The sequence below is a fragment of the Myxococcus sp. AB036A genome, assembly GCF_006547355.1.
GTDB lineage: Bacteria > Myxococcota > Myxococcia > Myxococcales > Myxococcaceae > Myxococcus > Myxococcus virescens.
Map to the genome: position 1 here is coordinate 1 of NZ_VHLC01000043.1, position 56,730 is coordinate 56,730.

The following is a 56,730-nucleotide window of genomic DNA, read 5'->3' on the forward strand; positions in this document are numbered from 1 at the left end:
ATAAGAGACAGGGCCTGTCACTGGGGCGCGCTGGATGAGGGGGGAGAGACGTGGGCCTTCCTGGGGTCCGCCCTGGATGCACTCGACACGGCGCAAGCTCGCCTGCTTCCTCATTTCCTGGACCGAGGGGGCGTGTTCTTCAGCGAGCTGCCTCCCGGCGTCCGGGCGAGCACCACGACGTTTCCCCGGCGCAACCGGCTCATCTCCGGGGCATCCGACGCAGTCTTGGTGCTGAGGGCGGGGAAGGATTCGGGGAGCCTGTACACGGCGGAGGCGGGGCGGGCGCAGGGGCGGCCGGTGTTCGCGATGCCCGGTGACGTACGCCAGGAGGAGGCGGCCGGCTGCAACGCATTGCTGCGGGACGGGGAGGCGGCGGTTTGCCTGGGCCCGGATGATGTGTGGAGGGTGCTGAAAGTCGACCCTCTGGCGGCGGTTCCTCCTGGGACGATGGGCTCATGGGAGGACCTCTCCGCGGAAGCGAAGGGGGCCTTCGCGATGTTGGACCGGGTTCCCCGGAGCTTCGACGAGGTGCTGGTCGGCAGCACCTTCTCACCGGCGGCGCTCGCCAGCGCGCTGGTGGAGTTGGAATTGACGGGACTGGTCATCCAGCACCCCGGAAGGCTGTACGAGAGAATCTAGGTAGGAGAGTCATGGCCACGCGGACGAAGAAGAAGGTGGAAGAGACTGAGGCGGCCGAGGAGAAGGCGCCCGCCAAGAAGGCCGCCGCCAAGAAGGCCGCCAAGAAGAAGCCTGCGGCCAAGAAGAAGACCGCCGCCAAGAAGACGGCGGCTCGCCGCCGCACCAAGAAGGGCGACGAGGACGAACTCCCCACCGTGGAAGCAGACGCGGAGGAGGAGGCCACGCCCCGTGGCAAGGGCCCGCACTACCTGGTCGTCGTGGAGTCTCCCGCCAAGGCGAAGACCATCAAGAAGTACCTGGGCTCCGGCTACACGGTGAAGGCCTCCGTGGGCCACGTGAAGGACTTGCCCAAGAGCAAGATGGGCGTCGACGTGGAGCACGACTTCCAGCCCGAGTACACGGTCATCAAGGGCAAGGAGAAGGTCCTCAACGAGCTCAAGAAGATGGCGAAGTCGGCCGACCGCGTCTTCCTGGCCACGGACCCCGACCGCGAGGGCGAGGCCATTGCGTGGCACATCAAGGAGGAGCTGGCGCATCCCGACGCGCTCCGGGTGACCTTCAACGAAATCACCAAGAAGGCCATCCAGGAAGCCATCGCGCAGCCGCGCCAGCTCAACCAGGACAACTACGACTCGCAGCAGACGCGCCGCATCCTCGACCGGCTGGTGGGGTATCAAATCTCCCCGCTGCTCTGGAAGAAGGTGCGCCGGGGCCTGTCCGCCGGCCGCGTGCAGTCCGTGGCGGTGCGCCTCATCGTGGAGCGCGAGGACGAAATCAAGGCCTTCGTCCCCGTGGAGTACTGGACGCTGGACGCGCTGTTGGAGGGCCCCTCCGGCCCGCCGCCGTTCAAGGCCAAGCTGTCCAAGGTGGACGGCAAGAAGGTGGAGCTGAAGGACCGCGCCATCACCGAGGGCTTGGTCGCCGAGCTCCAGTCGGCCAGCTTCTCGGTGGCCAAGGTGGACCGCCGCGAGCGCCGCCGCAACGCGCCCGCGCCCTTCATCACCTCCAAGCTCCAGCAGGAGGCGGCCAACCGGCTGTCCTTCACCGCGAAGAAGACGATGACGCTGGCGCAGCGCCTCTACGAAGGTGTGCCGCTGGGTGACGAGGGCCAGACGGCGCTCATCACGTACATGCGTACGGACTCCACCCGTCTGTCCGACGACGCGGTGAAGCAGGTGCGCGAGTTCATCGACGGCAAGTACGGCAAGGACTTCCTGCCCGACGAGCCCATGGTGTACCGCACCAAGAAGAGCGCCCAGGACGCGCACGAGGCCATCCGGCCCACGTCGCTGGAGTACCCGCCGGAGCGGGTGAAGCCCTTCTTCGAAGCCATGGGCGAAGAGGACATGTACCGCCTCTACGAGCTCATCTGGAACCGCTTCGTCGCGTGTCAGATGAAGCCCGCCGTCTATGACCAGACCAGCGCGGACATCGCCGCGGGCCGGGCCACCTTCCGCGCCTCGGGCAGCACGCTGAAGTTCGCCGGTTACCTGGCGGTGTACGGCGCCGGCCTGACGCCGGAGGAAGAGGCGGAGAAGGAGAAGGCCAAGGCCGCCGGTGACGAGAACGCCGAGGGCGCCGACGCCGTGGGCGAGCTGCCGGTGCTCAACGACGGTGACGCGCTGAACCTCCAGAAGCTGCTCCACGAGCAGCACTTCACCCAGCCGCCCCCGCGCTTCAGCGAGGCCACGCTGGTGAAGGAGCTGGAAGAGCGCGGCATCGGCCGCCCGTCCACCTACGCCGCCATTCTCTCCACCATCCAGGACAAGAAGTACGTGGAGAAGCTGGAGGGCCGCTTCCGGCCCACGGACCTGGGGAACATGACCAACGAGATGCTGGTCAAGCACTTCCCCCACGAGCTGGACGTCACCTTCACGGCGACGATGGAGGAGAAGCTCGACCAGATCTCCGAGGGCGGCGCCAACTGGAAGTCCGTGCTGCACGACTTCTACGGGCCCTTCAAGGAGACGCTCGAGAAGGCCGAAGCGGAGATGCGCGACGTCAAGCGGGAGGAGATCAAGACGGACATCCCCTGCGAGAAGTGCGGCAACCTCTTCGTCATCAAGTTCGGGAAGATGGGGCACTTCCTCGCGTGCTCGAACTACCCGGACTGCAAGAACACGAAGGACTTCAAGCGGGACGCCGAGGGCAAGATCGTCATGGTGGAGGAGGAGACCACCGACGAGGTGTGCGAGAAGTGCACCAAGCCCATGGTCATCAAGCGGGGCCGCTTCGGGCGCTTCCTGGCCTGTTCCGGCTACCCGGACTGCAAGACGTCCAAGCCCATCTCCATTGGCGTGTCGTGCCCGGAGTGCAAGGAGGGCTACCTGACGGAGCGCCGCAGCGGCCGTGGAAAGATCTTCTTCGGTTGCAACCGCTACCCGGATTGCAAGTTCGCCGCCTGGGACCGGCCGCTGGCCGAGCCGTGCCCCACCTGCGCGTCCCCCTACCTGCTCCAGAAGTTCTCCAAGCGGGACGGCCCGTACGTGGCGTGCCCCAACAAGGAGTGCGACTACCGGCGCGAAATCACCGAGCAGCCCGGGGGCCCGGGTGGGTCACCCGAAGCCTCCTCGGCTGCTTGAAAGCCCAGTAGTTACATGGGCATGGCCCGCCCTCGGCTTGACAGCCTTGGCGGGCCCGCCCTAGAAGTCCAGGCTGCTCCCTCCCCGGGAACGTCGAACGGGTGCCCGCCTCCGGATGGGCGCGCCCCGGGGGGCGGGCGTCGAAAGGACTCTGGGCGCAATGATTCCCTCGGTAAGCGAGCTGCTGCTGGACGTGACCCTCGCGGCCACGGAAGGGGGCAAGCTGGGCGTCACGGACTCCGTCATCAAGTTCTTCAAGGATGGCGGACCGTTCATGTTCGTGAACCTGTTCTGGCTGGCGTGCTCGCTGGCGGTCGCGCTGGAGCGCATCGTCACCCTGGTGTTCCGCTACAACCTCAACGCGCCGCCCTTCATGGAGCAGATTGCCAAGCTGGTGCGCAGCGGCAACCTGGACCGCGCCGTGAAGGTGTGCGCCATGGCGCCCAACGCGCCGCTGGCCAAGGTGGTCCGCGCGGGCCTGGTGAACGCCAACCGCGGTGAGATTGAGGTCTCCAAGGCGGTGGAAGAAGCCATCGTCGAGCACAGCCCGAACGTGTCCAAGCGCATCCCCTGGCTGTGGTCCCTGGCGAACATCGCCACGCTGGTGGGGCTGGTGGGCACCATCTTCGGCCTCATCGGCACCTTCCAGGCGCTGGGCAACGTGCCGGCGGAGCAGAAGCAGGTGCTGCTGTCGGACGGCATCTCCAAGGCGATGAACAACACCGCCTTCGCGCTCTCCATCGCCGTCATCTGCATCATCTTCCACCTGTTCCTCACGTCGTACGCGAAGAGCATGGTGGAGGGGCTGGAGCTCAACGCGCTCAAGCTGGAGAACCTCCTGTCGCGCCGCGGTTCCGTGGACCCGGCCACCACGGAGCTCGAGGCGCGCGCTTCGTAAGAGCGCAGGGGCACGCGGCCATGGCGTTCCACTACTCCCGGCGCAAGCTGAAGGTCCGTGAGGAAGAAGAGGCGGGCGAGCTGAACATCGTCCCGTACCTCGACATCCTCATGAACCTCATCATCTTCATGCTGCTGTCCATCACCGGCCTGGCGACGTTCGGCATCATCAACGTCAACGCCCCCGCCTATGGTGCGCCGACGACGGGCATGGCCCAGGAGAACCCGGACGACGCGCCGAAGCTGACGCTTTCCGTGCTCATCTCCAAGAAGGGGCACTTCGTCAGCAGCGAGAACGCCATCCTCGGGGAGGCGGGTACGCCCACCATCCCCGTGAAGGCGGACGGCGCGCACGACTTCTCCGCGCTCAACGCGAAGATGGTGGAGATCAAGTCCGCCTTCCCCAAGGAGACGAAGGTCATCGTGGGCGCGGACCCGGACGTCCCTTATGAGACGCTGACGCAGACGCTGGACGCCATCCGTGAGACGCAGGGCCGCGAGCGCCGGCTGCTGTTCCCGGACGTCACCCTGGGAGCCATCTGAGCCATGGGCGACCCGACGACATCCGCCGTGGAAGCGCCCGACGCGGAAGCCGTGGCGCGGCTGAGCTACCGCCGGGCCCTGGCGCGCAAGAAGCGCAAGGAGCGCGAGGCGGCGGGGGAGATCAAGGAGCTGAACATCACCGCGATGATGGACATGATGACCATCCTCCTGGTGTTCCTGCTCAAGTCCTTCGCCTCGTCGTCCGCGGCGGTGACGGCGTCCGAGGACGTGCGTCCGCCCGTGTCCTCCACGCGCGCCACGCCCAAGGACACCGTGGCCGTCACCATCACGCCCAGGAACGTGCTGGTGGGGGAGCGGGAGGTCCTGCGGCTGCAGAACGGTCAGTTCCCGGCCGACAAGCTCCAGGGGCGGCTGGTGCTGCCGCTGGATGCGCAGCTGAAGAAGGAAGTGGAGAAGCTGAAGTACATCGCCGCGCGCAACCCGTCGGCGCCCTTCAGCGGGGAGCTGTCCGTCATCGCGGACAAGAAGATTCCCTACGACATGCTCCTCACCGTGCTCTACACGGCGGGGCAGAACGAGCTGGAGAACTACCGCTTCGTGGTGCTCCAGAAAGAGGGCGAGTAGCACGCCCCCGGGGCGGCACCGGGAGCGCGCGCTCGCATCGCCTCAGAGAGACGGACTGGCCATGGGGCCGCCGCGCGTCTCGAGTTCGTGGATGCTGGCGTCCTCCTCGCAGCGGATGGCGAAGGGCAGGGCCTCCAGGCGTTCGATGGGAATCTCGAAGCCGCAGTCCACGCACTCGCCGAACACGCCCATCTCCATGCGGCGCAGCGCCGCGTCGATGAGCATGATTTCGCGCCGCTGCGACTCCATCAGACTGGAGAGGGTGTAGTCGGCCAGCTCGGACTGGGCGTTTTCTTCGTATTCGGGGTCCCGCTCCTGGTTCTTCAGGGCGGTGAGCTCGCGGTGCGCCCCCTCGTTGGCGCTGAGGATCTCCCGGCGGCGGCGTTGCAGGAGTTCGCGGATCCGGTTCAGGTCCAGGGTTCGGCGGGTCGCCATGGCTTCGGTCCTCCCAGTCTACGAGTTCAGTGGCGCTCGCCCGGATGCAGGCCGCCCCCGAGCAGCGAACGCGAGAAACGTAGGGGTGCAACCCAGGTAGGGAAACCGCGCCTTCCAGCGGGAGGCGGAGGTGGGCCGGTGGGCAACCGGCCATGCGCGAATCCGGAGCGAGAGCGTGGGGTCGCACACGGTTGAATCGACGCTGGGCCAGGGCGTGTCAGTCCTGCTAACAGTTGCTGGACGCCGCGCGGCGCGGGCCTGGAGGAAGCGGATGGCGGATCAGAAGCAGCGGGTGACGGTGATTGGCGGCGGCCTGGCGGGGACGGAGTGCGCCTACCAGCTCTCCCGCCGTGGGGTGCCGGTGGTGCTGCGGGAGATGAAGCCCCAGAAGCGTTCTCCCGCGCACAAGTCGGACACGCTGGCGGAGCTGGTGTGCAGCAACTCGCTGCGCTCGGACAACCCGGAGAGCGCCATTGGCCTGCTGCACGCGGAGCTGCGCGCGCTGGGCTCGTTGGTGCTGAGCGCGGCGGACGCGAACCGGGTGCCCGCGGGCGACGCGCTGGCGGTGGAGCGCGAGCGCTTCTCCGCCGCGATTACGGAGTCCCTGCTGCGCCAGCCCGGCGTGGAGCTGGTGGCCGGCGAGGTGGAGCAGCTGCCCGAGGACGGCCCGGTGGTGATTGCCACGGGACCGCTCACGTCGGATGCGCTGACGCGGGAGCTGGAGCGCCACGTGGGCACCCGGCTCTACTTCTATGACTCCATCGCGCCCATCCTGTCGGCGGACTCCATCGACATGAACGTGGCGTTCCGCCAGAGCCGCTACGGCAAGGGCGGCGGGGACGACTACCTCAACCTGCCGATGACGAAGGACGAGTACTACCGCTTCATCGCCGAGGTAAAGGCGGGTCAGAAGGTGGTGCCGCACGCTTTCGAGGAACCCAAGTACTTCGAAGGGTGTCTGCCCATTGAAGTGATGGCCGAGCGTGGCGACGACACCCTGGCCTACGGGCCCATGAAGCCGGTGGGCCTGAGGGACCCGCGCACGGGCCAGGAGCCCTACGCGGTGGTGCAGCTGCGCATGGAGGACGTGGGCGGCACGTCCTGGAACATGGTGGGCTTCCAGACGCGGCTGACCTGGGGTGAACAGAAGCGCATCTTCAGCAACTTCATCCCCGGACTTCAGCAAGCGGAGTTCCTCCGGATGGGGCAGATCCACCGGAACACCTTCATCGACTCGCCCCGGCTGCTGGCGAAGGACTTGTCGCTGAAGACGGAGCCCCGGCTCTACTTCGCGGGGCAGATCTCCGGCGTGGAGGGCTACGTGGAGAGCGCGGCATGTGGATACCTGGTGGCGTTGGCGCTGCACGCACGGCTGACGGGGACGGAGTTCGTTCCGCCGCCGGCCACCACGGCGATGGGTGCGCTGCTGCGGCACGTGACGGGCGAAGCGCACCCGCCGGACTACCCGCACCAGCCCTCCAACATCAGCTTCGGCATCTTTTCGCCGGTGACCGGGCGGATGAAGAAGGCGGAGAAGCGCGCGGCGTATTCGGCGCGAGCGAAGCAGGACCTGGCGGCATGGCTGCCGCATGCGGGCGTCCCGGCGGCGGGCGCCCCCGAGCACGTGGATCAGAGGAGCGCATGATGCGGATGCGGCAGGGGCGGCTGTGGACCGCGGGCCTGATGGCCTCGCTGGTGATGGCGGGCACGGGCTGCAAGCAGGGCGAAAATGGCGGCTCGGAGGCCCCGGGCGTGCGGCGCGCCAAGGCCGCCGCGGCGGCGGAGAAGCCACCTCCGCCCGGTGCCCCCGGCGCGGGGCAGGGCACGCTCCTGGCCTCGGGCCGGGTGACGGACCTGCGCGTGACGGCGGATGGCCGCTTCGCCACGTACCTGGTCAACGGGAAGAAGCCCGCGCTGGACGGCATTCCGCCGCAGATGGTGCTGGGCGAACTGTACGTGGTGCCCGTGGAGGGCGGCGAGCCGCGCAAGCTGGGCGAGGGCGTGACGAACGTCCCCGGCGGACAGTTGGTGGCGCCGGGCTCGAAGCACGTCCTCTTCCTCACCGGCTACAACCCGGCGACGCAGTCGGGCGCGCTGAACGTGGCGTCACTGGATGACGCGAAGGCGGAGCCCGTCATGCTGGGCACGGCGGTCAGCTACATGCTGCCCAGCCCGGATGGGACGAAGCTGGCCTACGTGGATGGGGGCAAGCTGAAGCTGGGCACGCTTCCGTCAGGGCCCTTCACGGACGTGGCGGCGGAGGTCAGCACCGCCCAGTTCACGCCGGACGGCAAGACGCTGCTCTTCAAGCGCCGGCTGTCCGCGGCGGGGGGCATGGCGGCCATCTCCGTGGAGAAGCCAGACGCGCCGCCCGTGAAGGTGGGGGACCAGGTGGGGGACTACGAAGTCTCCCCGGATGGCCAGCGCGTGGCCTTCCAGGTGCGCAGCGAGTCGGTGCGAGGGTTGTATGACTTGTACCTGGCGGAGCTGCCCGAACTGAAGGCGAAGCGGCTGGCGGTGGCCTCGGGTGTGTTTGCCTTTTCGCCCGATGGCAAGTGGCTGGCGCGCACGGAGAACGGCAAGCCGAACGTGCCAGGAGACTTGTACCTGGGCCCGGCGGCGGGGGGCCCGGGGCGCAAGCTGGGCGTGCAGGTGGAGAAGCTGGCCTTCTCGCCGGACTCGCAGGCGGTGGGCTTCCTGGAGAAGTATGACTCGACTGCGAACGCGGGGCTGATGTCGGTGGCCGCGCTGCCGGACGGCACGACGAAGCAGGTGGGCGGCCGCGTGCCCAACTTCGTCTGGGGCTCGGACGGGCGCTATGTGGCGTTCCTCTCGCGCATTCTCAAGCCCGCGTACTCGGTGGACCTGATGCTGTACACCCTGGGGGAGGATCGGGCGGCGAAGGTGCAGCAGGGCGTCTTTGGCTATGGCTTCACGCCGGGCAACGGGCAGGTGGTGTTCCGCTCCAACTGCATCCGCAATGGACGCTCGTGTGACTTCATGGCCATGGACCTGCCCCGGCAGGCGGACCCCCGCACGTGGCTGCAGGGCATCTTCAGCTACAAGCTGTCCGAGGATGGCCAGCGGGTGCTCGTCACGTATGCCCGCATGGACTCGGACACCTACGATGTGGCGGTGTACGACGTGAAGACCCAGGCGCGGAAGACGCTGGACCAGGGCGTCCAGGTGCCGGTGTCCTTCGGGGGCAAGAATGACTCGCTGGCCGTGTACGCGATAACGCAGGGCCCGAAGGCCGGCATCTACAGCGTCCCCGCGACGCTGTAGCTTTTGATTGTTGAGGATCGTGCGATTCGTCGGGCGGTGTGCTTACTTCCTCCGCCTGTATGGCTTCGCTCATCTATCGCCGCTACGGCGGCTCGCTCCAGGTCGACATTCCCTCCTTCGATGTGCTGGTGGAGGCGATCCGCATCCCCGAAACGCAGTGGATTGCCACGGCGTGCCCGTTGGAGGGCTTGAGCTGTGACCCTCGCCTGCTGACGTTGATGGACTCGGACGGCAACGGCCGCATCCGCGTGGCGGAGGTGCGCACGGCGGTGGACTGGGCCGCCAAGCAGCTCAAGGACCGGCGCGGCGCGGATGCTTCCAGTGACGTGCTGGAGTTGAACGCGCTCAGCGAGGAGGCGCGGCCCCTGCGCGGCGCGGCGGAGATGATTCTCCGGACGCTGAAGGCGACGGACACCGGGCGCATCTCCCTGGCGCAGGTTCGCGAGAGCGAGAAGGCCCTGCGCGAGGCCGGGCAGAACGGCGATGGCATCATCGCGCCCGAGCACCTGCCCGAGCACCTGCGGCCCCTGGCCCAGGAGCTGATGGCCAGCTTTCCCGCGCTGACGAACCGGGCAGGCAAGGCGGGCGTGGACGCGGCGCTGGTGGCTCGCTTCCGCGAGGAGCGCGCGAAGCTGCGGGAGCACCGGGAGAAGCAGGGCGCGGCGTTCGTCTGGGGCGACATCAGCCTAGACACGGCGAAGCGCGTGCGCGACGTGGCGCCGCTGCTGGATGCGTACTTCGTGCAGTGCCGGCTGGTGGCCGCGCAGCCCGAAGCGGCGGCGAGCCTGCGCCTGCGCGCGGAGCGGGTGGAGGGCGCGCTGGGTGACGTGGCGGCGCTGGGGAAGGCGGCGGGGGACCTGCCCATCGCGCCGCCGGATGCGTCGGGTGTGCTGGAGTGGTCCCGTCTCCTGCGCGGGCCCGCGTACGAGGTGCTGGAGGCGTTCCACACGGACGTCGCCACACCGATGACGGGGGATTCGCAGCGACTGTCGGACTCGGCGTGGCGGGGGCTGGCGGCGAAGGCGGATGGCGTGCTGGCGTGGCAGGCGCAGCTCGAGGCGAACCCGGTGCGCAAGCTGGTGGACACGCTGCCGTCGGTTTCGGACGCGGACCTGGATGCCCTGGAAGCCGCGAGCGCGGCGGACCTCGCGCTCAAGCCCACGCTGGATGCCGTCAACGAGCTGGAGCGGTTGGTGCTCTACCAGCGCTGGCTGCTGCTGTTCGCGAACAACTTCATCAGCATGCCCAACCTCTACATGCCCAAGCGGTTGGCGCTGGTGGAGAAGGGGACGCTCATCCTGGGCGGGCGCAAGTACACGCTGTCGGTGCTGGTGACGAACCGGGCCGCGCACTCCGCGCTCACCTCGCTGGGGACCACCTGCATCCTCTACGTCCAGGTGGCGCCGAAGGACGGGACGCCCGGGTATGAAGTCGCGGTGCCGGTGACGAGCGGCCGGAGCACGGAGCTCGCGGTGGGCAAGCGGGGCGTCTTCTACGACGTGGACGGCGTGGAGAGCGACGCCATCGTGACGCAGGTGGTTCGTCAGCCCGTGTCGCTGTGGGAGTCGATGACCATGCCCTTCGCGCGCATCGGCGAGTTCATCACCAGCAAGGTGGAGGGCCTGGCGTCGGCGGGCGAGAAGACGTTCGATTCGACGCTGGAGAAGAGTTACACGCACGCGACGAATGCGCCGCCGGTGGCGCCTCCTCCGGCGGCGGGCGCGGCTCCCGCTGCAGCCGCCGCAGCACCTCCAGGGGGCGGGCTCGCGGGCATCGTGGCGGCGGGCGGCCTGGCGGCTGCGGCGCTGGGCTCGTCTTTCGCGTTCATCATGACGCAGGTGAAGTCGCTGACGCTGGTGGACCTCATCTCCGCGGCGACGCTGATTGCCATTGTCGTCATGGCCCCGGCGGGGCTTCTGGGCTGGCTGAAGCTGCGCCGGCGCAACCTGGCGCTGCTGTTGGAAGGCTCGGGCTGGGCGCTGAATGACCGGCTGATGCTGACGCCGGAGCTGTCCTCGCTGGTGACGCGCCGTCCGAAGCTGCCCTCGAACGCCCGGGTGGACCGCCTGGACATGGTGCGCTCGGCGCTGGTCCGGCAGCAGGAGGACGACGAGGCGGAGGGCGCGTCCGGGTGGACGAAGCTGGCCATCACGCTGGCGGTGATTTTCGTGTTGCTCTGGCAGGTCCGGATTCCGCTGCTGACCTGGTTCTGCCACGCGGGCTGGTTGTCCCAGGACACCTGCCTGGCGGTGTTGCCGTCCCAGGCGGAGCCGGCTGCGGCTGCTGCGGCGGCGGCAGCGCCTGCCGCGGCTCCGGCCAAGGCACCGTAGGCTCACCGCGAATCTTGCCAGGATTTCTCCGGCCCGTAGGCTCGTCCTCGATGACGAGCCTGTCGCCGCTGCTGGAGAAGTTCCGCGCCCACCTGGAGGACGAGAAGGGTTCGTCCCCGCACACGGTGCGCAACTACCTCATCGACCTGGTGGACTTCGAGCGCTACCTGGTGGAGCGAATGAAGCTGTCGCTCCTGTCGGGGACGCACGCGGCGATTCGTGGCTACCTGGGCACGTTGAGCACGGACCACGCCCCGGCGAGCCGGGCGCGGCGGCTGGCGAGCATCAAGTCGTTCTACAAGTACCTCGTTCGGCAGAAGCTGTTGCCCGCGAGCCCCGCGAAGCTGGTGAAGAGTCCGAAGCTGCCGAAGGCGCTGCCCAAGGTGCTGCCGGTGGAGGAGGTCTTCGCCATCCTGGACATGCCTGATGTGAAGACGGTGCTCGGGCTGCGGGACAGGGCGATTCTGGAGCTGCTCTACGGCGGCGGCCTGCGTATCAGTGAGTTGTGCGGGTTGGACCTGCTGGACATCGACCGCAGCGGGCGAATCGTCCGGGTGATGGGCAAGGGGAGCAAGGAGCGGCTCGTGCCCGTGAACGCGCAGTCCATCCGGGCGTTGGAGGCGTACCTCGCGAGGCGGGGAGAGCTGCTGGCCACGATTCGGAAGGATCAGGCGCCAGAGGCGATGTTCCTCAACTTCCGGGGAGGACGCCTGACGCCGAGGAGCATCGCGCGGCACCTCGATACATACGTGCTGAAGTGCGCGCTGACGCGGAAGGTGAGCCCGCATGCCATGCGTCACTCCTTCGCCACGCACCTGCTGGGCGGGGGCGCGGACATCCGCAGCATCCAGGAGCTGCTGGGCCACTCAAGCTTGTCCACCACGCAGCGGTATACCCAGGTGACGTGGGAGCAGCTCCAGCAGGTCTACGACTCCGCGCATCCGCGGGCGTGAGTGCTCGGCGACCAGACGACGTCGCGTGATGGGGACACTATTTGCCATCGCGAACGGGCTGGCCTGGTTCCTTCTTGCACTGGGCTTGTTGGCAGACGGGTTCACCGTGTTCCTGTTGGTGAGGACAGCACGCAGAAAGCGGATGGCTTCGGGCGTTCCCGTGGTTGCATTGCTGTTCTACGCCCCGTTCTGCGCCATTCGCTCGGCGTTGTCCCTGTCCTGTTTTGCCCCAGTCCTCGCGGCGCTCTGCCTCGTCCATCTGGGCGTGCAGTGGGGCTTGCCGGTGCTATTGGCGCGCCAGCGGTCGTGACGTCGAGCCTGGGGCGTTGGGGTAGCGAATCCCCACGTGGGGTGTCATAGCTGCTCGATGTGACCCCTCCCGCGCTCATCACCCTTGGCGTCCTCGCCGTCTCGCTGGTGCTCTTCGTGAGCGACCGGGTGCGGCTGGACATTGTGGCGTTGCTCGCGCTGCTGTCGCTCCTCCTCTTCGACATCGTTCCTGTGGATGATGCGCTCGCGGGTTTCAGCAACCCGGTGGTCATCATGCTGGTGGGACTCTTCGTGATTGGCGGCGCCATCACGGAGACAGGACTGGCGGGGTGGCTGGGACAGCGGCTGGGGCACCTCGCGGGGGAAGGGGAGGGGCGCACCATCGCCGTGGTGATGCTGGCCACCGCCGCGCTGTCTGCCTTCATGAGCTCCACGGGGACCGTGGCCATCCTGATGCCAGTGGTGGGAACGCTCGCCCTTCGCCGCGGAATCGCGCCTGCCCGCATCTACCTGCCCTTCGCGTTCGCCGCCCACCTGGGCAGCATGCTGACGCTCATCAGCACCCCGCCCAACCTCATCGTGAGTGGGGCACTCCGGGACGCGGGCCATGAGCCGTTCCGCTTCTTCACCTTCTTCCCCATCGGCGTGGTGATGCTCGCCGCGGGCATGCTGTTCCTCATCTTCGCCGGCAAATACCTGCTGCCCTCGGCGGCGCAGGGGCAGGTCGCGGCGCAGGCTGTCCTGTCGCCCGAGGACTTCGCCACTGAGTACGGCCTGGGAACGTTGCTTCATGCCCTCCGCGTTCCTCGTGGCTCGAAGCTCGTGGGCCGGACGCTCGGCGAGGCCAACCTGCGCTCCGCGCACGCAGTGAACGTGGTGGGCATCTCATTGATGGGCGCCGCGCATCCGGTGGTTCCGCACCGTCCCTTCGGCGCGGATGAGGTCCTGGTCGTCCAGGGCCATGAGGATGCCGTCGTCGCGACGGTGGAGCACTGGGGGTTGGAGCGGCTCCCGTCCTTGCAGTCGCTGTCGCTGCCACCCGAGGAGTCGCTCGCGGAGGTGGTGATTCCCCGCCGCTCGGCGCTGGCGGGCCGGACGCTCCGGCAGGCGCGCTTTCGTGACCGGTTCCGGGCCACGGTGCTCGCGATTCGCCGGGGCACGGACGCGGTGGTGGATGCCTCGTCTCCCGCCCTCAAGGACTTCACGCTGCGGCGCGGGGACACCCTGCTCGTGAAGGGCCGCAAGAAGCACCTGCGCAACCTGTCCGAGGCCCGAAAGGACCTCGTGCTGCTCGCCGAGCCCGACCCGCGCACCGACCGCCTCGCGGATCCTCGGCGGGCGGCGCTCACCGTCGTCATCACCCTGGCGATGCTGACGGTGATGGCCCTGGGCCTGCTGCCCAACGTGGTCGCGGTGCTGCTCGCGGCGGTGGCCATGGTGCTCACGGGCTGCGTGCGCTCCGCGGACGTCTACCGCACGGTCAACTGGGAGAGCGTCGTGCTCATCGCCGGAATGTTCCCGCTGGCCACCGCGCTGGAGCGGACCGGCGTGACGCAACTGGCGGTGGCGGGCCTGGAGCGGCTCTTCACCGGCGCCAGCCCCCACGCCGTCTTGGCGGTGCTCGCCATCGTGACGTCCACCCTGGGTTTGTTCATCTCCAACACGGCCACCGCCGTCCTCGTGGCCCCGGTGGCCCTCCGCATCGCGGAGTCCATGGAACTGCGGCCCGAGCCGCTGTTGATGGCGGTGGCCATTACCGCGTCGGCGGCGTTCGCCACGCCCATCGCGTCGCCCGTGAACACGCTGGTCATGAACCCTGGGGGCTACCGGTTCGCCGACTATGCCCGGGTGGGCATCCCGCTCCAGGTGCTCATCGTCGCGCTGGCGGTGCTGGTGGTGCCGTGGGTGCTTCCTTTTTGAAGTCTGCGAGCAGACAGCCAGTCACTGTTCCTTGGAAACGCCGCGCCTGGCTTGTTAAACCCCGGGTCCTATGTTCCACGGCACCACCATCCTCTGCGTGCGGCGTGACGGGAAGGTCGCCATCGCCAGCGACGGCCAGGTCTCCCTCGAAAAGACCGTGATGAAGAACACGGCGAAGAAGGTCCGCCGGCTGGGCGAAGGCCAGGTGCTCGCCGGCTTCGCTGGCAGCACCGCGGACGCCTTCACCCTCTTCGAGCGCTTCGAGGCCAAACTCAAGGAGCACCAGAAGAACATGGCCCGCGCCTGCGTGGAGCTGGGCAAGGACTGGCGCACCGACCGCTTCCTCCGCCGGCTGGAGGCGCTCCTCATCGTCGCCGACAAGGAGAAGACGTTCATCCTCTCCGGCGCGGGTGACGTGATTGAGCCCGACTACGGCATCGCCGCCGTGGGCAGTGGCGGCCCCTACGCGTTCGCCGCCGCGCGCGCCCTCATGGCGCACACGCAGATGTCTGCTCGCGACGTGGTGCACCAGTCGCTCACCATCGCGGGTGAAATCGACATCTACACCAACGCCAACATCTCCATCGAAGAGCTCTAGGAGACACACCCCGTGGCCGAATCGCGCAAGTTGTCCGCCTTCACGCCTCGCGAGGTCGTCAGCGAGCTGGACCGCTACATCGTCGGGCAGAACGCCGCCAAGCGCGCCGTCGCCATTGCCCTGCGCAACCGGTGGCGCCGCCAGCAGGTCAACGACGACTTGCGGGACGAAATCCACCCGAAGAACATCATCATGATTGGCCCCACCGGCGTGGGGAAGACGGAGATTGCCCGCCGCCTGGCGAAGCTCGCCCAGGCGCCCTTCGTCAAGGTGGAGGCCTCCAAGTTCACCGAGGTCGGCTACGTCGGCCGTGACGTCGAGTCGATGATTCGCGACCTCGTCGAGGCCGCCATCGCGCTGGTCCGCGAGGAGGAGACCGAGAAGGTCGGCCCCCGCGCCGAGGAGCTGGCCGAGGACCGCTTGATCGAGCTGATGCAGGGCGGCGGCGTGAAGTCGTCGTCCGCGACGCCGCCGTTCGGCTTCGCCCCACCACCGCCTCCACCGGTCCAGCGTGTCAGCGACACCGCGCGCGAGAAGTTCCGCGCCCAGCTCCGCGCCGGCACCCTGGATGACGTGGAGGTGGAGGTGGAGACCGCGGAGTCGTCGCCCACCTTCATGCGGGGCTTCTCCGGCCAGGGCATGGAGGAGATTGGCGTCAACCTCCAGGACCTCTTCAAGAACATGCCGGGCATGAACAAGACGCGCCGCCGTCGGGTGCGCGTGCCCGAGGCGCTTCAGCTCCTGCGCAAGGAAGAGGCCGCCAAGCTGGTGGACCCCGACCGCGTCCAGCGCGAGGCCGTGGCCCGCGCCGAGATGAACGGCATCATCTTCATCGACGAAATCGACAAGATTGCCAGCCGCGAGGGCGGCAAGGGCGGGGGCGGCCCGGACGTGTCCCGGGAGGGCGTCCAGCGGGACATCCTCCCCATCGTCGAAGGCTCCACCATCAACACCAAGTATGGCGTGGTGAAGACGGACCACATGCTCTTCATCGCCGCTGGCGCCTTCCACGTCTCCAAGCCCAGCGACCTCATCCCGGAATTGCAGGGCCGCTTCCCCATCCGCGTGGAGCTGGAGCCCCTGACGGGCGAGGACCTGGTCCGAATCCTCCGGGAGCCGAAGAATTCGCTCTTGCGACAGTACACGGCCCTGCTCAGCACGGAAGGTGTGCGTCTGTCCTTCACCGACGACGCGGTGACGGAGCTGGCGCGCATCGCCCAGCAGGCCAACGAGAGCACGGCGAACATCGGCGCTCGGCGGCTGCACACCATCCTGGAGCGACTGCTGGACGAGGTGTCCTTCTCCGCCAGTGAGATGGGACCCCGGGATTTCCAGGTGGACGCCGCCTACGTGCGCGAGCGCCTGGCCGCCATCGTCCAGGACGAGGACCTGTCGCGCTACATCCTGTAGCGCGCTATATGCGGAGGGGCACCGTACCGCACGAAGGATGACTGCCTTGTCGCAATCCGAGCCGTCCCTCTCCGCATCGTCCGACTCCTCCACCGACGCCCTGGTCCAGAAGGCGAAGCGCCACCTGCTGCAGAACTACAAGCAGCCGCCCTTCGTCCTGGCTCGGGGCCAGGGGGCTCGTGTCTGGGACACGGATGGCCGCGAGTACCTGGACCTGATTGGTGGCATCGCCACGTGCGCGCTGGGACATTGCCACCCGGACGTCGTCGCCGCCGCGAAGGCGCAGTTGGATTCACTGTGGCACGTCTCCAACGCCTTCTATTCGCAGCCCCAGATTGACCTGGCCGCGCAGCTCACCGAGTGGTCCGGCCTGTCACGCGCGTTCTTCTGCAACTCGGGCGCTGAGGCGAACGAGGCGCTGCTCAAGCTGACGCGCAAGGTGATGAAGGACCGCGGCACGCCGGAGCGCTTCGAGGTCATCTCCTTCGACAGCAGCTTTCACGGCCGCACCCTGGCCACCGTCACCGCCACCGGCCAGGCGAAGTACCAGAAGGGCTTCGAGCCGCTGCCCGCCGGCTTCACCCACGTGCCCTACGGCGACCTCGAAGCGGTGCGCAAGGCCGTGGGCCCGGCGACCGCCGCCATCCTCGTGGAGCCCATCCAAGGGGAGGGCGGGGTGCGGATGGCGCCCCTGGGGTTCCTCGCCGGTCTGCGCGCGCTGTGTGACGAGCACGGGCTGCTGCTGCTGGTGGACGAGGTCCAGACGGGCATGGGCCGCACCGGCAAGCCGTTCGGCTTCATGCACGAGGGCATCGTCCCGGACGGCATCAGCGTGGCGAAGGCGCTGGGCAACGGCCTGCCGATTGGCGCCATGCTCTGCAAGGAAGAGCTGGGCGCCAGCCTCACGCCGGGCACGCACGGCTCCACCTTTGGTGGCAACCCGGTGGCCGCGGCCGCCGCCAATGCCGTGGTGCGCATCCTCCGCCGTCCCGGCTTCCTGGATGAGGTCCAGGAGAAGGGCGCCTATCTGCTCGCCCGGGCGCGTGAGCTCCAGGGCCGGCTGCCCGCGGGCCGCATCCAGGCCGTGCGCGGCCAGGGGCTGCTGGTGGGCGTGGAGTTGGATCGCGAGGTGGCGCCCGTCATCGCCCAACTGCGCGGAGAGGGGCTGCTGGTGAACGCCGCCGGCGAACGCACGCTGCGCTTCGCGCCGCCCTTCATCGTCACCGTGCGTGAGTTGGATGAAGGCCTGTCCATTCTCGAGCGCGTGCTCGCCGCCAACTGACCGGCGTGGCCGCGGTCCACCGCATGGGGAAGGGGTCACGGGCGTTTGACGCCCTGCGTCCGGAACCCTAGTCTGGAAACTCCGGAAGGCTTTCCTCGGACTGTCACTGTGAGTGCGCCAAACACGATCATCGGGCTGGGGGCCCTGACGGATCACATCGCCACGGTGCCCCAACTGGATGCAGCGCGTCTCCAGCTCACCGCGGAAGAGGGCTCGGTGCTCCAGCTCGTGGGGCGCGTGGAGCGCATCGACCAGGTGCTGGCGCGCTCCAAGCTGGGCGAGCCGCGCACCATCGCCGTGCTGCTGGCGCTGCGGGCCAAGGGCGCCATCGTCCCCGCCCGGGTGGTGCCTCGGGGCGCGCCCGCGCCCGTGGTGGACGCGGCCATGGCCGAGGAGGTGGACCTCGAGCCGGAGCGGAAGAAGGAGATCATCGAACTGGAGCGCTCGCTCGACGCGATGGACCACTTCGCCGTGTTGGGGCTGAAGCCCGGGGCTCCCGCGTCGGAGGTGAAGCAGGCGTATTACAACGCCTCGCGCCGCTTCCATCCGGACCGCTACTTCGGGAAGAACCTGGGCAGCTTCCGTGCCCGCATGGAGCGCATCTTCCGGCGCCTCACGGACGCGCACAACGTGCTCATGCAGCCCGACAAGCGCGAGGCCTACCTGCGCGCGAATCCGGCACTGGCTCAGGCCGAACGCGCCGCCGCGCCGCCGCCACCCTCCGCGCCGCCTCCGTCCGCGCCTGCGCAGCAACTGCTGACGCCAGAGCCGCCGCCGGTGCACCGGGTTTCATCGCCACCCCCGGCGCCCCGTCCGCCCGTGGCGTCCAGCGGGCCTTCATCCATTCCGCCGCCGTCGCGTCCGCTGGCGCCACCGCCGGATGATGGCGCGTCCGAAGCACGCCGGGCGGAGCGGCAGGCCCGGTTGGCCCGGCATCCCTACCTGGCCCGCACGGGCCGGCTGGCCGAACTGATTGCCCGGGGCAAGGCCGCCATCGCCAGTGGCGACTGGGAGCGGGCCTATCACGACTTCCATCAGGTCCAGACGATGGACCCGAAGAACCGCGAAGTCGCTCTTCTCCTGGTCAAGGCGCGCCGGGGGCATGACTCGCAGCGGGCGACCATCGAGGTCGCTCGAGGGCGGGAGATGGAGCGGCATGGCGACACGCATGGGGCCATGTCGGCCTACCGGCTCGCCTGCTCGCTGGACGACCAGAACGCCGAGGCCGCCTGGCGCTGCGCCCGCCTGGGGAACCTGTTGGGGCAGGATGCAGCCGAAGGCCGAGGGCTGGCGCAGCGCGCCGTGGAGCTGGAACCCGACAAGGTCGAGCACCAACTGACGCTGGGAAAGGTGCTGTTGGACAGCGGATCGAAGAAACTCGCGAAGCGAGCCTTCGAGGATGCGGCGAAGCTGGCCCCAGACAACGCGGAAGCGAAGGCCGCGCTCAAGAAGCTGCGCTGGACGTTCTAGGAGTAAGTACGGTTCCCCATGGCTGAGCCCGAACCCCTCATTGGCATCGACCTGGGAACGACGAACAGCATCGTCGCCACCGTCCAGGACGGCCAGCCCGTCGTCATCAAGAACCGCACGGGCCAGGGGCTCACGCCCTCCGTCGTGGCCATGGCGAAGAACGGCAAGCGGCTGGTGGGCAGCATCGCCAAGCGGCAGGCCATCACCAATCCGCAGGAGACGGTGTACGCGGCCAAGCGGCTCATCGGCCGGAAGTTCTCCTCGCACGAGGTGCAGGACTCGCTGCGCGCGCTGTCCTACGAGGTGGTGGCCGGGCAGCACGACGACTTGCGCATCCGCATGGGCGGCAAGGACCTGTCCGTCCCCGAAATCAGCGCCATGATTCTCCAGGAGCTGAAGGCGGACGCGGAGGCGCACTTCGGCCGGCCCGTCTCCAAGGCCGTCATCACGGTGCCGGCCTACTTCAACGACGCCCAGCGCCAGGCCACCAAGGACGCAGGCCGCATCGCCGGGCTGGACGTGCTGCGAATCATCAACGAGCCCACGGCCGCGGCGCTGGCCTACGGCTTCGGCCGCACGGTGAACGGGCGCGTGGCGGTGTTGGACCTGGGGGGCGGCACCTTCGACGTGTCCGTGCTGGATATCTCCCAGGGCGTCTTCGACGTGGTGGGCACCGGCGGTGACACCTACCTGGGCGGCGAGGACTGGGACAACCGCATCATCGAATGGCTCGTCTTCGGCTTCGCGAAGGAGCACGGCATCGACCTGCGCAAGGACCGCATGGCGTTGCAGCGGCTCAAGGACGCGGCGGAGAAGGCCAAGGTGGAGCTGTCCAGTGTGCGCGAGGCGGGGCTCAACCTGCCCTTCATCTGCACGCCGCCCGGCGGTGGTGCGGCGCTGCACCTGCAAGCCACGCTGAGCCGCGACAAGCTGGATGACCTGACGTCCGACCTGGCGGAGCGGGTGGTGGGGCTGACCACCGAGGTGCTTGGCGAGGCGGGCGTGCGCGCCTCCGAGCTCAAGGAAGTCATCCTCGTGGGCGGCATGTCGCGCATGCCGAAAATCGTGGAGGCCGTGCGCGGCTACTTCCGCCGCGAGCCCTGCAAGGGCGTCCATCCGGACGAGGTGGTGGCGCTGGGCGCCGCGATTCAGGCCCACGCGCTGGTGCAGCCGGAGCACGAACTGCTCTTGCTGGACGTGACGCCGCAGAGCCTGGGCGTGGCCATCGCCGGGGGCTCCGTGCGCCGGCTCATCCCCAAGAACACCACGGTGCCCACGTCGGCCACGGAGGTCTTCGCCACGTCGAAGGACTTCCAGCGCGTCGTGAAGATCATGGTGCTCCAGGGTGAGCACGACCTGGCGCACCAGAACGAGCTGCTGGGCGAGTTCGTCCTCACCGGCCTGAGGGAGGCGCCACGGGGCCAGGTGGAGATTGACGTCACCTTCGACATCAACGCGGAAGGCATCGTCTCCGTGCACGCGAAGGACCGGGAGACGGGGCTTCGCCAGTCCATCACCGTCACCGCGTCCAGCGGCCTCACGGAGGAGGAGCTCCAGCGCATCATGGACGAGCAGCGCGGCTACCTCATCGCCGCGCGGGCGTCCGAGGAGCTGAAGACGCGGCGCGTGGAGCTGGACTCGCTGGCGCGCGACGTGGTGGACGCGCTGACGCGGGCGCGGCTGCTGCCAGGTGGGGGCGGTCTGGCGCCGGATGTGATGCCTCGCGCGGAGCAGGTGCTGGAGCACGCGCGCGCGGTCCGCGCGGGCGAGGACGTGGCGGCGCTGGGCCGCGCGTGCGAACTGCTCACGGGATGCCTGGCGCAGCTCAAGGGCCCGGCGCCCGGCGGCACGGGGCGGTAGATGAGCAGCCAGCGCGCGAACCAGCTCATCGAGGCAGGACTGTGGCTGCGCCTCAGTGGCGACGCCCAGGGGGCACAGCGTCTCTTCGAGCGCGCGCTGGAGCTGGATCCAACCAACACCCGCGCCCGGGAGTACCTGGCGGCCGCCGCGGGCGCGCCTTCGCGGGGCACGGCGACGCCGTTCGAGCGGCCTCCGGATTTGGAGCCTTCGCTGGGGCGGCTGGCGCCCACCGACGCGGACCTGCCCGTCTCACCGGCGCTGGAAGGCGACTGGGGCGCATGGGCGGAAGGACAGGGCGGCCCCTCGGAGGCCGGTGGCAAGTCGCCCTCGGCGCCCGTCGTCCTTCCGGAGGCGCTGGACGGCGCGCCGGCGGACGTGCTGGAGCTGCTGGCGCGTGACGTGGTCATCGAGTTCGACGAGCCCGTCATCCAGGCGAAGGGGGACACCGACGAGTACGGCATCCCCGAGGGCCACACGCAGGAGTTCGGCCTCCCCGTGATGGAGAGCGAGCTGGACCTGCTCCTGCGCGGGGCCGAGGACCTGCTGGAGCTGGATGACCACTCCGGCGCGGTGGACCTGCTCTTCAAGGCGAAGGAGCTGGCGCCGTCGGACATCCGCGTGGAATCGCTGCGCGCGCGCAGTGAGCGGATGCTGATGGCCCGGCTGGAGTCCAAGCTGGGCGACCTGGGCCGGGTGCCCGCGGTGCGCCTGCAGCCGGACGACATCATCTGGCTCAACCTGGACCACCGCGCCGGCTTCGTGCTGGCGCAGATTGACGGTTCGGTGAGCTACGAGGACCTCTTCTCGCTGTCGGGGATGACGCGGCTGGATACCGCGCGCATCCTCGTCCAGCTCATCGATGAAGGCGTCATTTCCGCGGGCTGACGGCTAGCCGCGGATGATGGCCGTCCACGTGCCCTTCACCACCAGGGTGCCGTGCTGGTTGCGCGACTCGCTGGTGACGATGACGAAGCCCATGCGGGCGCGCTCGTAGAGGTCCGCGATGCGGCCGGTGGTCGTCATCACGTCGCCGGGGCGCATGACGTCCAGGAACTCCAGGTCCTGTTCGCCGTGCACCAGCATCTGCATGTTGATGTTCAGCGCGGGGTCCGCGATGGCGGCGCTGAAGGGGCGGATGGCGAAGACGACGGCGAAGCTGGGGAAGGCGATGAGGCCCCCGTGAGGCCCCGCCTTGGCGGCCTGCGCGTCGTAGAGGAGTGGGCTGACGTGCGCGGGAGGCTCGCCCGGCGTTCCGGCGCCCGGCTTCGCGCCGCCGACGGCGAGCGTGAACTCGCGCATCTTCTCCTCGCCCAGGGTGTAGTGGTACGGGCCGTACTCACGGCCGATGAATTGCTTGTCGAGGGCCATGGTCGTTACCCGATGAAGGCTTCGACGACGGCGCCCTTGAGGACGTCCTCGCCGCGTTGATTGGTGGCGGAGACTTCCGCCGTGAGCCGCCCGTCCTGGACGGCGGTGACCCGGCCCTGGAAGGTAATCGTGTCCTCGGGCCGCACCGGGCGCGAGAAGCGCGCCTTCACGCGGCGGACCCGGCCGGGGTCCTCCACGAAGCCGGCAATGGCTTCCACCACCCAGCCCAGGGTGCACAGCCCCTGGAGGATGTTGCCATTGAGTCCGGCGGCGGAGCCCGCCTCCGGGTCGATGTGGATGGGGTTGTAATCCCCCGAGGCGCCCGCGTAGTAAATCGGCCGGTACCGGTCGCACTCGCGGACGTGCGTGAACGTGTCGCCTGGCTGGTAGGTGCGTGGCATGGGAACCGTGGATCTACCACGGCTGGCCGCCGCGCGTGCTCAGGGACGCTCCGCGTCGGGTGCCGTGCCCTGATCCAACGGGTCGTATTCGTCCGAGCCCTCGCGGCGCTTGCGGTACTGCTCCCGCACGTAGGCCACGAGCTGATCCAGATAGGACGACAGGGGAGGGCACCGCACGCCGGTGCCGTCCAGCAGCTCCAGCGTGTTGTGGCAGTTGTAGATGGCCAGGTGGTTGACGTAGCTGATGGCGGCGCGCTGTGGGCGCGCCAGCTTCTCCAGCAGTGGCAGCCGCAGCATGACGTCCGCCGCCCGCGCGGAGAGGTTGAAGCGCGGCAGCTTCTTGTTCGACTTCTCCGCAATGAGCTCGTACACGCGGCGCGCGCTCATCGGGTTGGGGTCCACCAGGTGGAAGGTGTTGCCCTGGGCGCGCGGGTCCTTCGACAGGCGCCACACCGCCTCCACCACGTAGTCCACCGGCACCACGTTCAGCGGCGCCACGCCGTTGCCCGGCAGGGGCAGGGGCACCACCAGCGGCGAGGTGACCAGGAGGATGCCCAGGTAGTAGGGCCCCTCGAAGCGGTCGATCTCCCCCGTGCGGGAGTCACCCACCACGCTGGAGGGACGGAAGACGGTGATGGGCAGGGTGGCGCCCGCGCGCTGCACCAGCCGCTCCGCCTGGAACTTCGTCTCCTCATAGGCGTTGCGGAAGCCCTGGCCCCGGTCCAGCTCGTCCTCGGCGATGACGCCCAGGCGGTCGCCGGACACGTAGCAGGTGGAGAAGTAGTTGAAGCGCGTGAGCTTCCCGCAGTCCCGAGCCAGCTCCAGCATATTGCGGGTGCCGTCCACGTTCACCCGCCAGGCCGTCTCCTTGGCCACGCCCAGCTGGGCCACCGCCGCCAGGTGGAAGATGTCCGTCACCCGCTCGCACAGGCGCTGGTACTCCTCGCCCGACAGGCCCAGGTGCATGTCCACCACGTCACCGGTGAGCAGCTCCACCTTGGCGCCCTTCACGCGGGCGGCGTGCTGCTGCGCTTCCTTGAACGACTTGGGCTGCACCAGCGCGTAGATGTGCCCCTTCGGGTCCTCGCGGGCGATGTGTTCCACCAGCCGCTTGCCGATGAATCCCGGGTAGCCGGTGAGGAAGTACGTTCCGGCCGTGGCCTTCTTGCGCGTCTCGCTCATGCGGCGCGCAGCATACCCGGCGCTCAGCCGCGCGCGAGCATGGCGCGCCACATCGCTTCAACCTGGGCGCGGGTGGCCGCCAGGTCCCCACTGTTGTCAATGACCCAGGTGGCATGGGCGCGCTTGTCGTCCAGGGGGAGCTGGGCGGCCAGCCGGGCGTCGGCGGCGTCGGAGTCCAGCCCGTCGCGCGACATCAGCCGGGCCTTCTGCAGCGCGCGGGGCACCCACACCACCGCCACGGCCTCCATCCAGGCGTGCATGCCGCTTTCGATGAGCAGGGGCACGTCGTAGATGACGCGCGCCACGCCCCGTTCCTCCAGCGCCTGGAGCTTGTCCATGAAGGCCTGACGCACCAGCGGGTGGGTGATGTCGTTGAGCGCGGCGCGCTCTGCGGGGTCCCCGAAGACGCGTGCGCCCAGCCTCACCCGGTCCAGCCGGCCGTCCGAGCCCACCACGCCGGGGAAGCGCGCCGCCACCGCGGCCAGCCCGGGCGTGCCCGGTTCCACCACCTCGCGGGCAATCACGTCCGCGTCCAGCACCTCCGCGCCGAGCTCCCGCAGGATGCGCGTCACGGTGCTCTTGCCGGAGGCGATGCCTCCCGTCAGTCCGAAGACGTGCACGGGCGTGGCCCTACTTCGCGGCCTTCTGCGTGGTGAACGTCAACGACTGAACCGTCTTGCCGTCCTCGTTGAAGAAGATGGCCAGGCCCAGGCGGGGGTAGAGGAAGTAGGTGCGGAAGTCGTCCGTCAGCTTGCGCAGGTAGCAGGGCGTGGCGGGCGCGGCGCCGGAGGGGCAGGAGGGGCCGTAGCTGTTCTCCACCGTCTCCTTGTCGATGATGGGCCCGGGGAACACGTCGATGCGCTCCACCAGTTGCGTGTCCGGATCCACCTTGAACTGGGCCTGGGTGGTGCCCTTGATGGCTTCCTTGGAGAGGTAGGCGATGATCTCCTTGCCGTCCTGTTTGACGGTGCGCGAGGGCTCACCGAACTTCTTGAGGATTTCGTCGCGCTTCGACACGCCCGGCTCAATGCCCTGCCAGGGCTTGGCGGCGGCGGGGACGGCGAAGGTGAGGACGGCGAGGACGGTCAGGATGCGCATACGGCTCCTCCCTGCTGGAACGGGCGGGCAAGGCTCTAGCAACCCCCTATGCCCGACGGAAGTTTCTGCCGGTCATTCAACCACGAGACGCCTTGCCCCGTCCGGGGGGCTCTGCTACTCCGGCTTCATGCGCGTTCCTGGCATCAGGATCCTCTCCCTTCTCGTGCTGGCCGCCGCTGGGGCGGCCGGGGGCGCCGACTTCGTAGGCCCGGACAGCTGCAAGGGTTGCCACCCCGAGGCCTACGACGCCTGGATGCAGTCGAAGCACGCCCGGGCGGAGAGTTCGCTCACCGACCAGCAGAAGAAGGACGGGCGCTGCCTGTCCTGCCACTCGCCGGAGCAGGTCACCCAGGCGACGGTGAATGTCACCTGTGAGACATGCCACGGCGGTGGGCAGTACTACTCGCCCGAGTACGTGATGAAGGACTCGGAGCTGGCGCGTCTGGTGGGCCTGGTGGACCCCTCTGAGAAGCAGTGCCGCTCCTGCCACGACGCTTCCTCGCCCTCCCTCCGGCCGTTCGACTTCAAGGAGTCGCTCAAGGCCATCGACCACTGGTCCGCCGAGCGCGCCCGCCGCGCCGCGGATCCGTCGGCCAAGAAATGACGTTGTGATCAAGGTCCTCGACGCACGCTTCGTCACCACCGCCGTGGAGCCCAAGGGCTACCCGACGGACCACACGGCGGAGGTGGCCTTCGTCGGCCGCTCCAACGTGGGCAAGTCCTCCATGATCAACGCGCTGACCGGCCGCAGGAAGCTGGTGCGCGTGTCCAACACGCCGGGGCGCACCCGGACGCTGAACTTCTTCGACGTGGACCTGGAGCGCGGCGGCGTGCGCCACCAGATCCGCCTGGCCGACCTGCCGGGCTACGGCTTCGCCAAGGCCAGCAAGGCGGACAAGGCCCAGTGGGAGAAGATGATCACCACCTACCTGGAGAAGCGGCACCGCCTGGAGGCCGTGGTCAGCATCGTGGACGTGGAGGTGGGCCCCACGCCGGACGACCTCACCACGCTCGACTATCTCCAGGCGCACAACCGCCGGGTGCTGGTGGTGGCCACCAAGGTGGACCGGCTCACCAAGGCCAAGCGCAAGCCTCGGCTGGTGGAGCTCTCCAAGCTGATGGACCTGCCGCTGGAGGTCATCCTCCCTTTCTCCTCCACGGAGAAGCTGGGCGTGGATGAGGTCTGGGGCGCGCTGCTCGACACCTTCGGCAAGTCCACCCGCGTCTGAGGGCCGCCGGCATCATCCGGTAGCCGCCGCTCCCGGTGGGGTTCTGCTCCCGGGCCGGGGGGCGCTGTGGTAGGGACCGCGCCGTGTCCGAAAACGGCAAGGGAAATGGAAGCGACACGCAGCTGGCTCCCCGGGAGCTGCGTCAGCGGTTGATGAGGCTGTCCCCGCGTCAGCGGGTGGACGCCCTCCTGGATGTCGCGGAGGCCCGCGCGCTGGTGCGCTCGATGCCCGCCGAGGACCTCTACGTCACCATCCAGGAGCTGGGGCTCGCGGATTCGACGGAGCTGGTGCAGCTCGCCTCGCCCGGCCAGTTCCGCGCCTTCGTGGACCTGGCCGGCTGGCGGCGGGACGCGCTGGACTCGCACGCCGTCCTCACCTGGCTGCGCGCCGCGCGGGGCGGGGTGGAGGACACGGGGGAGTTCCTGCGCAAGCTGCACGCGCTGGACCTGGAGGTGCTCGAAATCCTCCTGCGCGAGTTCATCGAGGTACACGACCTGGAAGAGAACCCGGACGTCAACCCGCCGGGCGTGACGATGGAGACCCCGGAGGGGCGTTACCTCGTCGAAATCAAGGTGGAGGGCGTGGAGATGTCCGCCGTCCGCTCGCTCCTCAACGACCTCATCGCGGAGAACCCCTTCGAGGCCGTGCGCCTGCTGGAGGCCGTGCGCTGGGAGATTCCCAGTGAGCTGGAGGAGACGGCGTACCAGTTCCGCCGCGGCCGACTCCAGGACATGGGCTTCCCGTCGCTGGAGGAGGCGGTGTCCCTGTTCAGCCGTGTGGACGTGGCGCCCGCGCCCGTGTCCGCCGCGCGTCCAGGGCTGGCGCCCACCACGGGCCACGTGGACTACCTGGAGGCGGCCTTCCGCGGCCTGACGATGGTGGAGGCGGTGAACGCGGAGGACGAGCTGCGCGAGGTGGCCAGCGCCGCGCTGGTGGCGGACCTGGCGGACCCGGGGGATTTGGACGCCATCCGCCGCGCGAGCGAGACGGTGCGCGACTACCTGTCCATGGCGCTCGAGCACCTGACGGGCGCGGACCCGGAGCGCGCCACGGACGTGCTGCGCGACACGCCGCTGCGGCGCATCTTCCAGACGGGCTTCTCGCTCACGCTCCAGCTCAAGTTCCGCGCGGACCGGCTGGCCAAGGCGCCGGGCGCCCTGGTGGAGGGCGTGCTGATGGTGCTTCCGGAGGAAGCGGCCGCCATCTCCGCGCTGCGCCAGAAGCGGCCCCGGCGGGCGCTGCGCGTGGAAGGCGCGGAGCCGGTGCCGTTCCGCTCCCGGCGCGAGCTGGCCGCCACCGAGGCGCTGCTGGCCCGCGCGGAGGCCCAGGTGCAGGTGTTCCGCGGGGTGCTGGGTGGCACCGACGACTCGGCGCGCGAGGCCCTGGCCCGCTTCGGCGTGCCCCTGGAGACGCTGGGCCTGGAGCGCCTCCTGGCCGCGGTGGTGGCCATGGCGGTGCTGGAGGAGCGCGCGGATGCGCGCCCGGTGCCGCTGGGGCGGGTGGTGGAGCTGGGGCAGCGCCTCTTCGAAGGCGCCCCGGGAGCGCCGCGCCTGCGCGCCTCCGCTGCCGAGCGCGCCCAGAAGGGCCTGGAGCCGGCGGTGGCGCCGGAGGCGCATGCGGAGCTGCGCCGTCTGGTGACGCTGACCCTGTCGCGGCTGTTGGAGGAGCTGGGCACGCCCTGGCTCCAGGACGGGCGGCTGGAGCCGGTGGCCTCGGCGGTTCTTCCGATGGAGAGCAGCCCCGTCCCGTAGGAATTTCAGTCCGGGGCGGCCCGCACGTCCGGCGAGGCCGCCCCGTTCTAGAAGATTCAGGGCTTTGCCCGATGGGGCCCCTGGCATGTCCTCTGCTTTCGCCCAGGCACGCGTATTGGTGCGCGACGCAACTGCCGGGAGGTGGAGTGAATGGTGCTGGGAGAGCAGGGGCAGCGCCGTGACGTGTGGGCCTTCTATGCGCTGACCGCTTTCGCGGCGGTCATGTACGCGGCGCCGGGTGAGTGGATCCCGGCGCTCGCTCCGCTGCGCCTCGCGTTGGTGACGTCGGGGCTGGCGGCGGGACTCATGGTGATACGCCGGCTGGGGCGAGCGGAGCCGCTGTACGTGGACGGCTCGCGCGGTCTGGCGCTGATCGCCTTCTCCACGCTGGCGGTGGCGTCCGTCGGCTGGTCCGTGAATCCGGAGGTGACGACCGCCACGGGCGTCGAGCTGCTGAAGCTGACCGCCATCTACATCACCTTCGTCAACGTCATCACCACCGGCCGCCGGCTGGCGGTGGTGTGCGGGGCCATGGTGCTGGCGTCGGTGGTGACGTCCATTGGCGCCATCAACTGGTACCTGGTGGGCGAGGACCTGGTGGAGGGCTTCCGCGCGCGCTGGGTGGGCGTCTACGCGGACCCGAACCACATGGCCATGAACCTGGCGCTGGTGGTGCCGCTGGCAGTGGCCTTCGTGGCCCGCAAGGGCAGCGGCTGGCTGTGGCGTCTGGCGTGTCTGACGGCGGCCATCCTGGCGGTGGCGGCCATCGTCGTCTCGCACTCGCGCGGCGGCTTCATCGGTCTCTCCGCGGCCATGGGGCTGTGGGCCATCCGCGAGAAGCGCCGCATTCAGGCCATTGTCGTGGGCTCGCTTTTCGTGATGGGCCTGCTCGTCTTCGCGCCGCAGAGCTTCTGGCAGCGCAACGAGACGGTGGCCGAGTTCCACGAGGACGCGTCCGCCATGGGCCGCGTCTACGCGTGGCAGGTGGCCAGCCGCATCAGCCTGGACAAGCCGCTGCTGGGCGTGGGGGCGGGCGGCTTTCGCTACGCGTGGCCCATGTACGCGCCCCCCGAGGCGCGCCGGGCGTACGTGGCCCACAACATCTTCCTGGACGTCATCGGCGAGCTGGGCTGGGTGGGCCTCTTGTTCTTCATGGTGTTCACGGGCGGTGCCGCGGGCGGCGCCTTCGAGGCGTCGCGGGACAAGGAAGTGGGGTGGCTGGCGCGAGCCTTGTCCGCGTCAGTCGTGGGCTACCTCGTGTGTGACTTGTTCTCCGGCTACATCCTGTCCGCGCACTGCTACGTGCTCTTCGGCCTGGCGGCGGCGGCGCACCGGGTGGCGCGCGCGTCCGAGGCGGCGGACATGCAACGGGTTCCGGCTCCGAGCGGGCCGGTGGTGGCGACGTGGGAGGGGTCCGGACATGCGGCGTGAGGAGGCGCGGATGGGGCAGGAGCCCCTCCGTCTGGTTCAGTTCACCCGGTCTTTCCACATTGGAGGGACCGAGGTGCAGGTGCTGGAGCTGTTGCGGGGACTGCCCGCCAGCTACCGGTTGCAAGTGTCCGTGCTGGATGATTCGGGGCCGCTGATTGGCGCGGTGTGGAAGCTGGGCCACGCGCCCGCGGCCTTCCCGCTCAAGGGCTCCGTGGTGCAGCCGAACACGGCGTATCAGGTGTACCGCATGGCGCGCTGGCTCAAGGCGAACCGCGTGGAGCTGGTGCACGTGCATGACTTCTACTCCACGATGGTGGCCGTGCCGGCGGCGAAGCTGGCGGGCACGAAGGTCATCGTGGGCCGGTTGGACCTGGCGCACTGGCAGGGGCGGGCGCGGCGCGCGGTGCAGTCGCGGCTGTGCCGCATGGCGGACCATGTGATTGGCAACGCGGAGGCCATCCGCCACCAGCTCATCACCGAGGAGGGCCTGCCGGCCTCGCGCGTGTCCGTCATCCACAACGGCCTGGACTTGCCGCGCTTCGAGTCCCGCAGGCGCGAAGGGCTGCGCGGGCCGCTCCCCGACACGGGGGCCGCGCCGGTGGTGGTCCACGTGGCCAACATGAATCACCCGGTGAAGCGGCAGGAGGACCTGCTGCTCGCGCTGGCCCAGCTACGCCATTCCGGCATCACGCTGCACGCCTTCCTGGTGGGAGATGGTCCGCGCCGGCCGGACTTGGAGAAGCTGGCCGGTGAGCTGGGCGTGTCCGATACCGTGCACTTCCTGCGGCACCGCACGGACGTGCCCGCCATCTACGCCCGGGCGACCTTCGGCGTCCTCTGCTCCACCGCGGAGGGCATGTCCAACGCGGTGATGGAGGGCATGGCCGCGGGGCTTCCCATGGTGGTGACGCGCGTGGGTGGCAACACCGACCTGGTTCGCGATGGCGAACGGGGCCTCGTGGTGGACCCGGAGCGGCCCGCTCAACTGGCCCAGGCCTTCCGTCAGCTTCTCGCGAATCCCGAGAAGGCGAGAAGCATGGGGCATGCGGCGCGGGACTTCGTGGCGCGCGAGCTCTCCCTGGAGAAGATGGTCCGGCGCCATGACGCGCTGTACCAGCGGATTGCCCGGGGCGCGGACGCCTGAGGCATGTCAGAGCGGTGTGGATACTGCGTCTCCACCGGGCGCAATGAAGGCGGGGCCGGGGCGTAGGGAAGGGGGCATCCCACCTCTTCCGGAGCCCGCACATGGTCCTGCCCTTGCTGCTCATCCTCGCCGCCGCGCCGTCCACCCAGACGTGGACGTTCAACACGGACGGTACGCCTGAAGTTCACATTGGCAATGTTGATGGCGCGGTGCGCGTAGATGCGGTAGACGGGAATGACGTGGTAATCACGGTTGTTTGGGAAGGCGCGGAGAGTTCTCGGAACGAAGTGGGCGTGGAAGTCGTCCAAGAAAAGGGCGCCATTCGGGCGCGGGTTTGTTGCGGTCCGTGTGAACAAGAAAGGTGGTCCTGCCGTCGGAGCGGGGCCTCGGTGAGGTTCACGGCGAAGGTGCCACGGCGGGCGCGTTTGGATTTGGCGACGGTGGGTGGTCCGGTGACGGTGGCGGGCGTGACGGGGCGGCAGTCATTGGCGACAGTCAATGGCCGTGTGGAAGTGAGCGGTTCGGAGGAGCGGTTGGATGTCAGCACGGTGAACGGCACCGTGGCATTGGCACCGCGGAAGGTCGTGGCTACTTCTGTGTCCTCGGTGGGCGGAGATGTCCGGCTGAAGCTGCCGGCCCAGGCGGATGTGAGGTTGGAATTCAATACTGTCGGTGGTCGTTTCAACGACAGTCCCGCGAGGTTGGGCGGCCGCGAGCAGACGTATGGCTCGGGCACCCATGCGGTGGATGTCAGCACGGTTGGCGGTTCGCTCACCGTGCAGCAATAGCTTTCGAGGCCCGTCAAGCACTGGGCCCGGGGCGCTCGCCGGTGAAACTCCAAGGCGCCGGCGAGCGCTCATTTTTTGTCCGCGAATTGATGCGGTGCGTCAGTTGGGTGCGCCCGGCTTCCGGTGCTCGGCGCCGATGACGTCGCGGACCTGCTTGTAGCCGTCGCGGGCGAGCAGGGTGGCCAGGGTGGGGAGGATGTTTCCCACCATGCCCGGGCCCTCGTAGATGAAGCCCGTGTACACCTGCACCACCGACGCTCCCGCGCGCAGCTTTTCGTAGACGTCCTGGGCGGTGAAGACGCCCCCCACGCCGATGATGGGCAGCGCGCCCCCGCTTCGCAGCCAGGCGCGGCGGATGACGGCGTTGGCGGGCTCGCGGACGGGCGCGCCGGACAGGCCGCCGGCCTCCTTCGCCAGGGGATGCTCGAAAGGCCGGGCCACGGTGGTGTTGGTGGCGATGAGGCCGGCGAGCTTCTGGGCCCGCGCGACATCCACCACCTCGTCCACGGCCTCGGGGGACAGATCCGGGGCAATCTTGAGGAACAGCGGCTTGCCCGGGGCCACGGTGGCCAGGCGCTCCTGCACCGCGCCCAGGAGCTGTCCCAGCTGCTCGGGCTCCTGGAGCTTGCGCAGGCCCGGCGTGTTGGGGGACGAGGCGTTGACCACCACGTAGTCGCCCAGGGGCGCCAGCGCGTCCACGCAGGCCACATAGTCATCCACCGCCTGCTCCAGCGGCGTGTCCTTGTTCTTGCCGATGTTCACCCCCAGCGGGCCCGGACGCCACGTCTGCATCCGCAGCCGCGCGGCGGCCTGGGTGGCGCCGTGGTTGTTGAAGCCCATGCGGTTGATGATCGCGCGGTGCTCCGGCAGGCGGAACAGGCGAGGGCTGGGGTTGCCGGGCTGGGGCCTGGGCGTGAGGGTGCCAATCTCCACGGCGGAGAAGCCGCAGGCGAAGAGGCCGTCCACCGCCTCCGCGTCCTTGTCCAGGCCGGCGGCCAGCGCCACGGGGTGGGCGAAGCGCAGGCCGGCCACCTCGACGGCCAGGCTGGGTGGGGCGCCCTCCAGGGCCTTCTCGCGCAGGGACTCGCACAAGTCCCGTGAGCGGCCCAGGTAGTGGAGCCCCGCCATGCCGAGCCGGTGCGCGCGCTCCGCGGAGAGCTGGAAGAGGAGCGAGCGGGTGAGTCCGTACATGGCGTGGCTCACGCGGGGATGAACGAGGCCTCACGGGCCCAGGCGAGCGTCTGATCCACCTGCTCGGGCGTGAGGATGCCGTTCTGTTCGATGATGTCGATCTCCCGCCGCATGTCCGTCTCCAGCAGGTAGGGGCCGTCGGTGTTGATGGTGAACTTCACCTTGCGGTCCCAGAAGGTGCGGATGATGTGGCGCAGCTCCTCCACGCCCTCCACGGCCTTGGTGTGAAGGTTGGACGTGGGGCACAGCTCCAGGACGATGTCGCGCTCGCGCAGCACCTTCATCGCGTGCTCGTCGTAGGCGGCGCGGATGCCGTGGCCGATTCGGTGCGGCTGGAGCTTCTCCACCACGGCCATGACGCCCTCGGCGCCGGTGCCGCGCGTCTCGCCGGTGTGCACCGTGCACTTGAGCCCGGCGCGGCGCGCCCGCGAGAAGAGCTCTTCGTACTGGGTGACGACCTCCGGCTTCAGCTCCATGGCGTTCGTCTCCGTGCCGGCCAGGTCGATGCCGTACACGCCGCGCGTGCGGTACTTGATGGCCTTGTCCACGATGATGCTGTTGAGCCGGTGGTCGAACTCGCGGGCCAGGCAGAAGATGAGGCCCATTTTCACGCCGTACTCCAGCACCGCGCGGTCCATGCCGCGCAGCGCGGCGTGGATGATGTGGTCCAGGTCCAGCTCGGAGTTCAGGTTGCGCTTCATCGGGTTGAAGCGCAGCTCCATCTGCGTCACGCGGCTGCCGCGGTACTCCTTGCCGATGACTTCGTAGACGGAGCGCTCAATCGCGCTGGGGGATGACTGAATCTTCTCCGTCCAGGTGTGGAGGATCTTCAGGTAGTCGTCCAGGCTTCCCACCTTGCCCGGACGGGAGGTGATGAGCTCCACGAAGTCGAAGTAGTTCTTCACCGGGAGCTTGAAGCCCTGCTGGTGGGCGATGGACCAGAGGATGTGGGGCGCCACAGCGCCACCCACGTGGATATGCAGGTCGATCAGATCGCGTGCCATGGCGGCATGTATGCACAGTGCCGGGCGCGCGTAAAGACTACCGCCGGAGCAGCACGTACACCGCGCCGGTGCCCCCGTCTTGAGGCCGTGCGCTGGCGAACGCCAGCACCATCCGGCCAATGCGCTTCTCGGACAGCCAGCCCTTGAGCCGCTCCTTCAGCACGGGAATCTGGTCCTTGGAGTTCAAACCGCGACCGTGCACGACGAGCACGCAGCGCTGCTTCGCGCGGCGGCTGTCACCCAGGAAGCGTTCCAGCGCGTCGCGCGCCTCGTTCTGTGTCTTCCCGTGCAGGTCCAGTTGCCCCTGGATGGCGAAGTCGCCCCGGCGCAGCGCGCGCAGCAGGTTCCGGTCGATGCCGGGGCTCGCGCCTTCGATGTACTCATCCGTGCCGGTGAAGTCGAAGTCGCCCTGGCCGGCGACCAGCTCGGAGAGCTGCGCGAGCGCCTCCGCGTTTTCATCGATGATGGCCGGCAGGCGCGGGTTGGGCGCGGGCGCTTCGCCCCGGTTGGTGAGCTGCTGCACGCCGTCCATGGCGGAGAAGAAGAGGGAGGCATCATCCTCCTCGCGGACCTTGGGCGCCTTCGTGGCCCGGGGCGGGGGCGCCGCGGCCTTGCGCTTCGCGACCTCCGCCGCGGCCTTCTCCTGCGCCTCCTTCTTCTCCTGGTCCTTCAACACCTGGATGGCGGACTTGAAGGGGTTGTTGCTGAAAGCCGCTTCCTTCTTCTTGGGGCCGTTGCGCTGCTGACTCATGGCGGAAAGTGCGTCCTCGTCGTGGGCGACTGTGAGGGATGTAATCCGGCGCTACAGCCCGCGCAGGCGCCGAATCTCTTCGTAGGCGTCGCGAATCTGCTGGAAGCGACGGGCGGCCTGCTCGGCGGCCTGACGGCCGAGGTGGGCGGATTTGTCGGGGTGGTGCTCCGCGGCGAGCTGCCGGAAGGCTCGCTTCACCTCGACGTCGGTGGCGTCCGGCGTCAGGCCCAGCGCGGCGTAGTGTTCATCCCCGGCGCCCAGGTGCAGGGCGATGATGGCCTGCTCGTCCGCCTCGGAGATGCCCAGGCCCTCGGCGACGCGGCGCAGGACCTCCCGTTCGGAACGCTGCATTCCTCCGTCGGCCAGCGCCAGCTCGTAGAGCGTGTCCAGCAGCCGGTGCCGCTCGGCCGAGGGGAGCTGGGCATGGCAGGCGCTGACGGCCGCGTCCAGGTCGGGCGGGTGGGCCAGGAAGACCTTGAGGTGGCTCCGGACGACCTCCAGGGCCTCGGGGCCGTAGCCCAGGGTCGTCTGGAAGTAGCGCCGCACCACGCGCACCTCGTCGCGGCGGACCTCGCCATCCGCGTGGGCCACCTCGACGAACACGGCGCACAAGTCACTGGCGAACTGCTCGTAGGGCTCCTCCTGGCGAGGCACGAGCGCCGCCTCCGACGTGGCGTCATGGATGGACGCGTAGGGGGCGTGGGAGAAGCCGGACAGCGCCTCCGGATCTTCGGGCGGTAGGGCGTTCTGGGCGTCGTAGTAGCGCCCCGCGAAGCCGCCTGCGATGAGCAGCAGGACAATGGCCCAGGGGCTGCCCACGAGCAGCCCCGCCATCAACCCCAGCATTGCTCCCAGAACTGTTCCTGCGCCCATGGCCGACGTTCCGCTCCCTTTCCGGCGGGGGAGTTTCGCATAGAGTGGCACGGGTGAACGCCCAGTTGATTGATGGCAAGGCAGTTGCGGCGCGCGTGCGAGCGGAGGTCAAGGCGGAGGTCGACCGGCTCAAGCTCGAGCAGGGTCTGACGCCGGGGCTGGCCGTGGTGCGCGTGGGGGAGGACCCCGCCTCCAAGGTCTACGTCAATGGGAAGAAGAAGGCCGCGGAAGAGGTGGGCTTCCGCTCCTGGGAGCTCCACCCGGACGAGGGCATCACCCAGGAGGCGCTGCTGGAGGTCATCCACCAGCTCAACGCGGACCCGGCGGTGCACGGCATCCTGGTACAGCTGCCGTTGCCCAGGCACATCGACCCGGACGTCATCATCTCCGCCGTGAAGCCAGAGAAGGACGTGGACGGCTTCCACCCGCTCAACGCCGGTAACCTGCTGCTGGGCCGGTCCACCACCCGGGCGTGTACGCCCTACGGGGTGATGCGGCTGCTGGAGGAGATTGGCTGCGACCCCGCGGGCAAGCGGGCGGTGGTGGTGGGGCGCAGCAACATCGTGGGCAAGCCCATGGCGCTGATGCTGCTCCAGAAGAACGCCACGGTGACCATCTGCCACAGCAAGAGCGACCTGCGCCGGGAAGTGGAGGGCGCGGACATCCTGGTGGTGGCGGTGGGGGCGGCCGAGCTGGTGAAGGGCGCGTGGATCAAGCCCGGCGCGGTGGTGATTGACGTGGGGATGAATCGCAAGCCGGACGGCAAGCTCGTGGGCGACGTGGAGTTCGCGGCCGCCGCCGAGCGCGCGTCGTTCATCACCCCCGTCCCCGGTGGCGTGGGGCCCATGACCATCGCCATGCTGATGCGCAACACGCTCGACGCGGCCGTCCGCTACGGCCTGGTGCCTGTCGTCAGGTAGGCCGTGAGGGTGACGCGCTGGGGCCCCGGTCCCAGCTCCGCCTGCGCGTACTCGTGCATGGACCAGAGCAGCGGCTCCCACTGCGCGCCCAGCGCCCTGCGTGCCAGCACGACGGGCGCGCTGGAGCGGGTGGTGGCATCCACCATGGCCGCCGTGGACGGGTAGTCGATGGAGCCTTCCACCTCGTTCACCGTGACGTGGGTGAAGCCCGCGCTGGACATCTCCCGCTGACAGGTGTCGGGGTCGGACAGGGGGATGGCGCCCGGCTGCGATGGCTTCGCGCCCATCTGCTCCCAGAGGCGCGTGTACACGGCGCGCAGCTCTTTCGAGCGCTCGAAGGGCGTCCAACTGGACACGACGGCCCGGCCGCCCGGCTTCAGTACGCGGTGAAGCTCCTGGAAGCCACGTGCCCGGTCCGGGAAGAACATCAGGCCGAACATGGAGAAGGCGGCGTCGAACGCATTCGCCTCGAAGGGCAGCGCCATGCCGTCACCCTCCAGGATGTCGATGTCGAGCTTCGCCTCCGCGGTCCGGGCGCGCAGGGCGGCAATCATCTCCGGGGAGAAATCCACTGCTGTGACGCGGGCGCCTTCGCGCGCGGCGAGCAGCGCGAGCGTGCCCGGCCCCGTGGCGACGTCCACGACACGCGTCCCTCGAGCCACGCCGGCCCGGAGCAGGGCGTCCCTGGAGAACGTCTCGAACGTGGGCATCAGCTCGCGCACGTACTCCGGCGCCACCAGGTTCCAGGCCTCGGGTTGGGCAAGGGGCGAGACGGCGGACATGGGGGCTCCTGGACGTGGGGGCTCGGCATGGCCCGGTTCCCGTGGAAGCCTGCATGGCGGGGCCTGAAGGCGCAATTTTGTTGCGACCGCCAGGGCCCTCAGCGTTCAGCGGCGTGCGTCCGCTGTACGCGCGCTCGGGCGTTGTCCTAGCGTGCTTCGCGTCACCGTGGGGGAGGCAACACCATGCCGAGTCGCGAGGAGCAGCTTGCCGGGGGAATCTACGGATTGCTGGTGGGGGATGCCCTGGGCGTGCCCTACGAGTTCCACGCACCCGCGCAGATTCCGCCGCCCGAGGACATCGACTTCCAGCCGCCCGAGGGCTTCCAGCGCGCGCATGACGGGGTTCCTCCGGGGACCTGGTCCGACGATGGCGCGCATGCGCTGTGTTTGCTGGACTCGTTGCTCTACCAGGGGCGATTGGACCCGGAAGACCTGGGCCGCCGCCTGGTGAACTGGCTGGAGTGGGGCTACCTCGCGGTGGATGGCCAGGTGTTCGACGTGGGCATCCAGACACGCACGGCCCTGGCCCTGGTCCACGCAGGGACGCCCGCGCTGATGGCCGGCCCCAAGGGCGAACGCGACAACGGCAATGGCTCGTTGATGCGCGTGCTGCCATTGGCGCTCTGGCATTCAGGCAATGACGCGAAGCTCGCCTCGGACGCGATGACTCAGTCTCGCGTCACGCATGGACACATGCGCTCCCAGGTGTGCTGTGCGCTGTATTGCTTGTGGGCCCGCCGCATCCTCCAGGGCGTGCGTGCTTCGGAGGCATGGACGGACGCGGTGGAGACGTTCCGCAATCTGTATCCCGAAGGCTTCGAGGCTCGCACTGAACTGGACACGCATGTCCTGCCGCCGGGCTGGGAGGCGCTTCGAGGCACGGGCACGGGCTACGTGGTGGATTGCCTCCGCTCTGCGCGCCAGTGCGTGGTCGAGCACGACTCCTACGCGCAGGTGGTGAAGGCCGCGGTGCGCCTGGGCCGGGATACCGACACCACCGCGGCGGTGGCGGGAGGTATCGCCGGGCTCATCCACGGCGTGAATGGCATCCCCGCGCGTTGGCGTGAGTCGTTGCGCGGGGGCGAGTTGTTACATCCCATGTTGCAGAAGCTGCTCAAGTGCGCCGTGAGTTGAGGTTGACTCGGTGTCGCCCCTCACAGGTGCTGACGTTGACCCTGTGCGGGCCCGCGCGTTTCGGGAGTGTCGTGCCGGGCGGCGACCAGGTCTGTGTGAGCGCCGCGCCGACCTCGGAGACTCAGGGGACGGACGCTGGCCTGCCCACGTTCGCCCACGTCCGCCCATGCGCGAGTCGCTGGCCCCTCCGGGACGGCGGATGATGGACACCATTCCCACCCCCTGACACACGCCTCGGTTGTTCGACGCTTGTTCAATCCCTGTCGATGGAACGAGCGGGTGACGGTGTGTTTCACACCGTCATCAACGAGCCCCGAGGGCAAGTTGCATGTTTCTGTTGGAACAGTCTGCTTATTCCGACAAGTTTGGATTGCCAGGAGTGTGTAAGGGGATAGGATGGCGACTCATCCGGGGGGGCCGGTATGGCCGGGGTGAGTCACGCAATGATTGACCAGGATGTGGGCGCGCCTGTGCTTCGGGGGCGATTCGGCCATACACGCGGGGAGAACGTGCGGACGGAGGGTACCGTGTCAACGGAGACTTCCGGCAACATGGTGCTACCACGTGGGGTCGACGCGCTGGAGGTGCGGGTGGAGGCACTGCTCGGCGAGCACCTGGAGGCCGTGCGACGGCGGGTGGACTCTCGCTTCGCCGGGCTGATGGTGGGGCAGTGGCTGGTCGCCATCGCGGTGGCGGCGGTGCTGTCGCCCTTCGCCTGGCAGGGGACGTCGCGGGTGGTGCATCCCCACTTGCACGTGGCGGTGGTGCTGGGGGGCCTGCTGTCCGCCTTCCCGCTGGTGCTGGTGCGGCTGCGGGCCGGGGACGTCGTCACGCGGCACGTGGTGGCGGTAGCGCAGATGCTCTGGGCCGCGCTCTTCATCCACCTGACGGGCGGCCGCATCGAAACGCACTTCTATGTGTTCGGCTCGCTGGCCTTCCTGGCTTTCTACCGGGACCCGGCGGTGATGGCGACCGCCACCGTCACGGCGGTGCTGGAGCACTGCCTGCGCGGCATCTGGTGGCCGGAGTCCATCTTCGGCGTGTCGAATCCCGCGTGGTGGCGCTTCCTGGAGCACTCCTTCTGGATGGTGTTCGTCAACGGGGTGCTGGTGATTGCGTGCCGCGAGACGCTGGGGGAGATGCGGCGCGTGGCGGTGCAGCAGGTGTTGCTGGAGGGCGCGTACGCGAACGAGCGCGTGGACCATGAGCACGCGCTGGCACGCGTGCGCCGGGAGATGAGCTCCTACCGCGAGCAGGCCGCGCGGGTGGAGAAGCTGGCGGCGGTGGGGCGAATGACGGCGACGGTGAGCCACGAGCTGCGCAACCCGCTGGCCGCGGCCCGCACCGCCAACGCCGTGGTCGTCCGTCACCTGCGCAAGCTGGACGTGACGCTGGCGGACCAGCGGCTCCAGCGCTTCCTGGAAATCATCGAGCGCGAGCTGGCGGTGTGTTCACGCATCTCCTCCGAGCTGCTGGACTTCGCCCGCGAGCGTCCGCTGGAGCTGCGGCCCTGCTCGCTGCACGCGTTGATGGAGGAGGTGCTGGACGTGGTGCCGGGCCGCGAAGGCGTGCGCATCCAGAACAGCGTCCCCCTCTCGCTGGAGTCGCCCTGGGTGGACCGGGAGCTGCTGCGCAAGGTGCTCATCAACCTGGTGCAGAACGCGGTGGAGGCCATGCCGGCGGGCCGTCTGGGCCGGGTGGACGTGTTCGCGGAAGGCGGCAATGGCAGCGCCTTCATCATCCGCGTGTCCGACAACGGCATGGGCATCCCGGAGGCGATGCAGGAGCGCATCTTCGAGCCGCTCTTCACGACGAAGCCCGCGGGTACGGGCCTGGGACTGTCGGTGGTGGCCAGCACGGTGCGGCAGCACGGCGGCACCCTGCGCGTGGAGAGCCGGGAAGGGGAGGGCAGTGTCTTCACCCTCTGCCTCCCGGCGGGTTGCCCCGCCGCCGAGGTCGCCCTCTAGCTCCAGGACACCTCGTACTCGCCATCCAGCAGGCCCATGGCACGCCCACGGATGTGCGTGTCGCGGGCGCCAATGGCGGCCAGCGCCGCGCGCAGCACGCCCTCGTGGTAGCTGTGCGGCATGAAGTCGCGGAACATGGTGAGGCGGCCCTGGCGCTCGCCCATCCACTCCACGTCCCGCTCGCCGTAGCTGACGGCGGTGCTGTAGCCGGACGGCAGGTTGCTGACGAGCCGGCGCGGACAGCCACCGGACAATGCCAGGAAGCTGCGCCCCACCACGGTGCTCAGGAAGTCCTGCGCGGACCGGGCGCCAATGGTCCGCATGGCCGCCTCGAAGCCGCCCAGCCGCGGCGCCAGCAACCCCGCGGCGCTGAAGGACAGCCGCAGGAAGCTGGTGATGGGGTACAGGAAGAAGGGCACGAAGGCGCGCTCGCGCGAGGCCGCCAGGCACCGCGCCGCGGCGGCTTCCCCCGCCTCCTTCCGGACCACGTCCAGCGCCCCCAGGAAGAACATGCCCCGGGCGCGGTCCTTCTCCTCCGCGCGGCTCAGCCGCCGAGCCAGCTCCGTCAAAGGTTCAGGCGTTCCCCGCTCGACCTCAAACGCAATCATGGCCACCCCTGCGCTGGGAGGCGGCACTCGACGTGCGCGCCCCTCCTGTGTGGCTACGAAAGTGAGGGAAACCGAGAAACTGTGAAAGCCCGCACCGCTGCAACCCCGGGGCAGGGGGAGCGCCATTGGTGAACAGAGTGGGGGCTGCGTCAGAGGGAGCGCCGGGCTCCAGATGCCAGGAGGCGTGGCCGCGGGCGGTGTGGTCTGAACATCAATTCACGGCGGTTGGCCGACGCTCCAACCGCCGCGTTTTGAACGCTCAGGCCTGGAAGGCTTCGCGAACCCCGTCGCGACGCAAGGTGAACAGCATCCACACGGCCACCGGGACGCCAATGACGCAGCCGGGAGACAGGATGTAGAGCGCGGTGATGCCGCCCACCGTGGCCAGTCCGTAGCCCTTCAGGTTGAGCGCGCTGATGGCGCCCCAGGCGGACAGCACCCCGCAGAGGATGCCCACCAGCAGCATCAGCGCCAGCGTGGGTGACAGCTCCAGCGTGGACGCCTCCGCGCCCGCGGGGACGAAGGGCGAGGTCACCTTCAGCGCCGCCAGCACGAAACCGGCGATGTTGTAGATGACGTTCAGCACGCCCACGCACAGCAGGAAGAAGGCGGGCGGACGGATGATGTTGAGGACCTTGCTACGCGGGTCGCTTGGGGGCAGGTGGATTCCAGGACCACTCATGAACGGGCTCGCAGTGCGCTCACGATCATCCGCGTCGCCGGGGACTTGTTGAGCGTGTAGAAGTGGATGCCAGGCACGCCGCGCGACAGCAGCTCCATGCACTGCACCGTCGCATGGGCCACGCCGAGCTGGGCCATGGCCTCCGGGTTGTCCTTCACCCGCTCGAGCTGCAACGCCAGGCGCATGGGCACGGTGGCTCCGCACAGGCGCGTGAATCGTTGGATCTGCTCGTAGTTGGTGATGGGCATGATGCCGGGGACGATGGGGACGTTGATGCCCGCGCGGCGTGCCCGCTCCACGAAGTCGAAGTAGAACGCGTTGTCGAAGAAGAGCTGCGTCACCACGAAGTCCAGGCCGGCATCCACCTTGGCCTTGAGATGACGCAGGTCGTCGTCACGGGAGGGCGTCTCCACGTGGCCCTCCGGATAGCACGCTCCCCCGAGGCAGAAGTTGAAATCCTCTTCTCGGATGAATCGCACCATCTCCGATGCGTAGCGGAACCCCCCGGGCGCGGGCTCGAAGATTGTCTGACCCTTGGGTGGGTCTCCGCGCAGCACCAGGATGTTGTCCACCTTCGCGGCCGACAGGCGCTCCAGCACGGTGCGCAGCTCCGCCGGGGTGTGCCCTCCGCATGTCAGGTGCGCCATCGCCTCGATGCCCGCCTCCTGCTTGATGCGCAGCACCAACTCCACCGTCTTCGCCCGAGTGCTGCCTCCCGCGCCTTCCGTCACGGAGACGAAACCCGGCTGCAGGGTCGCCAGGTCTTCCAGCGCCTTGAGCAGGTTCGCCTCGCCCTCGTCCGTCCGGGGCGGGAAGAACTCGAAGGAGAAGCACGGGTCGGAAGGATTCAACCGATTACGAATCTTCATGTCGCCCCCAGTGTAGACGCTCCGCGTCGTCCTTGATCGGGCAAGTCTCGCGGCTATAGTCCGCGCCGTTTTCCACACCCCTCCAGGAGAATGAAGATGGCCCGGCAAACGCCCCTCAACGCGGCACACCGCAAGCTGGGGGCCCGGATGGTCGACTTCGCTGGCTGGGACATGCCCGTCCAGTACAGCTCCGTCATCGGCGAGCATGAGGCCGTGCGCACCGGCGTCGGCCTGTTCGACGTCTCCCACATGGGGGAGGTGGAGTTCTCCGGCCCCGGCGCCCTGGACACGGTCAACGCGCTCATCTCCAACGACCTGACCCGCATCGCGGACGGGCAGGCGCTGTATGCGGGCTTGCTCGACGAGCGGGGCACCTTCGTGGACGACGTGGTCGCCTACCGCTTCAGCCCCGAGCGCATCCTCATCTGCGTCAACTCCAGCAACCGGGAGAAGGACGTCGCGTGGATGAAGGCGCACGCCAAGGGTGTGGCCCCCGTGGACCGGAGCGACGACTACGCGCAGATTGCCGTGCAGGGCCCCAAGGCCACCGGCCTGGTCCAGCGCCTGACGAAGACGGACCTGTCGAAGATTGGCACCTACCGCTTCGCCGAGGGCGAGGTCGCCGGGGTGAAGTGCCTCATCTCCCGCACCGGCTACACTGGCGAGGACGGCTTCGAGCTGTACAGCGCGGCCGGGGACGCGGTGGCGCTGTGGGACGCGCTGCTCACCGAAGGCCAGCAGGACGGCGTGAAGCCGTGTGGCCTGGGCGCCCGTGACAGCCTCCGCACGGAGATGAAGTACGCGCTCTACGGCAACGACATCGACGACCAGCACACCGCGCTGGAGGCCGGGCTGGGGTGGATCGTCAAGCTCGACAAGGCGGCCTTCATTGGCAAGGAAGCGCTGGCGGCGCAGAAGGCCGCGGGCGTGAAGCGCAAGCTGGTGGGCTTCGAGCTGACCGGCGGCGGCATTCCGCGCCACGGCTACGCCATCCTCAAGGACGGCGCGCCGGTGGGGGAGGTGACCAGCGGCACCATGGGCCCCACCGTGAAGAAGGCCATTGGCATCGGCTACGTGCCCACCGAGCTGTCCGCGGAGGGCTCCACCTTCGACGTGGACATCCGCGGCCGCGCGGTGCCCGCCGTGGTGGTGAAGACCCCGTTCTACAAGAAGCCCTGAAGCATTCCCGTTCCAACCAGGAGCAACGACATGGCCGACAACATCCCCGGCGACCTGAAGTACACCCGTGAGCACGAGTGGGCCCGCGTCCAGGGCACCTCGGTGGTGGTGGGCGTCACGCAGCACGCGCAGGAGTCCCTGGGCGACGTGGTCTACGTGGAGCTGCCCAAGGTGGGCTCCACGGTGACGGAGGGCAAGCAGTTCGGCGTCATCGAGTCCACCAAGGCGGTGTCGGAGCTGTACTCGCCGCTGACGGGCAAGGTGGTGAAGGTGAACGACGGGCTGTCGGACAACCCCTCCACCGTGAACACCGACCCCTACGGTGCGGGCTGGATTGTGGAAATCGAGCCCTCGGACCCCAAGCAGGTGGACGGACTCCTGGACGCCGCCGCGTACACCGCCCTGCTCCAGAACAGCTGAGAGTGAAGGACCGGGGACTGGTTGTTAGGGACGGTCCTCGACTTCTCGACGCACGACTCGCCTGCGAGCCACAAAGCCATGTCCTTGAACTGGAAGTACCAGGAGCCGTTTGCCGGCCGTCACAATGGTCCGGATGACACCGAGCTGAAGCAGCTGCTGTCCGCGCTGGGCGTGGACTCGCTCGATGCCTTCATCGACCAGGCCGTCCCGCCCGCCATCCGCGCCAAGGAGCCGCTGAAGCTCGCGACCGCGCGCGGCGAGCACGAACTGCTGGCGGCCTTGGAGGCCATCGCCGCGAAGAACCAGGTGTTCCGGTCCTTCATCGGCATGGGCTACCACGACACGCACACGCCGAACGTCATCCTCCGCAACGTCTTCCAGAACCCGGGCTGGTACACCCAGTACACGCCCTACCAGGCGGAGATTGCGCAGGGCCGGCTGGAGGCGCTGCTCAACTTCCAGACGCTGGTCATGGACCTGACGGGTCTGGAGGTGGCCAACGCCTCGCTGCTGGATGAAGGCACCGCCGCCGCCGAGGCCATGGCCCTGGCCCTGGCCGTGCACCAGAAGGGCGAGGAGTCCGGCGCGGCCTTCTTCGTCTCCGACGGCTGCCACCCGCAGACGGTGGACGTGGTGCGCACCCGCGCCCAGCCGCTGGGCGTGGAGGTGGTGGTGGGCGACCACCGCACGGTGGATTTGAGCTCGAAGAAGTTCGTGGGCGCGCTGGTGCAGTACCCGACCACCGACGGCGCGGTGCATGACTACCGGGCCTTCGGCGAGCAGGTGCACGCCGCGGGCGGCCTGTTCGTGGTGGCCGCGGACCTGCTCAGCCTGACGCTGCTGACGCCGCCGGGGGAGTTCGGCGCGGACGTGGCGGTGGGCAGCGCCCAGCGCTTCGGCGTGCCCATGGGCTACGGCGGCCCGCACGCGGGCTACTTCGCCACGAAGAACGCGTACACCCGCGTCATGCCCGGCCGCATCATCGGCGTGTCCGAGGACGCGCAGGGCCGCCGCGCGCTGCGCATGGCGCTCCAGACGCGTGAGCAGCACATCCGCCGCGAGAAGGCGACGAGCAACATCTGCACCGCGCAGGTGCTGCTGGCCGTCATCGCCAGCATGTACGCCGTCTACCACGGCCCCTCCGGGCTGAAGGCCATCGCCGAGCGCGTGCACGGCCTGACGGTGCTGCTGGCGCGCGGGCTGGCGAAGCTGGGCCTCAAGCTGAAGCACGATCAGTACTTCGACACGCTGCGCGTGGAGCTGTCGGCCGCGCATGTGCGCGCGGTGCTGGGCGCCGCCGAGGCGGCGCGGATGAACTTCCGCCGCATCGACGAGAAGACGCTGGGCGTGTCCCTGGACGAGACGACGCGGCCCGCGGACGTGGAGGACATCCTGGCGGCCTTCGCCACCGGCACCGGCAAGTCCTCCGCGCCGGTGTTGGCGGACCTGGTGGGGGACGGCGTGGAGAGCGCCGTGTCGCAGGCGCTGCGCCGCTCGAGCGCGTACCTCACGCACCCCGTCTTCAACAGCTACCACTCCGAGACGGAGATGCTGCGCTACATCCGGCGGCTCGAGGCGAAGGACCTGTCCCTCACGCACTCGATGATTCCGCTGGGCAGCTGCACCATGAAGCTCAACGCCACCGCGGAGATGATTCCGGTGACGTGGCCCCAGTTCGGGCGGCTGCACCCGTTCGCGCCCACCTCGCAGGCGGCCGGCTACAAGGTCATCTTCGAGCAGCTGGAGCAGATGCTGACGCAGGTGACGGGCTTCGCGGGTTGCTCGCTCCAGCCCAACGCCGGAAGCCAGGGTGAGTACGCGGGCCTGCTCGTCATCCGCGCGTACCACCAGAGCCGCGGCCAGGGGCACCGGGACGTGTGCTTGATTCCGTCCTCCGCGCACGGCACCAACCCGGCTTCGGCGGTGATGGCCGGCTACAAGGTCGTCGTCACCAAGTGCGATGAGAACGGCAACATCGACCTGGATGACCTGCGCGCGAAGGCGGAGGCGCACAAGGACGCGCTCGCCGCGCTGATGGTGACGTACCCGTCCACCCACGGCGTGTTCGAGGAGGAGATTCGCGAAATCTGCGCCATCGTCCACGAGCGCGGCGGCCAGGTGTACATGGACGGCGCCAACCTCAACGCGCAGGTGGGCCTCACCTCGCCCGGGTTGGTGGGCGCGGACGTGTGCCACATCAACCTGCACAAGACGTTCTGCATCCCGCACGGCGGCGGCGGCCCGGGCATGGGCCCCATCTGCGTGGCCAGCCACCTGGTGAAGTTCCTGCCGGGGCACCCCGTCATCCAGACGGGCGGCGCGGAGGCCATTGGCGCCATCTCCGCGGCGCCGTGGGGCAGCGCGAGCATCCTGCTCATCTCCTGGATGTACATCGCGATGATGGGCGGCGAGGGCCTCACCCAGGCCACCAAGCTGGCCATCCTCAACGCCAACTACGTCGCCGAGCGGCTCAACGCCCACTACCCGGTGCTGTACCGGGGCAAGCGCGGCAAGGTGGCGCACGAGTGCATCGTCGACCTGCGCCCGCTCAAGAAGACGGCGGGCGTGGAGGTGGAGGACGTGGCCAAGCGGCTCATGGACTACGGCTTCCACGCGCCCACCGTGTCCTTCCCGGTGGCGGGCACGCTCATGATTGAGCCGACGGAGAGCGAGTCCAAGGCGGAGCTGGACCGTTTCTGCGACGCGATGATCGCCATCCGTCAGGAGATTCGGGACATCGAGGAGGGCCGCATGCCCAAGGACAACAACGTCCTCAAGCACGCCCCGCACACCGCGCGTGTCGTCGCCGCGCCGGAGTGGAACCGTCCCTACTCGCGCGAGCAGGCCGTGTTCCCCACGCCGTGGGTCCGCGACAACAAGTTCTGGCCCTCCGTGGGCCGGCTCAACAGCGTGCTCGGTGACCGGAAGCTGGTCTGCTCGTGCCCGCCCATCGAGGACTACATGTCGCCGGAGCCGAAGGCCGCCACGGCCTGACGCATCCCGCGCATCGGGTGATGCCCTGGGCCGTCTCCCTTGTCGGGGAGGCGGCCTTCGTCTTTACGCGGGCGTGGCCAGCGCGGCGCGGTCCGGCTCCACGTGGACCACCACGTCCACCACCTGGGGATAGGCGCCTTGAAGCGTGCGCTCCACCCGGTCCGCCACTTCATGGGCCTGCGCGGTGGTGAGCTGCGGGTCCACCTCGATCTTGAGGTCCACGTAGACGCTCTCCTCCATGCCGCGGCTGCGCACGTCGCGGCAGGAGCGCACGCCTGGCACTGCCAGCGTGTGCCGCTTCACCTCGTCTGGGTCCAGGCGCGCCGTGTCGGAGAGGATGCCCACCGCCTGCCGGACGATGCCGTAGGCCACCCAGGCCACGAACACCATCACGGCCAGCGCAATCAGCCCATCCGCGCGCGGGTAGCCCAGCCACACCAGCAGCAGGGAGCTCAGTACCGCGAGCGTGACGTAGACGTCGGACATCGTGTGGCTCGCGTCCGCGAGCAGCAGGGAGCTCTTGTACTTGCGCCCGTAGTACCGCTCCACCCGCGTCACCACCATGTTCACCACCAGGGTGAAGGCCATGACGGCCGCCATGGTGCCCGTCACCTGCGGGTGCTTGTCGTTGAGCACGGAGTCGAGCGCCATGCGCCCCAGCTCCAGCATGCCCACGCCAATCATCGCGCCAATGCCCAGCGACGCGAGCGCCTCGAACTTGCCGTGGCCGTAGGGGTGGTCCTCGTCCGCCGGGCGTGACGCCACGCCCATGGCCACCAGCCCCAGCACGTTGGAGCCGCCGTCGATGAACGAGTGCAGCCCGTCCGCAGTCACCGCCGCGGACTGGCTGAGCATTCCGAAGATCAGCTTGGCGCTGGCCACCACCCAGTTGGCCACGAGGATGCCCAGCAGCACCCTGCGGACCTTCCGGTTCCGCTCCTGCTGCGCGAGGTTTCTGTCGGTGAGCGTCGTTGCTTCCACGGGGCCGCACGGTACTTCAGTGCGCGCTCAGTTGGGCTGGCGGAACAGCCGCATCTTCGGGCCGCCGCCCATCTCCATGAAGAAGCCGAACTGGAACTTCACCTTGGCGTCGTCCGACAGCAGGCCGGGCGGCGGGTTGGGGAAGGGCTGCGCGCGTTTGAAGGACGACACTGCCTCGAAGTCGAGGAAGTCGAGCCCGCTGCTCTTCTCCACCTGGATGTCCGTCACCTGGCCGCGCTCGTCCAGCGTGATTTGCAGCAGCGTGTACCGGTCCCGCCCCGTGTAGATGCCGCCGGTGGGGTCTCTCCGGCGCAGTTGCTCGTTGGGGTTCCAGTGCATGCCCACGCTCTGCTTCACGCGGTTGAAGAAGCTGGCGTACTTCCACTCACGCGTGTTGAGGAGGGTGCCATCGCCTTCCTCGGCGTCCTGCAGGTGGTCGTTGGGCGCGGCGCCCAGGACCTTGTCCATGACGGCACGAGACGGCGTCAGCGACGCCAGCCCCGGCGCGCCCGCGCGGCCCGTGGAGCCGGCTTCCTCGCCGCCGGTGCCGGGCTGGATGTTGAGGCGCTTGGAGTTGCCCACCACCTCGTCGCTCTCGTTCTGGTTGTTCACCGTCATGCCCGGACCCGGCGACGTCGGGTCCGTCTTCATCGCCACCTCGTTCTTCTTTCGGGCGTCCGGAATCTCGAAGGCGGGCTTCTGGCCACCCAGGGACACGGGCCGGTCGTCGTTGCCCATGCCGTTGTTGCCGGCCGTGCGCGGCGGCGTCTGCGCGTCCGTATTCTGGCCTTCTTGATTCTGCGGCGCCGTCCGCTGGGGCATGGCGTTCCGGTAGAAGGGCGTCTGCTCCCGAGCGCGCGTCTCCTTGTCCACGCGGTTGTTGCTCTCCGCGAGGTACTTCGCGTTCGGGTCCACCTCGTCGTTGCCGGGCGCGACGTCCACCACCTGCCCCTTGGGCGTCTCGTCGGGCTTCTTCTCCTCCGGCTTCTTGTCCTGGGCCTTGGGACGCTCCGTCGCCTGGGACTTCGTCTGGGGGGAGGCCTTGCCGCGGTTCTGCGCCCATTGGTCGGCGGTGAGCGGACGCACGGCCACGGAGGTGGGCCGCGTCACCGGCTTGCGTGCCTTCCCGTCGTCCTGGAACGAACTCGTCAGCAGCAGGGTTCCCACGTAGACGGCATGGAGGAGCAGGGCGAGCGCAATCGCCGCGGCGAAACGCCCCGCGGACGACCCCTGCCGCCTCCGGCGGCGCCAGCTTGTTGGAGAACCCGTGCTCACGGCGGGATGATAAACCTCCGAACGGGCGGACTAGTCCCGTCGCGTTCGCGGCTGAACAGGTGAAAGGTCAGGTCGATTCGCGGGCCGCGCACGGGTTTGAAGGATAACCCCTCCCAGCCTCAATAGATGGGGGCCACCTCGGCACCGTTGAAGTAGTGACGGAGGATGTCCTGGTAGCGCTGCCCGGCCTCCGCCCGGCCAATGGCGCCCGTCTGGCACATTCCTACGCCGTGCCCCCAGCCCCCGCCACGGAAAAGCCAGCCGGTGAGCCGGCCCCCGGCGTCCCGTTCGGCCTCCACCACCGCCATGCTGCTGTTGAGCATGCCGAACAGGCGGCGGATGTTGAGCTCGCCGCGCACCTGGGTGGCCCCCTTGTCGCCGGACACGGTCAGCACGGCCGCGCGGCCGGAGACGCCCCGGTCCGTCAGCGCCAGGGCCTGGACGCGCCCCACGCCCAGCCGCTTCAGGCGGGTGTCCACCTGCTCGGCCGTGAAGCGCTTCTCCCACCGGAACTTGCTGGGCTGCGCGAAGCTGGACAGCCGGCAGGCCGCCGGGAGGTTGGCGGTCGTCAGCCAGCGCTCCAGGCTGGCGGGCAGGGGATGGGCGCCCACGGGGCCGATGACGTCCGGGCGGCCACGCAGGCTGGGGTCCGGAGGCCCGCCCCACACCACGTCGTTGTCCTCGGTGTGGCCGCCGCAGACGGCGCTGTAGACGGAGTCCACCAGGCGGCCGTCCTCGCTGAAGAGGCCCTCGCCCCGGGTGGCCTCCACCGCGGCGGTGGTGCTGGCGGCCTCACCGGTGCGGCCCCGATAGACGGCGCAGTGCTGCTCCGAGCACAGGAGGTAGGGGTCCGCCAGGTGCTTGATGCCTACCTTCGCCAGCACCTCGCCACGCGCGGTGACGGCCTGGGCCTTGAGCGCCTCCGAGTGGGCGCGGGCGAAGATTTCCGCGGGGACCAGGCCCTTGAGCAGGTCCTCCAGGGGGACGACGTTCACCACCGCCAGTAGGCCCGAACGGTCCACGACGAGCTGGAGCGCGCCCCGGAAGGTGCGGTCCTCGAAGCCGTGGAAGTCGTAGCCCACGCCGTATTCGACCTGGCGTACGTCGAAGCCCGCACCGTCGGGCGTCTCCGCGTCCAGCCGGTCCTGGGCCATGCCCACGACGACGCCCGCCTCGTCGCGCACCTCCAGGATGGCCTTGGAGGGCGTGCGCACCTCTTCAAAGAGCGTCGTCTGGACGCCGTGGCTGCGCAGCAGCTCTGCCTGCTTGAGGCCGGCGGCCTCGGGCGTGAGGACCTCGTCCACCAGCAGCAGGGTGCGCCGGTTGTCGATGACCTTGCCGGCGATGCCGTAGACGGAGCCCAGGACCTGGGCCCGGACCGCGAGCCCCTTCTCACGCCATGACGCCAGCGCCGCCTGGAGTCCCGCGCGGTCGGCCATGCGGAACTCAGCCAGTTGCACGCGCGCGGACAGCACCGCCGGGCTCCCCTGCGTCACCCGGACCGTCCAGCGCGTGCCCGCGGCGGCGTCGAGCATCTTCTCGTCGGGTCCTCCGAAGCGCAGGCGCATCCGGCCTCGCGGAGAGAAGGTGACCTCGTTCCGGCCCTCCATCAGGCGCACGGGGACGCGAGGCTCACCCCCACGGAAGTCCAGGCGCTTGAGGTCTCCCGGCGTGGGAATCCCCTGCGCCAGCGGGTCCTCTAGCGGCGGTGGCTCCGTGCCCGGTGACGGTGCCTCGTGGCCGTCGGGCGCGGTAGCAGGTTCGCTGCCGGTCGCGCCAGACGACGCTCCGGGCGTGTCCAAGGTCTCCGGTCCAGGCGCCGATGCGTCCGCGCCGGTCGCGCCCGCTTCGCTGTCCTGTGGGCCTGATGTGGCCTCGGACGATGACACGACGGCCGGCCCGGTCGCGGATGCACGGGGACTGTCAGCCGCGGGTTTCGAGGCCACGCAGGCGGAGAGCAGGACGGCGGCGAGAAGCTGTGTGACGGCGTGGCGCACGGGGGGCGACACCGTACTGTCGCACCTCCACGCTGTCACGGACCGTTCGTCGTGCGCCCGCCGGGCAGGCTGGCTGGTACGTGTCGGGACTCCAGGGGATGAATAGCGCACAGGGCTTCCGGCGTTGCCCCTGCTCATGAAAATCCGACACGGCAACTGCCTGAAGCTGACGTTCCTGGCGACGAGCATGCTCCTGCTGAGCTCGGCGGCCTGCTCGGGCTCCGACAGTGGAGGGACGCCTGTGCCCGTTCAGAGTCTGGCCCCTCGCCCCGTGCCCACGCCCGCGCCTGGGCCGGCGCAGTCGCCCACGCCCACTCAAACCTTCGCCACGCGTCCGCCCGTCGGCGTGCAGGCGGTGGCGGGGACTCCGGTGGCCGCGCTGCCGGACCACACGGACCATGTGAACATCGAGGACCCTTCGCCCCAACCGGTCGTCAACGCCACGGCGATGGCCGTCGCCGCAGAGGCGCCCGTCTACACCCGTGAGTGGGTGGTGAGCACGTCGGGCAACGACGCCGGGGACGGCAGCGCCGCGCAGCCGCTGCGCACGCTCAACAAGGCCATCGGCCTTGCCAGCCCGGGGGAGCTCATCCGAGTCCTGCCCGGCACCTACGCGGAGCGCGTCATCATCGGTGACAACGCGAAGCCGGGAACGGCCGACGCGAAAATCACGCTCCAGGGCGAGGGCAACCCGCGCATCGTCCTGGGCCCCGGTGACCACGGACTGGTGCAGGTGCGCCAGCCGCATTGGATCATCGACGGCTTCGAAATCGATATGGAGGGGCAGACGCCCTTCGCCGTGACGTTCGAGGGCGACGTGACGGGCTCGATGCTCGTCAACTCGGACCTGCACGGCGGCACGGGCGGCGGCGCGGTGACGACGTTCAACAACGCCACCGGGCCCATCATCGAGAACAACCACATCCACGACTTCGTGAAGACCACCGACAACGAGGACTCGCACGGCGTCGTGGTGCAGCCCACGTCGCGCGACGTCACCGTGCGCAACAACGACATCCACGACAACTCCGGTGACTCCGTGCAGTGCCTGGGGCCCGAGGGCTTCAGCAACCTGCCGCCCGCGGAGAACCTGCTGGTGGAGAACAACCACTTCTACGGCAACCGCGAGAACGCCGTGGACATCAAGACGTGCTACGGGGTGACCATCCGCAACAACCGGATGCACCACTTCCTCCCGACCTCCACGGCGCGGGGGGATGTCGTCGTCATCCACTACTCCGCGAGCAACGTGCTGGTGGAGGACAACGAAATCTACGACGGCGCGAAGGGCATCGCGGTGGGCGGCACCCGTGACGGCGCCATGCCCACCGGCGTCGTCATCCGCCGCAATCGCGTGTACGACATGACCGAGGCCGGGGGCGGGGAGGGCACCGGCATCCGCCTGGAGAACTCGAAGGGCACCCGGGTGGTGAACAACACCGTCACCCGCGCGGCCACGGCGCTCATCATCGGCCATGGCACCGGCGGCCCCACCCAAGCCCCGGTGGTGCAGAACAACATCTTCGCGGAAGCCCCCATCGCGGTGAGCATGGGCCCGATGGCCCCGGGGATGAAAATGGGCAACAACCTCTTCCCAGCGGGCGCCCAGTTCAAGAAGGACGGCAAGCCCGTGGACCTCACGGCCTACCAGTCCACCTCGGGAGACACCACCTCACGCCTCGGCTCGGCGGACCTCGGGGCGGCGTTCGCGCCGGGGCCCATGGCGCTGGACTCGGGCGCCGACATCGGCATCCCGTTCTGCGGTGGGGGGCCGGACATCGGCGCGGTGGAGCTCGGCTGCTGACCCGTCCACTCAGCCCCTGAAAAGGACAAGGCCCGATGCGGAGTGACTTCCGCACCGGGCCTTGTGTCTTTGAGGCGCCACCCGGATTCGAACCGGGGAATGAAGGTTTTGCAGACCTTTGCCTTACCACTTGGCTATGGCGCCGAGACGATGGGGTCGGCTTTATACGCAGCCCGCCACCGCGCGGTCAAGGATGCAACAGCTGCCTGCGGTGCATGCGTCCCGTTACCATGCCGGTACCAGAAGGTTCCACCCCGGGTGTGCGTGCGCACGGACACCCGACAGGACGAGGTGTTCGAAAGATGCTTCACGGCCAAGGGCTGTACCTGGAGGAGCATGACGCGTTTCGTCGCACGGTACGTGCGGTGGTGGAGAAGGAGATTCGTCCCTTCGTGAAGGAGTGGGAGGCCCGGGAGGAGTTCCCCCGGGAGCTCTTCACCCGCTTTGGCGAGCTGGGCTTCCTCGGCCTGAAGTATCCGGTGGAGTACGGGGGCTCGGCCGCGGGGGAGCTGTATGAGGCGGTGTTGCTGGAGGAGCTGGGGCGCTGTGGCTCGGGCGGTGTGTCCGCGGGGCTGGGGGCGCAGTTCACCATCTCCACGGGGCCCCTCCATCAGTTCGGCACGGACGCGCAGAAGCACCGCTGGCTGGCCCCCGCCATCCGGGGCGAGAAGATTGGCGCGCTGGGTATCACCGAACCGGACGCGGGCTCGGACGTGGCGGGGCTGCGCACCATTGCCCGGCGCGAGGGCGACAGCTACGTCCTCAACGGCTCCAAGACGTACATCACCAACGGCGTGCGCGCGGACTTCGTGGTGCTGGCGGTGAAGACGGATGCGTCCGCGGGTCACAAGGGCCTGTCCATGGTGGTGGTGGAGAAGGGCACGCCGGGCTTCTCCGTGGGGCGCAAGCTGGACAAGCTCGGCTGGCGCGCCTCGGACACCGCGGAGCTGTTCTTCGAGGACTGCCGCGTGCCCGCGGAGAACCTGCTCGGCGTGGAAGGGCAGGGCTTCGCGCAGATCATGGGCAACTTCCAGTGGGAGCGCCTGTCGCTCGCGTTGGGCGCGGTGGGCGCCATGGAGGACATGCTGGAGACGGTGCTGGCGCACGTGAAGTCACGGCGTGCCTTCGGCCAGTCGCTCCACCAGTTCCAGGTGGTGCGCCACAAGCTGGCGGAGCTCTTCACTGCGCGCGAGTCGGCGCGTCAGCTCACCTACCACGCGCTGCGCCTGCACGTGGCCGGCGAGTGGGCGGTGGCGCAGACGTCCATGGCGAAGAAAGTGGCCACCGAGACGTGCTGCCGCGTGGCGGATGAGTGTCTCCAGCTCCATGGCGGCGCGGGCTACATGATGGAGTACGACATCCAGCGCCACTGGCGTGACGCGCGGCTGGGGCCCATCGGCGGTGGCACCAGTGAGGTGATGAACGAAATCATCGCCAAGCAGCTCGGCCTGTAGGGCGGGGGCGCGGTGCGGCACGGCGCCCCGCCTGTCACGTGGAGGGCAGGCGGGGGAGCGGCGTGGGAAGAGGCCCTTGGTGCTCCGGGTTACTCGAAGAGACCCCGCGGAGGTCACCGTGGAGCCCATCATCGTCTGTGCCGAGCTTTACATGCGTCTGGGGGACGACGAAGTGCTCGTCCTCGACTGTCGCGACGCTGCCGATTGGGAGCGTTACGACCTGCACATCCCAGGCGCCTTGCGGATGACGTCCGCGGAAATCGCCCGCGACCACCACATGCTCCCGGATGACGAACTCATCGTCTTGTGTGGCTGCTCGCCGGACGGAAGGGACACGCGCCGTGTCTGCCGGCTGCTCCGGATGAAGGGCCGCGAGGCCGTCTGCCTCGACGGCGGACTGCTCGCATGGGTCACAGGTGGCTTCCCCACGGAGCGGCACACCCGGGCGCCCGTCGCCGCGCTGCCCCACTGAGCACCAGGGTGGGTGCGGTGCGTCGTCAAACGGTGTTATGGAGCGGCGACATCCTCCTCTGGAGACTGGAGAAACGCCCCCATGGCCAGGCTTCGCGCGGCCCTCATCGGTGCCACTGGACTCGCCGGACAGCAATTCATCGCCGCCCTGAAGAATCACCCCTCCATCGAGCTGACGGGGCTCGCGGCCTCGCCTCGCTCGGCGGGCAAGACGTATGCGGAGGCGTTGAAAACGGCGAGTGGCATGACGGCCTGGTTCGTCCCGGAGCCGCTGCCCGCCGAGCTCGCCGGCATGAAGGTGGTGGCCGGTGACGCGCTCGAGGCCAAGGACTACGACCTGGTCTTCTCCGCCGTGGAGGCGGACGTGGCACGCGAGCTGGAGCCTCGGCTGGCGAAGGACATCCCGGTCTTCTCCGCCGCCAGCGCGTTCCGATACGAAGAAGACGTCCCGTTGCTGATTCCCCCCGTCAACGCCGCGCATGCGCCCCTCATCCGGGAGCAGCAGCGCCGGCGTGGCTGGAAGGGCTTCATCGTCCCCATCCCCAACTGCACCACCACCGGCCTGGCGGTGACGCTGGCGCCGTTGGTGGAGCGCTTCGGCGTGAAGGCGGTGCTGATGACCAGCCTCCAGGCCATGTCCGGCGCTGGCCGCTCGCCGGGCGTCATCGGCATGGACATCCTCGACAACGTCATCCCCTACATTCCCAAGGAGGAGCACAAGGTCGAGGTGGAGACGAAGAAGATTCTCGGCGCGCTGCGTCCAGCGGGTGACGGCCTCACGCCGCATGACGTTCGGGTGTCCTGCACCTGCACCCGCGTGGCGGTGATGGAGGGCCACACCGAGTCCGTCTTCGTCTCATTGGACAAGAAGGCGACTGTGGCCGAAGTGACCCAGGCCCTGCGGGAGTGGAAGGGCGCCGAGCTGGCTCGGAACCTGCCGTCCTCCGCACCGCGCTGGATTGAGGTGCTGGACGATCCCTTCCGACCCCAGCCCCGTTTGGACCGGGACACGCATGGCGGTATGGCCACCACCGTCGGACGCATCCGCGAGGATGGCGTCCTGGAGAACGGCTTCAAGTACGTGCTGGTGTCGCACAACACCAAGATGGGAGCCGCGCGAGGCGCCATCCTCGTGGCCGAGCTGCTGTTGGCCCAGGGCTTGGTGGGCTGAGCCCCGCTTCCGGCGAAGGGGTGGCACAGATTCAGGGTGCCATCGTCAGCTCGAACCACTACTCTGCGCGCCCACGGACGCGCCTGGTTTCAACCGAGAGGAGACTTTTCAATGGCCTACGTCGTTGCCGACCCTTGCATCAAGTGCAAGTACACCGACTGTGTCGAGGTGTGCCCAGTCAACTGCTTTTACGAGGGTGCCAACTTCCTGGTCATCCACCCGGATGAGTGTATCGACTGCGGTGCTTGCGAGCCGGTGTGCCCCACCAAGGCCATCTTCCCGGAGACGGAGCTCCCGGAGCAGTGGAAGGAATACAAGGCGCTGAACGCCGACCTGTCCACCAAGTGGCCCAACATCGCGGAGAAGAAGTCCGCGCTGCCCGAGGCCGAGGAGTTCAAGTCGAAGGACGGCAAGCGCTCCCTGCTGGATCCGGCGCCGGGCTCGTAGTCCACGGACCGTCGCGTGTCCCGGAAGGCCCTTTTGCCCGACGGCGAGAGGGCCTTCTCCGTTGCGGGGGAACTACTCCGCGCGCAGGGAGCTCAGCTTCAACCCGCGCGCTTCCAGCGCGTCGCGCAGCCGGCTCAGGTCCTCGGCCGCCACAGGGCGGTGCCGGCCCTGGATGCGCAGCGACACTTCGCGCGGGCCCGTGCGTTCGACCTCTACCGTGGCGTCCAGGTGCCCGTGCAGGCTCATGCTGAGCGCGGGCCGCTGGGACTTCACGAACACCTCGATGCGCTCGATGAGCGCCATCG

52 protein-coding genes and 1 tRNA gene (1 of these 53 only partly in view) are annotated in these 56,730 nt (G+C 68.9%); 34 read left to right on the top strand and 19 right to left on the bottom strand.

Going from position 1 to position 56,730, the window contains the following annotated elements; translation table 11 throughout:
* The 5 genes from FL344_RS18655 to FL344_RS18675 form a co-directional block, all read left to right on the top strand.
* Positions 1–639, top strand: a 639-nt coding sequence (locus FL344_RS18655) for a DNA-processing protein DprA (protein ID WP_194863157.1), incomplete at its 5' end; no start/stop codon positions are given.
* Between the two features lie 11 nt (positions 640–650).
* Positions 651–3,221: a type I DNA topoisomerase gene (gene topA, locus FL344_RS18660; RefSeq protein ID WP_141619477.1), complete on the top strand. Its 2,571-nt coding sequence runs from the start codon at positions 651–653 to the stop codon at positions 3,219–3,221.
* 160 nt (positions 3,222–3,381) lie between these two features.
* Positions 3,382–4,119: a MotA/TolQ/ExbB proton channel family protein gene (locus tag FL344_RS18665; protein WP_026114210.1), complete on the top strand. Its 738-nt coding sequence runs from the start codon at positions 3,382–3,384 to the stop codon at positions 4,117–4,119.
* 20 nt (positions 4,120–4,139) lie between these two features.
* Entirely contained in the window at positions 4,140–4,661 is a 522-nt protein-coding gene (locus FL344_RS18670) for a biopolymer transporter ExbD (RefSeq protein ID WP_011553060.1), read from the top strand.
* Between the two features lie 3 nt (positions 4,662–4,664).
* Positions 4,665–5,246, top strand: a complete 582-nt coding sequence (locus FL344_RS18675) for a biopolymer transporter ExbD (protein ID WP_141619478.1) — start codon at positions 4,665–4,667, stop codon at positions 5,244–5,246.
* 42 nt (positions 5,247–5,288) lie between these two features.
* Here FL344_RS18675 and FL344_RS18680 read toward each other — a convergent pair whose 3' ends face one another.
* Complete coding sequence (locus tag FL344_RS18680; RefSeq protein ID WP_090492898.1) at positions 5,289–5,681, bottom strand: TraR/DksA family transcriptional regulator; 393 nt, start codon at positions 5,679–5,681, stop codon at positions 5,289–5,291.
* 271 nt (positions 5,682–5,952) lie between these two features.
* Here FL344_RS18680 and trmFO point away from each other — a divergent pair, with 271 nt between their 5' ends.
* The 12 genes from trmFO (at position 5,953) to FL344_RS18740 (ending at position 21,944) form a co-directional block, all read left to right on the top strand.
* Complete coding sequence (trmFO, locus tag FL344_RS18685) at positions 5,953–7,326, top strand: methylenetetrahydrofolate--tRNA-(uracil(54)-C(5))-methyltransferase (FADH(2)-oxidizing) TrmFO (RefSeq protein ID WP_141592099.1); 1,374 nt, start codon at positions 5,953–5,955, stop codon at positions 7,324–7,326.
* Positions 7,323–8,966 (top strand): PD40 domain-containing protein, encoded by a 1,644-nt coding sequence (locus FL344_RS18690; protein WP_141619479.1) that lies wholly within the window; start codon positions 7,323–7,325, stop codon positions 8,964–8,966. The genes trmFO and FL344_RS18690 overlap by 4 nt, the downstream gene beginning before the upstream one ends.
* A gap of 59 nt (positions 8,967–9,025) precedes the next feature.
* Positions 9,026–11,296 carry a kinesin gene (locus FL344_RS18695; protein ID WP_194863158.1) on the top strand — a complete coding sequence of 757 codons (2,271 nt, stop codon included), beginning with the start codon at positions 9,026–9,028 and terminating at the stop codon, positions 11,294–11,296.
* A 50-nt stretch (positions 11,297–11,346) separates the two neighbouring features.
* Entirely contained in the window at positions 11,347–12,249 is a 903-nt protein-coding gene (locus FL344_RS18700) for a tyrosine recombinase XerC (protein ID WP_141619481.1), read from the top strand.
* 28 nt (positions 12,250–12,277) lie between these two features.
* Positions 12,278–12,559 (top strand): hypothetical protein, encoded by a 282-nt coding sequence (locus FL344_RS18705; RefSeq protein WP_141619482.1) that lies wholly within the window; start codon positions 12,278–12,280, stop codon positions 12,557–12,559.
* 59 nt (positions 12,560–12,618) lie between these two features.
* Positions 12,619–14,439: an SLC13 family permease gene (locus FL344_RS18710; protein WP_141619483.1), complete on the top strand. Its 1,821-nt coding sequence runs from the start codon at positions 12,619–12,621 to the stop codon at positions 14,437–14,439.
* 70 nt (positions 14,440–14,509) lie between these two features.
* Positions 14,510–15,037 carry an ATP-dependent protease subunit HslV gene (hslV, locus tag FL344_RS18715; RefSeq protein WP_011553068.1) on the top strand — a complete coding sequence of 176 codons (528 nt, stop codon included), beginning with the start codon at positions 14,510–14,512 and terminating at the stop codon, positions 15,035–15,037.
* Between the two features lie 12 nt (positions 15,038–15,049).
* Complete coding sequence (gene hslU / locus FL344_RS18720; protein WP_141592093.1) at positions 15,050–16,447, top strand: ATP-dependent protease ATPase subunit HslU; 1,398 nt, start codon at positions 15,050–15,052, stop codon at positions 16,445–16,447.
* Between the two features lie 37 nt (positions 16,448–16,484).
* Positions 16,485–17,729: an aspartate aminotransferase family protein gene (locus tag FL344_RS18725; protein WP_141592092.1), complete on the top strand. Its 1,245-nt coding sequence runs from the start codon at positions 16,485–16,487 to the stop codon at positions 17,727–17,729.
* Positions 17,730–17,837: 108 nt separating this feature from the next.
* Positions 17,838–19,199, top strand: a complete 1,362-nt coding sequence (locus tag FL344_RS18730; RefSeq protein ID WP_141592091.1) for a J domain-containing protein — start codon at positions 17,838–17,840, stop codon at positions 19,197–19,199.
* An 18-nt stretch (positions 19,200–19,217) separates the two neighbouring features.
* Complete coding sequence (dnaK, locus tag FL344_RS18735) at positions 19,218–21,059, top strand: molecular chaperone DnaK (RefSeq protein ID WP_141592090.1); 1,842 nt, start codon at positions 19,218–19,220, stop codon at positions 21,057–21,059.
* A complete protein-coding gene (locus FL344_RS18740) occupies positions 21,060–21,944 on the top strand; it encodes a tetratricopeptide repeat protein (protein ID WP_141619484.1) in 885 nt (294 codons plus the stop codon).
* A 3-nt stretch (positions 21,945–21,947) separates the two neighbouring features.
* Here the strand turns inward: FL344_RS18740 and FL344_RS18745 are convergent, their stop codons facing one another.
* From FL344_RS18745 to FL344_RS18765, 5 genes are read right to left on the bottom strand one after another with little or no spacing between them, the layout of a single operon-like run.
* A complete protein-coding gene (locus tag FL344_RS18745; RefSeq protein ID WP_011553074.1) occupies positions 21,948–22,427 on the bottom strand; it encodes a MaoC family dehydratase N-terminal domain-containing protein in 480 nt (159 codons plus the stop codon).
* A gap of 5 nt (positions 22,428–22,432) precedes the next feature.
* Positions 22,433–22,828 carry a MaoC/PaaZ C-terminal domain-containing protein gene (locus FL344_RS18750; protein WP_011553075.1) on the bottom strand — a complete coding sequence of 132 codons (396 nt, stop codon included), beginning with the start codon at positions 22,826–22,828 and terminating at the stop codon, positions 22,433–22,435.
* A 39-nt stretch (positions 22,829–22,867) separates the two neighbouring features.
* Positions 22,868–24,010, bottom strand: a complete 1,143-nt coding sequence (locus FL344_RS18755) for an SDR family oxidoreductase (RefSeq protein WP_194858497.1) — start codon at positions 24,008–24,010, stop codon at positions 22,868–22,870.
* Between the two features lie 23 nt (positions 24,011–24,033).
* A complete protein-coding gene (coaE, locus tag FL344_RS18760) occupies positions 24,034–24,630 on the bottom strand; it encodes a dephospho-CoA kinase (RefSeq protein ID WP_141592087.1) in 597 nt (198 codons plus the stop codon).
* 10 nt (positions 24,631–24,640) lie between these two features.
* Positions 24,641–25,108 (bottom strand): hypothetical protein, encoded by a 468-nt coding sequence (locus tag FL344_RS18765; protein WP_141592086.1) that lies wholly within the window; start codon positions 25,106–25,108, stop codon positions 24,641–24,643.
* A 163-nt stretch (positions 25,109–25,271) separates the two neighbouring features.
* On the opposite strand from FL344_RS18765, the gene FL344_RS18770 reads away from it, so the two are divergent.
* From FL344_RS18770 to FL344_RS39190, 6 genes are all read left to right on the top strand, one after another.
* Positions 25,272–25,712, top strand: coding sequence for a cytochrome c family protein (locus FL344_RS18770; RefSeq protein WP_225888846.1), 441 nt, complete (start codon positions 25,272–25,274; stop codon positions 25,710–25,712).
* A gap of 4 nt (positions 25,713–25,716) precedes the next feature.
* Positions 25,717–26,337: a ribosome biogenesis GTP-binding protein YihA/YsxC gene (gene yihA, locus FL344_RS18775; protein WP_141592085.1), complete on the top strand. Its 621-nt coding sequence runs from the start codon at positions 25,717–25,719 to the stop codon at positions 26,335–26,337.
* 83 nt (positions 26,338–26,420) lie between these two features.
* Positions 26,421–28,088, top strand: a complete 1,668-nt coding sequence (locus FL344_RS18780; protein ID WP_305021760.1) for a DUF6178 family protein — start codon at positions 26,421–26,423, stop codon at positions 28,086–28,088.
* 150 nt (positions 28,089–28,238) lie between these two features.
* A complete protein-coding gene (gene exoJ, locus FL344_RS18785; RefSeq protein WP_141619486.1) occupies positions 28,239–29,519 on the top strand; it encodes a spore coat polysaccharide polymerase ExoJ in 1,281 nt (426 codons plus the stop codon).
* A complete protein-coding gene (exoK, locus tag FL344_RS18790; RefSeq protein ID WP_141592082.1) occupies positions 29,509–30,663 on the top strand; it encodes a spore coat polysaccharide biosynthesis glycosyltransferase ExoK in 1,155 nt (384 codons plus the stop codon). The genes exoJ and exoK overlap by 11 nt, the downstream gene beginning before the upstream one ends.
* A gap of 101 nt (positions 30,664–30,764) precedes the next feature.
* Positions 30,765–31,451, top strand: coding sequence for a hypothetical protein (locus FL344_RS39190; protein WP_228565172.1), 687 nt, complete (start codon positions 30,765–30,767; stop codon positions 31,449–31,451).
* A gap of 99 nt (positions 31,452–31,550) precedes the next feature.
* On the opposite strand, the gene FL344_RS18800 is transcribed toward FL344_RS39190, so the two are convergent.
* The 4 genes from FL344_RS18800 to FL344_RS18815 are packed head-to-tail and all read right to left on the bottom strand — an operon-like array spanning position 31,551 to position 35,270.
* A complete protein-coding gene (locus tag FL344_RS18800) occupies positions 31,551–32,642 on the bottom strand; it encodes a quinone-dependent dihydroorotate dehydrogenase (RefSeq protein ID WP_141619487.1) in 1,092 nt (363 codons plus the stop codon).
* A gap of 8 nt (positions 32,643–32,650) precedes the next feature.
* The gene (locus tag FL344_RS18805; protein WP_090492933.1) at positions 32,651–33,646 is read right to left on the bottom strand and encodes an adenosine deaminase; all 996 of its coding nucleotides are present in this window, start codon (positions 33,644–33,646) and stop codon (positions 32,651–32,653) included.
* Positions 33,647–33,683: 37 nt separating this feature from the next.
* The gene (locus tag FL344_RS18810) at positions 33,684–34,397 is read right to left on the bottom strand and encodes a Smr/MutS family protein (protein WP_141619488.1); all 714 of its coding nucleotides are present in this window, start codon (positions 34,395–34,397) and stop codon (positions 33,684–33,686) included.
* Between the two features lie 51 nt (positions 34,398–34,448).
* A complete protein-coding gene (locus tag FL344_RS18815) occupies positions 34,449–35,270 on the bottom strand; it encodes a TerB family tellurite resistance protein (RefSeq protein ID WP_141619489.1) in 822 nt (273 codons plus the stop codon).
* 53 nt (positions 35,271–35,323) lie between these two features.
* On the opposite strand from FL344_RS18815, the gene folD reads away from it, so the two are divergent.
* Complete coding sequence (gene folD, locus FL344_RS18820; RefSeq protein WP_141619507.1) at positions 35,324–36,190, top strand: bifunctional methylenetetrahydrofolate dehydrogenase/methenyltetrahydrofolate cyclohydrolase FolD; 867 nt, start codon at positions 35,324–35,326, stop codon at positions 36,188–36,190.
* Here folD and FL344_RS18825 read toward each other — a convergent pair.
* Positions 36,163–36,972 carry a class I SAM-dependent methyltransferase gene (locus FL344_RS18825; protein WP_141619490.1) on the bottom strand — a complete coding sequence of 270 codons (810 nt, stop codon included), beginning with the start codon at positions 36,970–36,972 and terminating at the stop codon, positions 36,163–36,165. The genes folD and FL344_RS18825 overlap by 28 nt on opposite strands.
* Before the next feature lie 183 nt (positions 36,973–37,155).
* Here FL344_RS18825 and FL344_RS18830 point away from each other — a divergent pair, with 183 nt between their 5' ends.
* Complete coding sequence (locus FL344_RS18830; protein WP_141619491.1) at positions 37,156–38,106, top strand: ADP-ribosylglycohydrolase family protein; 951 nt, start codon at positions 37,156–37,158, stop codon at positions 38,104–38,106.
* 443 nt (positions 38,107–38,549) lie between these two features.
* Positions 38,550–40,073: a sensor histidine kinase gene (locus FL344_RS18835; RefSeq protein WP_141619492.1), complete on the top strand. Its 1,524-nt coding sequence runs from the start codon at positions 38,550–38,552 to the stop codon at positions 40,071–40,073.
* On the opposite strand, the gene FL344_RS18840 is transcribed toward FL344_RS18835, so the two are convergent.
* From FL344_RS18840 to metF, 3 genes are all read right to left on the bottom strand, one after another.
* Complete coding sequence (locus FL344_RS18840; protein ID WP_228558186.1) at positions 40,070–40,681, bottom strand: DUF2378 family protein; 612 nt, start codon at positions 40,679–40,681, stop codon at positions 40,070–40,072. The two genes, FL344_RS18835 and FL344_RS18840, sit on opposite strands and share 4 nt — an antisense overlap.
* A gap of 259 nt (positions 40,682–40,940) precedes the next feature.
* Entirely contained in the window at positions 40,941–41,363 is a 423-nt protein-coding gene (locus FL344_RS18845) for a hypothetical protein (protein ID WP_011553094.1), read from the bottom strand.
* Positions 41,360–42,232, bottom strand: a complete 873-nt coding sequence (gene metF, locus FL344_RS18850) for a methylenetetrahydrofolate reductase [NAD(P)H] (RefSeq protein ID WP_141619493.1) — start codon at positions 42,230–42,232, stop codon at positions 41,360–41,362. Before metF ends, FL344_RS18845 begins: the two co-directional genes overlap by 4 nt.
* A 96-nt stretch (positions 42,233–42,328) precedes the next feature.
* Here metF and gcvT point away from each other — a divergent pair, with 96 nt between their 5' ends.
* The 3 genes from gcvT (at position 42,329) to gcvP (ending at position 46,825) form a co-directional block, all read left to right on the top strand.
* A complete protein-coding gene (gcvT, locus tag FL344_RS18855) occupies positions 42,329–43,411 on the top strand; it encodes a glycine cleavage system aminomethyltransferase GcvT (RefSeq protein ID WP_141592074.1) in 1,083 nt (360 codons plus the stop codon).
* A 30-nt stretch (positions 43,412–43,441) separates the two neighbouring features.
* Positions 43,442–43,831: a glycine cleavage system protein GcvH gene (gene gcvH / locus FL344_RS18860; protein ID WP_090492958.1), complete on the top strand. Its 390-nt coding sequence runs from the start codon at positions 43,442–43,444 to the stop codon at positions 43,829–43,831.
* 78 nt (positions 43,832–43,909) lie between these two features.
* Positions 43,910–46,825, top strand: a complete 2,916-nt coding sequence (gene gcvP, locus FL344_RS18865; protein WP_141619494.1) for an aminomethyl-transferring glycine dehydrogenase — start codon at positions 43,910–43,912, stop codon at positions 46,823–46,825.
* Between the two features lie 63 nt (positions 46,826–46,888).
* Here gcvP and FL344_RS18870 read toward each other — a convergent pair whose 3' ends face one another.
* The 3 genes from FL344_RS18870 to FL344_RS18880 all read right to left on the bottom strand — a co-directional run bounded on the left by FL344_RS18870 (position 46,889) and on the right by FL344_RS18880 (position 51,117).
* Positions 46,889–47,806, bottom strand: coding sequence for a cation diffusion facilitator family transporter (locus FL344_RS18870; protein ID WP_141592072.1), 918 nt, complete (start codon positions 47,804–47,806; stop codon positions 46,889–46,891).
* Positions 47,807–47,833: 27 nt separating this feature from the next.
* Positions 47,834–49,081: an energy transducer TonB gene (locus FL344_RS18875; RefSeq protein WP_141619495.1), complete on the bottom strand. Its 1,248-nt coding sequence runs from the start codon at positions 49,079–49,081 to the stop codon at positions 47,834–47,836.
* Between the two features lie 119 nt (positions 49,082–49,200).
* Positions 49,201–51,117: a SpoIID/LytB domain-containing protein gene (locus FL344_RS18880; protein ID WP_141619496.1), complete on the bottom strand. Its 1,917-nt coding sequence runs from the start codon at positions 51,115–51,117 to the stop codon at positions 49,201–49,203.
* Between the two features lie 85 nt (positions 51,118–51,202).
* Here FL344_RS18880 and FL344_RS18885 point away from each other — a divergent pair, with 85 nt between their 5' ends.
* Positions 51,203–52,882 carry a nitrous oxide reductase family maturation protein NosD gene (locus FL344_RS18885; RefSeq protein WP_141619497.1) on the top strand — a complete coding sequence of 560 codons (1,680 nt, stop codon included), beginning with the start codon at positions 51,203–51,205 and terminating at the stop codon, positions 52,880–52,882.
* A gap of 72 nt (positions 52,883–52,954) precedes the next feature.
* On the opposite strand, the gene FL344_RS18890 is transcribed toward FL344_RS18885, so the two are convergent.
* Positions 52,955–53,026 (bottom strand) — tRNA-Cys (locus FL344_RS18890).
* A 158-nt stretch (positions 53,027–53,184) separates the two neighbouring features.
* Between FL344_RS18890 and FL344_RS18895 the strand changes: the two genes are divergently transcribed.
* The 4 genes from FL344_RS18895 to fdxA all read left to right on the top strand — a co-directional run bounded on the left by FL344_RS18895 (position 53,185) and on the right by fdxA (position 56,425).
* Positions 53,185–54,336: an acyl-CoA dehydrogenase family protein gene (locus FL344_RS18895; protein WP_141619498.1), complete on the top strand. Its 1,152-nt coding sequence runs from the start codon at positions 53,185–53,187 to the stop codon at positions 54,334–54,336.
* Positions 54,337–54,454: 118 nt separating this feature from the next.
* Positions 54,455–54,808, top strand: coding sequence for a rhodanese-like domain-containing protein (locus tag FL344_RS18900; RefSeq protein ID WP_194863160.1), 354 nt, complete (start codon positions 54,455–54,457; stop codon positions 54,806–54,808).
* A gap of 81 nt (positions 54,809–54,889) precedes the next feature.
* Complete coding sequence (asd, locus tag FL344_RS18905; protein WP_141619500.1) at positions 54,890–55,978, top strand: aspartate-semialdehyde dehydrogenase; 1,089 nt, start codon at positions 54,890–54,892, stop codon at positions 55,976–55,978.
* Positions 55,979–56,089: 111 nt separating this feature from the next.
* A complete protein-coding gene (fdxA, locus tag FL344_RS18910; protein ID WP_011553106.1) occupies positions 56,090–56,425 on the top strand; it encodes a ferredoxin FdxA in 336 nt (111 codons plus the stop codon).
* A 72-nt stretch (positions 56,426–56,497) separates the two neighbouring features.
* Here fdxA and FL344_RS18915 read toward each other — a convergent pair whose 3' ends face one another.
* Positions 56,498–56,730: the 3' end of a hypothetical protein gene (locus tag FL344_RS18915; protein ID WP_141619501.1), read on the bottom strand. The gene runs 559 nt beyond the window's last position; 233 of the gene's 792 nt are visible here — the last part of the coding sequence; its start codon lies off the right edge, out of view — the gene reads right to left on this strand; the stop codon is at positions 56,498–56,500.

Excerpts from the sequence above, each read along its gene's own strand:
- topA (WP_141619477.1), top strand. The coding sequence starts at position 651 with ATGGCCACGCGGACGAAGAAGAAGGTGGAAGAGACTGAGGCGGCCGAG.
- FL344_RS18665 (WP_026114210.1), top strand. The coding sequence starts at position 3,382 with ATGATTCCCTCGGTAAGCGAGCTGCTGCTGGACGTGACCCTCGCGGCC.
- FL344_RS18670 (WP_011553060.1), top strand. The coding sequence starts at position 4,140 with ATGGCGTTCCACTACTCCCGGCGCAAGCTGAAGGTCCGTGAGGAAGAA.
- FL344_RS18675 (WP_141619478.1), top strand. The coding sequence starts at position 4,665 with ATGGGCGACCCGACGACATCCGCCGTGGAAGCGCCCGACGCGGAAGCC.
- FL344_RS18680 (WP_090492898.1), bottom strand. The coding sequence starts at position 5,681 with ATGGCGACCCGCCGAACCCTGGACCTGAACCGGATCCGCGAACTCCTG.
- trmFO (WP_141592099.1), top strand. The coding sequence starts at position 5,953 with ATGGCGGATCAGAAGCAGCGGGTGACGGTGATTGGCGGCGGCCTGGCG.
- FL344_RS18690 (WP_141619479.1), top strand. The coding sequence starts at position 7,323 with ATGATGCGGATGCGGCAGGGGCGGCTGTGGACCGCGGGCCTGATGGCC.
- FL344_RS18695 (WP_194863158.1), top strand. The coding sequence starts at position 9,026 with ATGGCTTCGCTCATCTATCGCCGCTACGGCGGCTCGCTCCAGGTCGAC.
- FL344_RS18700 (WP_141619481.1), top strand. The coding sequence starts at position 11,347 with ATGACGAGCCTGTCGCCGCTGCTGGAGAAGTTCCGCGCCCACCTGGAG.
- FL344_RS18705 (WP_141619482.1), top strand. The coding sequence starts at position 12,278 with ATGGGGACACTATTTGCCATCGCGAACGGGCTGGCCTGGTTCCTTCTT.
- hslV (WP_011553068.1), top strand. The coding sequence starts at position 14,510 with ATGTTCCACGGCACCACCATCCTCTGCGTGCGGCGTGACGGGAAGGTC.
- FL344_RS18725 (WP_141592092.1), top strand. The coding sequence starts at position 16,485 with ATGACTGCCTTGTCGCAATCCGAGCCGTCCCTCTCCGCATCGTCCGAC.
- dnaK (WP_141592090.1), top strand. The coding sequence starts at position 19,218 with ATGGCTGAGCCCGAACCCCTCATTGGCATCGACCTGGGAACGACGAAC.
- FL344_RS18740 (WP_141619484.1), top strand. The coding sequence starts at position 21,060 with ATGAGCAGCCAGCGCGCGAACCAGCTCATCGAGGCAGGACTGTGGCTG.
- FL344_RS18745 (WP_011553074.1), bottom strand. The coding sequence starts at position 22,427 with ATGGCCCTCGACAAGCAATTCATCGGCCGTGAGTACGGCCCGTACCAC.
- FL344_RS18750 (WP_011553075.1), bottom strand. The coding sequence starts at position 22,828 with ATGCCACGCACCTACCAGCCAGGCGACACGTTCACGCACGTCCGCGAG.
- FL344_RS18755 (WP_194858497.1), bottom strand. The coding sequence starts at position 24,010 with ATGAGCGAGACGCGCAAGAAGGCCACGGCCGGAACGTACTTCCTCACC.
- FL344_RS18765 (WP_141592086.1), bottom strand. The coding sequence starts at position 25,108 with ATGCGCATCCTGACCGTCCTCGCCGTCCTCACCTTCGCCGTCCCCGCC.
- exoJ (WP_141619486.1), top strand. The coding sequence starts at position 28,239 with ATGGTGCTGGGAGAGCAGGGGCAGCGCCGTGACGTGTGGGCCTTCTAT.
- exoK (WP_141592082.1), top strand. The coding sequence starts at position 29,509 with ATGCGGCGTGAGGAGGCGCGGATGGGGCAGGAGCCCCTCCGTCTGGTT.
- FL344_RS39190 (WP_228565172.1), top strand. The coding sequence starts at position 30,765 with ATGGTCCTGCCCTTGCTGCTCATCCTCGCCGCCGCGCCGTCCACCCAG.
- FL344_RS18800 (WP_141619487.1), bottom strand. The coding sequence starts at position 32,642 with ATGTACGGACTCACCCGCTCGCTCCTCTTCCAGCTCTCCGCGGAGCGC.
- FL344_RS18805 (WP_090492933.1), bottom strand. The coding sequence starts at position 33,646 with ATGGCACGCGATCTGATCGACCTGCATATCCACGTGGGTGGCGCTGTG.
- FL344_RS18810 (WP_141619488.1), bottom strand. The coding sequence starts at position 34,397 with ATGAGTCAGCAGCGCAACGGCCCCAAGAAGAAGGAAGCGGCTTTCAGC.
- FL344_RS18815 (WP_141619489.1), bottom strand. The coding sequence starts at position 35,270 with ATGGGCGCAGGAACAGTTCTGGGAGCAATGCTGGGGTTGATGGCGGGG.
- FL344_RS18825 (WP_141619490.1), bottom strand. The coding sequence starts at position 36,972 with ATGTCCGCCGTCTCGCCCCTTGCCCAACCCGAGGCCTGGAACCTGGTG.
- FL344_RS18830 (WP_141619491.1), top strand. The coding sequence starts at position 37,156 with ATGCCGAGTCGCGAGGAGCAGCTTGCCGGGGGAATCTACGGATTGCTG.
- FL344_RS18835 (WP_141619492.1), top strand. The coding sequence starts at position 38,550 with ATGATTGACCAGGATGTGGGCGCGCCTGTGCTTCGGGGGCGATTCGGC.
- FL344_RS18840 (WP_228558186.1), bottom strand. The coding sequence starts at position 40,681 with ATGATTGCGTTTGAGGTCGAGCGGGGAACGCCTGAACCTTTGACGGAG.
- FL344_RS18845 (WP_011553094.1), bottom strand. The coding sequence starts at position 41,363 with ATGAGTGGTCCTGGAATCCACCTGCCCCCAAGCGACCCGCGTAGCAAG.
- metF (WP_141619493.1), bottom strand. The coding sequence starts at position 42,232 with ATGAAGATTCGTAATCGGTTGAATCCTTCCGACCCGTGCTTCTCCTTC.
- gcvT (WP_141592074.1), top strand. The coding sequence starts at position 42,329 with ATGGCCCGGCAAACGCCCCTCAACGCGGCACACCGCAAGCTGGGGGCC.
- gcvH (WP_090492958.1), top strand. The coding sequence starts at position 43,442 with ATGGCCGACAACATCCCCGGCGACCTGAAGTACACCCGTGAGCACGAG.
- gcvP (WP_141619494.1), top strand. The coding sequence starts at position 43,910 with ATGTCCTTGAACTGGAAGTACCAGGAGCCGTTTGCCGGCCGTCACAAT.
- FL344_RS18895 (WP_141619498.1), top strand. The coding sequence starts at position 53,185 with ATGCTTCACGGCCAAGGGCTGTACCTGGAGGAGCATGACGCGTTTCGT.
- asd (WP_141619500.1), top strand. The coding sequence starts at position 54,890 with ATGGCCAGGCTTCGCGCGGCCCTCATCGGTGCCACTGGACTCGCCGGA.
- fdxA (WP_011553106.1), top strand. The coding sequence starts at position 56,090 with ATGGCCTACGTCGTTGCCGACCCTTGCATCAAGTGCAAGTACACCGAC.